The following is a 56,915-nucleotide window of genomic DNA, read 5'->3' on the forward strand; positions in this document are numbered from 1 at the left end:
CTGCAGCGGAGAAACCGAACTATACGGACCAGACCGGCACCCGTCAACACCTTCCTGCAACATTCTTCACCCCGCCTGCACAAACCCCTGATCCGTAAGAATATTTCTTTCAGCGATCATTGCAGTCCCGTGACAGACCCCTCGCCCTACCCCGCAGAACACTGCCTTCTCCCCTGCTTCAGCACCTCTTCCTGCACCGTAAAACACCCCAAAACCACAGCAAAGCGCCCAAAAACCACAGCACCAAAGCAAAAGCCGCTCTGGCGAGCGGCTTTTTGTTGCGTGAACCTCATATGGAGCAAGCGGAAATCAGTCGCTCTATATATGTATAAATATACATACGTCGCGACTACCGCATCAGCCCTTGGCCGGGCTCACTGCGATGGCACCAATTTCGGCAGCGGATTGCTCATCCTGTACGCGATGACCACGAGCGCCGAAATAGACAATATATAAGTAGCAAACCAGCGGCACTGCAAACGAAGCCAGAATGCCCATGCGATCAGCAAAGTAAGCCTGAATGACCGGCACGATTGCGCCACCCACAATAGCCATACACAGAATGCCCGAGCCTTCACTGGTGAAGCGACCCAGACCTTTGAGTGCCAGCGAGAAAATGGTCGGGAACATGATCGAGTTGAAAAATCCCACCACGATCAACGCCCACATCGCGATATGACCACCCAACATCATGGCAGCGCCAATCAACAGCACGTTGACCAGTGCATTGAAGGCCAGCATGCGAGCAGGGTTGATCCGGGTCATCAGCGCGCTGCCAACAAAACGCCCCACCATCGCCCCGCCCCAGTAAATGGCCAGATATTTACCAGCGGATTCAGCCGTAAGGCCCGCAATTTGTGGTTGTCCCATCAAGCTGACCAGAAAGCTGCCAATCCCGACTTCCGCTCCAACATAAGCAAAAATGCCCAGCGCACCCAATACCAGGTGGCGATATGCCCAGACAGATTGTTTGCCCTGGTGCGAGGCATGAGCACCGGCCTGTTGATCGGCGGATTCGTCGACCTCCTGGATTACCGGCAGCCGAATCAGCCAGATTGCCGCAGCCAAGGCAAACAGCACGCCCGTCAAAACCAGGTACGGCGTTTGCACCGAGGCTGCTTGTGTTGCCAGATTGCTGACAGTGTTACTGCCCGATTCAGTATTGACAGCCAGAATGGTAACGGCGCCGAGCAATGGTCCCAGCGTAGCGCCAAGCGAATTAAACGCCTGCGTCAGGTTGAGGCGGCTGGATGCTGTGTCCGGATTACCCAATGCAGTGACGTACGGATTGGCAGCTACCTGCAAGAAGGTGATCCCGCCCGCAAGGATGAACAGCGCAGACAAGAAAAACACATACGACTGCGCACCAGCGGCTGGGTAAAACAATAAACAGCCTACGCCAGCGGTGACTAGCCCGGCGACGATGCCGCGCTTGTAGCCGATTTTGCGAATGATGAAACCCGCCGGAAACGACACCACAAAATAAGCGGTAAAGAAACAGAACTGGATCAGCGCGGCCTGAAGGTAGCTCAGCGAAAAAATGGCTTTCAGGTGCGGAATCAGGATGTCGTTTAGCGAGGTAATCAGGCCCCACATAAAGAACAGTGAAGTAAGAACAGTCAATGCTTTGCCAAACTTCTGGTTATTGGCAGATGGGTACATTCAGGAGCTCCACAACTCAACTTGCAAAACGGGCGGTAATGCACCGGCCCAGCACTGGAACCTGCTGCAAAGCGAAGAATGAAGTCAGACCGCTAGTCCACAGCGGTGGGATCAAAATGACAGCACACGATTACGCGTTACGCAGTGCGTCGTCCGGTTTTTTCCAGGTACAACCTGTTGACCGGATCGCGCGAAGCGCATTCTACGGCGGCGGGAAAACGGCCGATATACTTAAAAACAGCCATGCTGCGGTGCAAAACAGGCATTCTCCTACTGATATAAGAGATGGCGATTTTCCCGTAAACAGAGAGCTTCCAATTACGCCATCCGGCTTGCTAGGCCATACCGGCAATCCGACGCCATGCTGACATCCTATAAACGCCTGGCAATTCCAGATAAAACAAAAGCCGGCTGCAGCGCCGGCTTTTGTCATTACAAATCCACATCGGTTTTTAGCGCATCAACCTACAGCACCAGATGCAGTGGAATCTGTGCAATCTGGTCGCGGCCGTAGCGCACCACCGCACGCCAGGTCATCAATGCCAACTTGAGCAGCAAGAACAACACCAGTCCGGCGCCGATCAACACACCCAACGATGCCTTCAGTGCTTTGGTTACAGGATGCGGTGCGGTTGAAGCATGCAAGCTGAACTCGTCGTCGTTAAAACTCAGCATGAAACTCTTGTCATGGGCCTTGGGGGTGATGACAGTGCTTGATACCCCGTTATGGTCCATTTCATACCAGTCGATCCGGTTCAGTTTATTATCTGTGGACCAATCCAGTACTTCACCATCAGTTGTTTTCACATCCACAGCGCGCAGACTATTTTGTGCAACCCGGTAGCCATGACGCATACCCTCTTGCGGGCTGCCTTCGTGGAACAGCGCGCCATTCTGGGCAAACAGGGTTGTGATAGTGCCATTGCGATCAGTCAGCTGGATGCGGTCCCCGTTATTGAGCTGGATTTCCACGTCGTCGTTACGATAGCGGAAAGTCTCAGGCTTGCCCGCCGCCGGGGTATATGCCACGACCTTTATATCTCCCGAACCAGTAGTGGCATCGGTTGGTTTGACTTGGGGCCAGCCGAAAGCGGCATGCGCACCGAGCGCCACGATCGCGACCAAACCGGCGGTGGCCAGCGCACCGCTAACAAAGATCCCCATTGTCAGAACGCACAGATAAATCATGAACGGGATAGCCAGCAAAAAGTTAAGCACGCCAAGTCGGGCAATCGCGGCCACGGTGCGGACAAGTCCGCTAAAGGTGCGTTTCTCTTGCCACGCCCCGTAGAGCTTCTGCACACGCAGATCGCGCCCCAGTCGTTTGGGATCACCCAAGCTGGCGGCGATGTCTTCTTCCCGGCGCCCCAACTGGATAGCCGCCCGAAAGTACTCGGCATAATCCGCCAGAATCTGTTCGATATCGGCGTGGGCCAGACCGGCCAGACTACGTTCCAGTTGCGACATGAATGCTTGTTGGTTCATTTTCTTTTGCTCCAGTTCACGCTGACTTGATGTGCTAATCCTGTTGGGCGATATCAACCGGATTAACACAGCACCAGTCGATTACCCCACTCTCCTGCCGGACCTTTGCTATTCGCTTTTCCGGCCTACCGTGCAATACACGATACATTGAGTAGATCGTATAACCACGTACCTTTCTTTGCAAGGTACATAGCTAAACACGTATGCCAAATATGACGAACGGTTGGTAAGGTTGCAGATGAAATTAATACGCCAAACTGAACTCAAGCCTGGTCAGGTTGGAGACTTCGCGGGAATTTGCTGGAGGAAACGGCAGGTTACTTGCGCAGGACCGCGCGGTATTGCGAGGGATTGGCACCCACGGCAGCACGGAAGCGGTTGCTGAAATGACTGGCATTGGCAAAGCCGCAGGCGGTGGCGATGTCTACCAAAGGCAAGTTGCTATCCCGCAATAACAGACGTGAGCGTTGCAAACGGCGAGCGGACAACCACGCATGTGGAGGCATGCCAAAACTGTCGCGGAATGCGCGAGCGAAATGAAACTCGGATAACGCGGCCAGGCGCGCCAAGCCACCCAGCGTGATATTGCTATCAAGATGACTATCTATATAGTCGAGCACCTGCCGCCGTGCGCCAGCAGAAAGACCGCCTTTAGGCAGGTAAGCACGCGGACCGCTGTGTTCCAGGATCAAGCGGGCCAATACGCCGTGTGCCAGTTCGTTGGCTGCCAAATGGCTGGCGGTGTCTTGCCAGTTCAGTTGCACGATTTGCGCACAATACGCGGCAAGGACCGGATCATCGGCATAGGTTAGATCACGCAATTGCCGGCTGCGCGGCTCGCGATCCAGCAATGCCACCGTGGCTTGGGCAAAGTGCTCGGGCTTGAAGTACAAATGCACAAAGCGCAGATCACCCTCGATCACCCATTCGGACTCGTGTTCATCCGGCAACAAACACAACTTGCCGGGTGCGCCATAAATTCCGGGCCTGTCTCGCCGCCAGGTTTGATAACCGCCAGCCAGATAGAGCGACAGCGTGTGGTGCCCCGGCCCGCGATAGGTAGTTGCATCGTTATGGTTGTTCCATTGCGCAACCGCCATGCCGTCACCCAGCGAGCCAGAACGCTCCAGCGCAGCGCGCGAGCGGCTCAGTGTGGCAAATACATTGTGGGTTAACGCTGGGGAGTCCATTTCGCCAGTTTACGCAAAGCGTTGCGCACGCGCTCTCGGGCAACAACAAAACCGCAAGATTATGCAAGCAGTCGGACCAGCTGGCCGGTTTAATTGGAGGCATTCTTGTGGGTTGAGCTGGACACTTATCTAATGAATATCTTGCTGTATGGGGCCGTCGTTCTGATCTGGGGCACCACCTGGTTCGCGATCAAACTGCAACTGGGCATATCGCCCGTGGCGCTATCCATTGCCTGGCGTTTTGGATTGGCCGCGCTGGTATTGATTGTAATTCTGGCCTGGCGCAAGCAACTCAAACCCCTGCCGCGTAATGCATGGGGGCTGGTCGCGATCCAGGGGTTATGCCTTTTTTGCGTCAACTTCCTGTGCTTTTACAATGCCAGCCGCTACATCCCGACCGGCTTTGAAGCCGTGGTGTTTTCTACCTCGACACTCTGGAATGCCGTCAACGCCCGCGTTTTCATGGGCCGAGGCATTGCTTCTAACGTGATTACCGGCGGGATGGTCGGTTTGATGGGACTGGTTGCGTTGTTCTCACCAGAGTTCTCGGCCCACCACGACGGCATGAAAACATTGCTCGGGCTAGCTCTGGCCTTGGCTGGCACGCTGTGTTTTTCTGCTGGCAACTTGTTGTCCGCCCGCTTGCAGTCGCAAGGATTGAAGCCGCTTTATACGAACGCGTGGGGGATGCTGTTTGGCGCATTGGTGCTGTTGTTGGCCAGCATGCTGTCAGGTCAGCAATTTGTTTTTGATACGCGGCCGGTTTATATCGGGGCGTTGCTCTGGCTGGCAATTCCCGGTTCGGTGATTGGCTTTACCGCCTACCTGATGCTGGTTGGGCGCCTGGGTGCGGAACGAGCCGCCTATTGCACGGTGTTGTTTCCGCTGGTGGCACTGAATGTTTCGGCGGTGATGGAAGGCTACCGCTGGACGCCGCTGGCCATTTCTGGGGTATTGCTGGTTATGGCTGGCAACTGGCTGGTGTTTCGCAAACCACGCGCAGCACGAGTATTGGCGCCTGGCTAATTACTTGCGTCCTCTTAATCTATACGCGCGATTAACACCACTGATGCAGCTTGTATACGCTTTTTAATGGGAATGTGATCAATATCCGAAATCTGGACTATAGTGTTAGTCCCCCGCCACCCCGATTGTTGCATTGCAATCAGTCGGATGCGCACTGAGGACGACATGACTACCAGAATCGATCTGAAGTTGGCCACCGCAGACCGGCACGAAGCACTAGACCAGGCTTTTGCCGGCTTTGCCATTACCACCCTGCCCGGTTACACGGCATTTTTGCGAGCCCAGGCAGCAGCCCTATTCCCGCTGGAAGCACGGCTGGAAACATCCGGTGTCAGCCGTTTGGTACCGGATTGGTCTAAACGTACCCGCCGCGCCGCATTGGCTAAAGACCTGAGTACGCTGGGTCTAAACACGCCACCGGCCATCGAGATTCCGGCGATTGATCCCGAAGGCCTTGCTGGCGCGGTTTATGTGCTGGAAATCGTGCGCCAAAGCGCCGGTGCCCAAGCCCGGCATGTCCTCGCGGCAGATGATCCGCAATTGCATGCGGCAACGGCTTACCTGACTTATAACGAAGAGTTGCCGTTATGGACCTCGTTTGCCGAGCAACTGGACCAGATCGACGCTGATCACTTCCCCGCGCAGTTAACCGCAGCGCGACAGGTCTTTGACGTCTTTCTGGCAGCGGCACAACATTTTCATCCACAGCGTACGGCAGCTGCCGTCTGATTTATTTCAAACACGAAAGTGTTAATCAGACTACCGGGCAGTTGTCAAGATAAAAAGCGGGGACTGACCCCGCTTTTTATCTATTACAATCCAGTACTGGACCAGATTTACGTCAAATGGCCTTGAGCCGTAATGCGCCATGATTCGGGCCCTGTAAAGACGATTTGTTCGTTTTGCCACAAAAGCGTGGAAATTCACCACATACCGCGTGCCATAAGCCCGTGAACATTGAGTCCATGCGGCCAGCGCGGTATGCTGCCGCCAATCAAGAACCTGAAATTGCCAAACATGTCTTCCAATTCCCTCAGCGATGCCCTGCAAAAAGCCATTGGCACCCAGAGCAAACGCAAACAGCTCGAAATGATCAATGAAGAGATGTACCGCCGGTTTGCGGTACTGCGGGAAAACCGCCCATTGGCCATCGGGACTCTGGATGTATTGGTAGCTGCCTTGCCGCATTTTGATGCGGTGGTAGTTAAACGCGCGCTGAGCCAGCATTGCGCCCGTCTGACCTATCAAAAGCAACTGGCCCGTGGCGGCAAGCGCTTCAATCTCAAAGGCAAGCCCGACGGCGAGATTACGGATTCGGAAAAACAAAACGCTGCCAGCATTATCCAGGCGGCCAAACCTCAACAAGCGGCAAAAGCTGCCGCCGCAAAAGCTGCCGCTGCAGCGCCCACTCCCGTAGCGGATGCCACCGGCGAAACACCGCAAGAATAAACAACGGCCTTATTGCGTCACGCCGTGATGCGAGAACCCATGCAAAAAGCCCGATCAAAAGTCGGGCTTTTTTGCTGCCGGGAAGTACAAACGCCCAGTTGGTAGCGACCCGAAGTACCGCCGTTTATGCCCTTGGCCTGACCACCCGAGGCAGAGAAACAGCAGAAATCTGTCCGCGCGCCTCAAAAATGTGGCGTGAAAACCGCACAAAATAGGCCGGATTTGGCGGTTTTCCGGTTTTTTTCAAAAAAAAGTGGCCCGAAACGCGCCTTTCACTCAGTAAAGAATTGTGCAAGCCCCCTGCCTTGCGTATTATATGTTCACTGAGCGTCTGCTCATCTTAAGACATAGGAAACATAGGTAATGGCAACCGGTACGGTTAAGTGGTTCAACGATGCTAAGGGCTTCGGCTTCATTTCCCCTGATGATGGTGGCGAAGATTTGTTCGCTCACTTCTCGGCGATCAACTCCAGCGGCTTCAAGTCGCTGCAAGAAGGTCAGAAGGTCAGCTTCGATGTGACCACCGGCCAAAAAGGCAAGCAAGCTTCGAACATTCAAGTGCTGTGATTTTCATACAGCGCTGAAGTAAAAAAACCCGACACACGTCGGGTTTTTTGTTTTCTGGACTACCCCTCTCCTGCGCTTTTCGCGCAACACGCCTTCCCTCTTCATTACACATACTTCCGGCATCCTGGCTAGAGTTAGTCTGCACATTGCCAACCGCATGTTGGCGGCCACTCAGAATTTTCCTCTCAAGGTGACTCATGCTGCTCAGTCACGCCGGCAAATCTCCCCGTATCGACGCCAGCGCCTATGTCGCTCCTAATGCCGTTGTCTGTGGTGACGTGGTGATTGGGCCCAATTGCCGCATTTTGTTTGGCGCACAGATCATCGCCGAAGGCGGCAACATCGTGATTGGCAGCGAATGTATCGTCATGGAAAACGCAGTCCTGCGCAGTACCGCCTTGCACTCGCTGGCTATCGGCAACAATTGTTTGATTGGCCCGGGTACGCACGTTGCGGGTTGTACGATTGAGGATGAAGTCTTTGTGGCAACTGGCGCCGCCGTTTTTCACGCGGCACATCTGGGCAAAGGCTGCGAAATACGCATCCACGCCGTGGTACACATCAAAACACATGTCCCGCCTGGCGCGGTCGTGCCGATCGGCTGGGTAGCCGTTGGCCAGCCAGCGCAGATTCTGCCTGCTAGCGCGCATGAAAAAATCTGGCAATTGCAGCAGCCGCTCAATTTTCCGCTTACCGTATATGGGCTTGAGCGCAGTGAAGCGGACATGATCAAGATAACTCGCGGCATGGCGCACGCGCTCAGTTCGCATATCTCGGATCAACCCATCGATTGACGGGCCGACCGCTGGCCCCATCCAACCCCTTCATCCGCTGATTTTTACTGGCGTAACGGCTAACGTGAACTTAGCCGTCCAGCAGCAATGCCAAATGGATAATATAGTTAGCTTGCTAACGAATAGTATCTATGGTAACTTTTACGGATGGATGATCTAGACACACTGCGACTCGCCCTGACGAGTTCACTCTTGCAGGTTGGCCGCCACTGGCGCCAGGTTTCGCACGACGTGGTTACCGTTTACGGTATCTCCGCCGCCTGCGCGACGCCCCTGCTGTTTATTGGCCGCTTGGGCGAGGGAGTGCGGCAGGTTGTGCTCGCAGACTATGTCGGCATCGAAAGCCCGTCGCTGGTGCGCTTGCTGGACCAGATGTCCAAAGCTGGCCTGATCCGGCGCGAAGTCGATCCGGTGGATCGCCGCGCCAATACCCTGTGGTTCACCGAACAAGGCCGTGCCTTGAGCGACAAGATCGAAGAAGCGCTGATTACATTGCGGGCCGAAGTGCTCAGCGACATCAGTCGCGAAGATCTCCTGGCCACGCTGCGGGTTTTCAACGCGATTGAAACTGCCGCTGCTCAATCCGAAACCTCGTCTTCACGATAGCCGATCACCATGAACCACTGGCCCTCCCCACGAGACTGGCTGTTCTCGTTCAAGGTTTTTTTCGCCTCAATGCTGGCGTTGTATGTAGCGCTGGCCTTGGGTTTGCCTCGCCCGTACTGGGCGATGGCAGCGGTTTACGTTGTCTCTCATCCGCTCACTGGCGCTACCCGCTCCAAGGCTTTGTACCGTGCATTGGGCACATTGCTGGGTGCCAGTGCGGCGGTGGTGATCGTGCCGGTGCTGGTCAACGCGCCAGTGTTGCTGTCTGCCGCTATTGGTTTGTGGACCGGCGCGCTGTTGTATTTTTCGTTGCTGGATCGCACCCCGCGCAGTTACGTCTTCATGTTGGCAGCCTATACGCTGCCGATGATTGCCCTGCCCTCGGTCAATAACCCACAAGCCGTTTTTGATATCGCCAGCGCCCGTACCCAGGAAATTCTGGTGGGGATTGTCTGTGCCAGTCTGGTGGCCGCGCTGGTTTTCCCCGGCAAAGTAGCGCCTGTGATCAGCGCGCGTACTGGCGCATGGTTGCGTGACGCCGCCAGTTGGGCCGCCGATGCCCTTTCCCCGGTCAAGGATGGCGCAGCCCACCCGGCCAGCCGGCATCGCCTGGCGGCTGACATCCTCGCGCTGGATCAACTGATCAGCCAGTTGGCTTATGACCCGGAAACCACCGAAACCGTCAGCTATGCCAAAGAACTGCGTGGGCGCATGAGCATGCTGCTGCCGGTGCTGTCGTCGCTCACCGAAATCACACAGACATTGCGTCGCCAGGAAGGCGGGTTGTCGGATGACCTGCAAGGCTTGATGCGCGATGTCGCAGCGTGGATGCAAACGGCATTACCGGCATTTAATGAAGCGGACGACTTGCGGGCGCGCTTGAATGCCACTGAGCAGATTTTGCATACAGATCTGGATTGGCACGACGCTCTGAGTATCAATGCCCATTCGCGCCTGCGCTCGCTGGTCGATCTGTGGCAAGACTGCCTGCATCTGCAACAATTACTGGCCAATGATCCCAAAGCCCAAGCTTGGGCGCCGGTCTACCAACGCCGTGAAGTGGCTGGTGGTGGCCGCCATTACGATCACGGCATGATGCTGTTTTCCACCGTCTCTGCCGCGCTGGCTGTCTTCACCGGTTGCATGATCTGGATCGGTATGGGTTGGGAAGACGGTGCGGGCGCAGTGGTCTTGGGTGCCGTGGCTTCTTGTTTCTTTGCCGCAATGGATGAACCCGCGCCAATGATCCGGATGTTCTTTACCTGGACTCTGGTCAGTATCGCGTTGTCCGGCGTGCTGATGTTCCTGATCATCCCCGCCGCACATGAATTTGAAACACTGGTCGCCATGCTGGCGATTCCGTTTCTGATTATCGGCACGCTTATTCCGCTGCCGCGCTTTAACATGATTGCCATGTTGATGTCCGTGAACACAGCGACGTTCCTCGGCATTCAAGGGGCATACGACGCCAACTTCACTTCGTTTTTTAACGGCAACATAGCCGGTGCTGCCGGTGCGGTATTTGCGCTGACATGGACTCTTGTCACCCGTCCTTTTGGTACGAAATTGGCGACACATCGCCTGGTGCATTCCAGTTGGCAAGACCTGGCCAATACCGCCGCCGGACATGATGCCAAAGACTACGCCCGACTCAGCGCCCGCATGCTGGATCGCCTTGGGCAGTTGGTACCACGCCTGGCCGCCAACGCAGATGATCGCCAGACCGATGGTTTCAAAGAATTGCGCGTGGGTTATAGCGCGTTGGAACTGCAACGCGATGAGCTGGAATTATCTGGCGATATACACGGCGCTATCGAACAAGTACTGGATGGCATCGCGCAGCATTACCAGGACTGCGTCGACAAACCAAGTGCGCCGCACGCGCCTGAAGCGTTGAAAAGCAGTATCGACATGGCCATCGGCTACACCCTGACCCAGGCAGACCAGATTTCACGCGAAGCCCTTAACGCGTTGGTGGAATTGCGCGTAAGCCTGTTTCCCGGTGCTGCCGGCTTCAAGAGTTGCGGTGGCGAAGTGACTTGAACTGTTACTGATAAAGATTGCTTGAACATCCGTGGCCATGTGGCCACAGCAAGAAAAACCCGAAGAGAAAGAAACCCCGATGAGCGGCGAGATTGATGTTTACGGCGTATTCATACCCAGTTTGCTGGGCTGGATGCTGATTGCGTTTGTAGTGACCGGTTGCCTGCGCTTTGTGCTGGGCCGCCTGGGCTTTTACAAGCTGGTATGGCATCGCTCGTTGTTCAATCTGGCCCTTTATGTGATCGCCCTCGGCGGCACTGTATCCCTGATCCACTGGTTGCAATCATGAAAAAAATCGTTCGCCTGGCCGGGCCGGTCATCCTTACCCTGATCTTTGTAATCGCCGCCGTTCTGGTTGGCCGACATTTGTGGGACTACTACACCATCGCCCCGTGGACCCGTGATGGCCACGTGCGCGCAGATGTGGTGCAAATTGCGCCCGATGTCACCGGTCCGATTACCGACGTCAAAGTGCTGGATAACCAGATGGTCAAACGCGGCCAGGTCTTGTTCGTAATCGACCATGCCCGCTTTGAACTCGCACTACAGCAAGCCGCTGCCGTTGTTGCGGCGCAAAAAGCTACGCTGGCGCAAGCCCGTCGGGAGGCCGCACGTAACCGTGGACTGGCCGATCTGGTGGCCAAAGAAGTAACCGAGGAAAGCGAATCGAAAGTGCAGCAAGGTGAAGCCGCTCTCGCCCAGGCGCTAACCGCCGTGGACGTAGCCAAGCTGAATCTGCAGCGCGCCACCGTAGTCAGCCCGGTTGATGGTTATCTGAATGACCGTCTGCCGCGCGTTGGCGATTACGTGGCCACTGGCAAACCGGTGTTGTCGATTGTTGATGCGCAATCCTTCCATGTAGAAGGCTATTTCGAAGAAACCAAGCTGCACGGCGTACAGATCAACCAGCCGGTCGAGATCCGCATCATGGGCGAATCCCAACCGCTGCACGGCCACGTTCAAAGTATCGCCGCCGGGATCGAAGACCGCGACCGCACCAGTGGCGCTTCACTGCTACCCAATGTGAACCCGACCTTCAACTGGGTACGCCTGGCGCAACGGATTCCGGTGCGGATTGCATTGGATGACGTCCCGGCTGATGTCCGCCTGATTGCCGGTCGTACAGCCACGGTGTCGGTACTGGAGCCGGCCAAAGAACAGGCCAAACCCGCTGCCGCCAAGGCAGGAGCAAAATCGTGAAACTGTTGAAAACCACGCTGGCACTTGCTCTGCTGCAGGGCTTGCTGGCATGTACTACCGTTGGCCCCGACTATCGGGTGCCCGATGCAGCGACCATCAAAAACCCGACGGCCAGTGCCGCGTTTGTCAGCGCCAACAACCCGGCTGTATCGATCGCACCGGTGCCGGATGACTGGTGGATGCTGTATGACGATCCGGTTCTGAATGATCTGGTCAAGCAAGCGCTCACCGCCAATGCCAGTCTGCGTGTGGCGTCCGCCAATTTGCGCCGGTCCGTGGCGCTGGCCGGTGAAGTGGATGCCGAGAAAGGCTTTCATGGCTCGGCCGATATCGCTGTCAAACGCGCACAAGAATCGGGTGAAGCCTATCTGCTGACCGAGAAGCTGCCCGTCTTCAATGAAGGTGACGTCGGTTTTGCCATTTCTTACGACCTGGACCTGTTCGGCAAGCTCGCGCGTGGCGAAGAAGCCGCCCATGCCAATACCGAGGCCAGCCTGGCCGCGCTGGATCTGGCCCGCGTCAACGTCGTGGCACAGACCGTTCGTGCCTATGTGCAAGGTTGTTCCGCATCGCACGAACTGGCCGTGGCACAGCATGAGTTGGACCTGCAAAATCGCAGCGTGGATGTAACCCAACGTCTGGCGAACGCCGGGCGTGGGCGTTCCACTGACGTGCTGCGGGCGCAAGCTCAGGCCGATCTGTTGCGCGCCAATTTGCCACGGTTTCAGGCTGAACATGATGCCGCACTGTTTCAACTGGCAGTGATGGTAGGCAAAACGCCAACAGAAATCGTCGCCGCCCATATCCAGTGCAATATCGAACCGGAATTGCATCAGGCGATTCCAGTCGGAGATGGCGCCGCATTATTGAAGCGCCGCCCGGACATTCGTGAAGCCGAACGCCAATTGGCCAGTGCCACCGCCCGCATTGGCGTAGCCACCGCCGAGCTGTATCCGGATATCGTGATTGGGGCATCGGCTGGCTTCACCGGTATCCTGGAAGATATTGGCCACCCTGCCACCGAACGTTGGGGCATCGGCCCGCTGATTTCATGGCGCATTCCGGACAACGGCTCACGTGCCCGCATCCATGCGGCCGAAGCCGGAGCCGACGGCGCCCTCGCCCACTTTGACGGCGTTGTGCTGAACGCGCTCAAGGAAACCGAAACCGCACTGACGCTATACACGCATGATCTGGACCGCAACGCCGCACTGCGAGCCGCGCGCGACAAGGCACAGCAAGTCGCCAAAGAAAACCGGCAACTGTATCAATCCGGCCGGGCGCCGTTTTTGTCCAGTCTGGATTCAGATCGCACATTGGCCAACGCCGATGCGGCATTAGCCGCATCAGATAGTCAGATAGCCATGGATCAGATTAATCTGTTTATGGCTTTGGGCGGCGGTTGGGAAACCGCGGCCAAGCAGCAAACTGCCAACACTGCATCCGGTGTAGCTGCCAAGTCGGCCGCCGCTACGCATTAAACCCGCTAGCAAACCATGCCCGAACCGCAATATGTTTGTTTGCGCTTCGGGCATTTTTCTTTGGCGACCAGCCAAAACCCTTTACGCATGCAAGTAAACTCGCCAGCAAACCGGATTAGCGGGCACAATCGCGCAAAAACGCACCTGATTCAGGCATTTAAGGCACACGCCACAATAGATTTTTTTACGGGAAAATAAGGACAGAAAGAGGGAGAAAAAGGCTTGCCCGGATTAGCTGCAGAACGCGCTATAAACCAGCCAAGTAATTGATTTTATTGGTGCGCCCGACAGGAATCGAACCTGTGACCCTTGGTTTCGGAAACCAATACTCTATCCAACTGAGCTACGGGCGCATGTCTTTCGAGGAAACGGATAATACCGTGTTTGCCGCGGAGCGTCTACGCAGCTTTCCCGCCACCCGCCTTGCCGGTATAATTCGGCCCAATTTCACGATTTACCTCGCTACACGATATTAAAAGGGATGGCAGCATGAGTGGTTCAAACGCTTCCGGAGTTAAAAGCTTTGTTGGCCTCATCGTAGCGGCGCTCGTAGGTGTGCCGCTTTTCATCTTCATGGTGGTCAAGCTGTTCACCTCCGGTAGCGGAGTGAATCTGGGCCTCATGACCATGACCGATCAAGCTATCGAATCGCGCCTGCAACCGGTCGGTATCAGCAAGGTGGTCGATAGCGCCCCGATCGGTTCGCGCAGCGGCAAGATGGTCTTTGAAAACGTCTGTATTTCCTGTCATGGCACGGGCCTGATGGGCTCGCCGAAATTTGGCGATTCCGCCGCATGGGCGCCGCGTATCTCCAAGGGCTTTGAAACCCTGTGGACTCACGCCATTCACGGCTTTAACGCCATGCCAGCGCGTGGCGGTTCGACCGATTTGACCGATGACGAAGTCAAACGTGCCGTGGCCTACATGGCCGACGATGCGGGCGCCAAGTTTGTGGCGCCGGAACCAGCCGGTGGTGCCGGTGGCGCAATTGATCCGGAAGTCAAAGGCAAAGAGATTTTCGAAAGTACATGTTCGGCATGTCATGGCACTGGCCTGCTGGGTTCGCCCAAGTTTGGCGACAAAGCAGCCTGGACTGCCAAGCTGGGTGGCAACGCCGATGCGGCAATCGAAAAAGTCTTGAAGAGCGGCAATGGCCAGATGCCAGTTAAAGGCGGCTATACCGGCTCGGATGATGAATTCCGTGCTGCTGCGCATTACATGATCAATCACGCCAAGTGATCATCATTGCCAGATTGAACTGATTCAAATCAGTTTCGGTCATAAAACAAACGGGCGGCTTTAACCGCCCGTTTGTTTTTGTATTTTCAGTACCCTGCTATGTATTAATGATTTGATTCAAAGGATTATCTGTATGTCTTCAGCTTTGCATATCCGCCCCGCTACACCTGCCGATGTTCCTGAAATCATGGCCATGATCAGCGAACTGGCCGAATTCGAGAAACTGACGCATGTGCTGGATATGAGTGCCGAACGTCTGACTGATGATTTGTTTGGTAATCGTCCGCTGATTGAATGCCTGATTGCAGAACTGGAAGGTAGCGTGGTGTCCTTTGCCTTGTTCCTGCAAAGTTACTCCACCTTCCTCACCCGCCGCAGCCTGTATCTGGAAGACCTTTATGTGCGCCCGCACGCACGCGGACTGGGGGTTGGCAAACGCATGTTGCTGCAACTGGCGCGCATCGCCCGCGAGCGCGGTTACGGTCGTTTTGAATGGAGCGTGCTGGACTGGAACGCCAACGCCATCGCTTTTTATGAAGGCCTGGGCGCGACCGTTATGCCGGACTGGCGCATCTGCCGTGTTACCGGTGAGGCACTGGAAAAAATGGCCGCAAGGTCAGCTTGAGTCGCTTTCATATCTGGCTCACGCGCAATAAAAAACGGCCACCTGTGTGGCCGTTTTTCGTGGGCGGTTGAGCGCTCACACACCGTATTTGTGAAACCAGCCCAGCATGCGTTGCCAGGCATCCTTGGCTGCTGCCTCGTCGTAGCTAGGCCGGTAATCGGCATTAAAGCCGTGCCCCGCTTCAGGATAAACATGCAGCTCGAAGGTTTTATTGGCAGCATCCATGGCCGCACGCATTTTGGCCAGGTTTTCCTGGGTAATGCCTTGATCCTTGCCGCCAAAAAATCCAATCACCGGCACGTTGATCTTGTCGACCAGATCAAGCGCATTTTTCGGACTATTGGCCGAAGTTGGCTGCAGAACCTGGCCGTACCAAATCGCCACTGCCTTCAAGCGCGGATTGTGCGCCGCATACAGCCACGCAATGCGTCCGCCCCAACAAAAGCCGGTCAGCGCAACGCGGGCAGCGTCGCCACCGTTGGCTATGGCAAATGCCACGGTCACGTCCAGATCGGCAATGACTTGCTCGTCCGGCACTTTGGAAACCAGGTTTTTCAAGAGATCGGCAATTTCGGGGTACTTGCGTGGATCACCCTGCCGGAAGTATAGCTCCGGCGCGATTGCCAGATAACCCAGTTTGGCCAAGCGACGGCAAACGTCCTGAATGTGCTCGTGCACACCAAACACTTCCTGCACCACGATCACTACCGGCAAAGGGCCTTTGGCCGCCGCTGGCTGCGCGCGATACGCTGGCATGTCGCCACCGGCCACGGCAATGGTCACGGTCCCGGCTTGCAACCCGGTTGAATCGGTAATGATGGTCGAAGCTGCCACCGGCCGCACCGCCAGCGCAAAACCAGTCGCTATGGAGACGGTGAGAAAATCACGACGAGAATGACCGGCTGACGCCGTTGCTACTTTGGATTTGCTGTCTTCAAATGGCATGGCTATTGCCTCCAGGAATGTACAGAAACACGCAAACAAACTTCAACGGTACCAACCGGCGCCCACCCTCAGCGTTTTGGCACCGCTTTCAAGGCATCGACCAGCAGATTCCAGAAATAACCCACAGTTTCGATTTCAACGCGTTCATCGGGGGAATGCGCACCGCGCACGGTCGGGCCAAACGACACCATTTGCAGTGCCGGATACTTGCCCGCAATCAGTCCACACTCCAGCCCGGCGTGAATGACCTTGATGACGGCCTCTTTACCATAGCGCTCGCGATAGACATCCCGCAGCAATTTCAATGCAGAAGACGACGGATCCGGCGCCCAGCCGGGGTATGCGCCATGTCGTTCGCTTTGCGCACCGGCCATGCGGGCAATCGCTTCAATGCGGCTGGCCACGTCGTCCAGTCCTTCATCGGTCAGCGAACGCACCAGCAGCGCCGCGCTAAACCCGGCCTCGCCCACCCGCACCACGCCCAGATTGTTGGATGACTCCACCACGCCCGGCACCGCCTGACTCCAGCGCGACACGCCGTGTGGCAAGGCTTGCAGCAAGTCGATAACCTGGCGGCTGGCCTGCCCGGACAGACCATGTTCGGCCAGCGCGGGCTCCACGCTCAGTTTCACGCCTTCATCCACCCGCGCCAGTTCGCGGCTCAGGCGTTGTTGCCAGCGACGCACCACGGCTTGAATCTGGTCACTCTCGGCTTCCGGCACAGCCAGCACGGCAAATGCTTCACGCGGCAGCGCGTTGCGTAACGTACCACCTTCAAATGACACCAGGCGTGAGGCACACCGAGCCAGCAAGTCATTGATAACGCGCGCCAGAATACGGTTGGCGTTGCCACGTTCCAGATGGATATCCACGCCGGAATGGCCGCCGCGCAAACCTTTGATCGCCAGCTTGATCACCTGCATGCCAGCTGGAATCGGCTCTTGTGCCAACGGGCGACTAACGGTCACGTCCACGCCGCCGGCACAGCCCACGTACAACTCGCCCCAGTCTTCGGTATCCAGATTCAACAGCATCTGGCCGGTCAGCCAGCCAGGCTTGAGGCCCTGCACGCCGCTCATGCCGGCTTCTTCATCCACCGTCAGCAGTACTTCAATCGGACCATGTTCGATGTCTTTGCTTTCCAGCACGGCCAGACCAGCGGCCACGCCAATGCCGTTGTCCGCGCCCAGCGTAGTGCCATCGGCTTTAACCCAGCCATCTTCTACACGCGGACGAATCGGATCATTGAAAAAGTCGTGAGCGGTATCTGCATTTTTTTGCGTGACCATATCCAGGTGGCCCTGCAACACAACCGTCTGGCGATCTTCAAAGCCAGGCGTCGCCGGTTTGCGGATCAGCAAATTACCGGTTCCATCCACTTCATGCGCCAGCCCCTGCGCCGTGGCCCAGGCACGCAAATGATCGCGCAAAGCGGCTTCATGTTTGGAAGGACGGGGAAAACTGCACAGGGTCTGGAAATGACGCCACAACAGCGCCGGTTGCAATTGCGACAACGGCATATTCAAAATTCCTGATTCAACTGATTCAATAGCTGGATAAAACCGAAGGCTGCGATGTTACCCGTGGTGGGGCTGTGCTGACAGTAAAAAAGCTCACCCCAAACCGCCTGGCGGCCCGCAAGTGAGCTGACGCGTAAATTCGCAAACGGTTCCAGCCAATCAGGGAGACAAACGCCGACCCCGCAATGGATTGACCACCGGTGGCCCATATAACCCCCGCAGGTTTCGGGGGGAACAAAACGCCGAGTCATAGCCAGGATTGTCTACATTGCAGTTAACGCCAGCCGGCAGATTGGGGTCCGGTGTGGGCTGGGGCAAATTGTCTGCTGGAACATCTTGCCTTGCCTGAGCCACCGGCTCTGGCGGGGCTGGGGTCGGAATTGGCGTAGGGGTAGGCTTGATGCCTTCAATGGTCGTCACCGAGCCCGCAGCATACGGCAATTGCTTTTGCCCCTTGCACGGCATTTCGCCATAACTGACCCGGCCCTGATCATCCAGGCATTTGTAAACCTGGGCCTGGCCAGAGGCCGCCGTACCCAACAAGACGCAGGCAAGTGCGTAGCTGGCCAGATTCGGCATACCATTCCGGTTCTGAGGACCAGCCCTCATCGTGCGTGCACCTTTGTCCATTGCCGCGGTCCATCCTGCTGTCTGCTTTGAATCTTCGTTAACAACACGCGGGGTTGTCATGAATACTGTATTCGTTACTGGTGGAGGCCGTGGCATAGGTCTGGAATTCATCACCCAGTTCTTGCAAGACGACTGGCGCGTCATTGCCACCGCCAGAACCATAACACCCGCGCTGGCCAAACTGCAGACCCGCTACCCAGACCAATTGCGCGTGTTACTGCTTGATATCACTGATTGGCCCAAAGTCGCGGCGCTGGGGCAAACGATTGCCGACGAGCGGATTGATTTGCTGATCAATAACGCTGGTTTTTATGGCGGCGAGCGCCAACAACTCGGGCGCACCGATGTCGATATCTGGCTGCAGACGCTGGCCGTCGATACCATCGCCCCGATCAAAGTGGTGGAAGCCTTGCTATCACACCTAAACCCGGGCGCAAAAATTGCCAGCCTCAGCAGCAAGATGGGCAGCATTGAAGACAACCACTCCGGCGGCGCGTATCACTATCGCAGCGCCAAAGCCGGGCTCAACGCTGCGCTGAAAAGCCTGGCACTGGATCTGGCTCCGCGGCATACGGTTATTCTGCTGCACCCTGGCTGGGTACAAACCGATATGGGCGGCCCGGGCGCCTCGGTGACCGCAGCCGAATCCGTGGCCGGTATGCGGCGGGTTATTCACCAGACACAGCCCAGCGAAAGCGGCAACTTTTTCAATTACGACGGCACGCCGATTCCCTGGTAGGGACGCCTGGCGGGGCCGACGCGAATAAAAAAAGCCGGATGTAAGAGCGTCCGGCTTTTGTTTACAGGTGATGATGACTGAATGCTGCCTCATCACCGCTCAGGAGGGTGTACTTTAGCTTCGTTCACTATGACTGCCTCGAAGGCCTCACTGGATCCCCGACTGCGCGGGGATGACGAACCAGGAAGGCATGCAGCGCCTCACTCCTCGTCGCCCTCAGTATTTGCGGGTCAATATCCACTGTGCCAGTTGCTTGGCTTCCGCATCACTCACCGCATTGGGCGGCATTGGCACGGCGCCCCAAGTACCCTGGCTGCCGTTTTTGATCTTGCCTGCCAGCATGTCTGCCGCGCCCTTCTGGGTTTTGAACTTGGCCGCCACGTCCTTCCAGGCCGGGCCGACCAGCTTGCTATCCAGCGCATGACAGGCAAAGCAGTTTTTGCTCTTGGCCAGGTCTTGCGGGTCCACGGCAAGCGCAGGCGTGGCCAGCGCGAACAACACAAGGGAAACAAGCGCACTGCGGATCAGCATGGTGATTCCTTTTACCCGGCACGGCGCGGGCGGTTTCAGGGTTAAACTAGCGGGCTTGATACTGGATAAATGCCACTACAGCTTCTTGCGCCGCAGTTTAGAGGCTACGGGTTAAAGATCAACCCGAGCTCAATATCAAAAAAATTGTGATGTACTGACAAATTACGCAGGTGCAGGCTAAAACAGCAGTTATAGCTGCACTTTGATCCCGATCAGTATGCGATTGTACTGATTGAATGGATGTCGCTACCAAACCTGCGACCGGAACAAGCCCCGGGTAAACCATGGATTACTTTCCCCTGTTTTTGGACCTTCACCAGCAACGCAGCCTGATTGTGGGCGGCGGCGAAGTCGCGTTACGCAAAGCCCGCATGCTGCTGGCCGCTGGCACGCAGTTACACGTCATTGCGCCTAAGGTGGTCGCGGAACTGGCGCAATTTGCGGCTGAAGACAAAATCACACACACGGCACGTACTTTCCTGACCGACGATGTGATCGGCCACCGCGTCGTGATTGCCGCCACCAATGATCGCGAGGTCAATCGCCTGGTGTTCGATGCCTGTGAGCAACGTGGCATTCTGGTCAACGTGGTGGATGACCCGGCGCTGTGCCGATTTATTGTGCCGTCCATGGTTGATCGCTCGCCTTTGCAGATTGCCATCTCCACCGGCGGCCAGGCCCCGGTGCTGGCCCGCTTGATCCGTGCGCGCATCGAAGCATGGTTGCCCCACGGCTACGGCACGCTGGCCAGGCTGGCGGGTAATTTGCGTGATGCCGTAAAACAGAAATTTGGTGATGACGAACGTGCGCGCCGGCGCTTTTGGGAAGTCGCACTGGACGGACCCGCAGCAGAACGCGCGCTGGCCGGTGATGAGGTTGGTGCCACGCAAAGCCTGCAAACCACGCTGGCCGCAGCCGACAGCGCCAGCCTGCAACAAGGCGCGGTGTATCTGGTCGGCGCCGGTCCCGGCAATCCGGATTTGCTCACTTTCCGTGCTTTACGGTTGATGCAGAAAGCCGATGTGGTGCTTTACGACAATCTCGTCTCTCCGGCGATTCTGGAACTGGTCCGGCGCGATGCCGAACGCATTTACGTGGGCAAGAAAGCCGACAACCACGCGCTGCCGCAAGAAGAAATCAACCGCCTGCTGGTCAAGCTGGCGCAGCAAGGCAAAACCGTGCTCCGGCTTAAAGGGGGCGATCCGTTCATCTTTGGCCGTGGCGGTGAAGAGATCGAAGAACTGGCCGAAAACGGCGTGAGCTTTGAAGTGGTGCCAGGGATTACCTCGGCCGCCGGCGCATCGTGCTATGCCGGGATTCCGCTGACCCACCGTGATTATGCGCAGTCGGTGACGTTTGTCACCGGCCACCGCCGCGCCGGCGAAATTGAACTGGACTGGCCAAGGTTGACCAATCCCAACGAAACCATCGTGATTTACATGGGCGTCAAACAGGCACCCCGCATTTGCGAGCAACTGATTGCCCACGGCCGCACCGCGGATACGCCCGTTGCCATCGTGCAGCAGGCCACCACGCCGCAACAGAAAACAGTGATTGGCACCTTGAGTACCCTGCCCCATTTGATTGAAGCCGCAGGCATCAAGCCGCCTGCCCTCATCATCGTGGGGAACGTGGTGACGCTGGCGGATAAGCTGGCCTGGCGCAAGAGCCAAGCTTGAAGAATACAAGAGCAGCCTGAAGTGTGATAAGCAACACCGCACCGCCCTTTCGATCTTAAAATTTAACTTATTTCAGTGACTTGCAATGGACTTTGTCTTTCTTTCTCAAAATGTTGATCAGACAAGACCGCTGCTTTATCTCTGGGAAATTATTGATCTGGATACAGGAAAATTGCTGCACAGCTATGTAGGAAAAGCAAAGGGCGGCAGCAGCCGACCGCTAAAACACTATCGTAGGAATGTCGCAAATCTATTGGCGAACAAGCCATATCGTAAAGGCAGTCCAGATGGATTTCGTGCATCGCATAGGGCTCTGGCCCAAGCAGTGACGACCGGGCATCGTATCGTGCTAACGTTGCTGTACAACGTTGATATTGAAAAAATCAATGAAGCAGAGAGCCGGGAAATATTGAAGCGGCAGCCAGATTTGAATGCGATGCCGTGACTATATTTGATAGCCTGCATAACGTGCCTACAACCCCTTTCCTATCAACAACTTTTCAATACTGCCCCGCCTTTCAGCGGAAAAAAATTCCGCATCACGCCGCGCTTGAAATGAGGTTATTGGTGCCCATCTTTTGTGCAATAACGCACATTTAGAGAGGGCCACCATGCGCTTTGACAAACTCACAACCAAATTTCAGCAAGCCTTCGCCGACGCCCAAAGCATGGCGCTCGGCAACGACAACAGCTATATCGAGCCACAGCATTTGCTGCTGGCTTTGCTCAACGACAATGAATCCGGCGTCGGCGCCCTGCTCGCCCGCGCTGGCGTCAACGTGCAGCCGCTCAAGCAGGCGCTGCAAGAGTCGATTGACCGCCTGCCCAAGGTGGAAGGCAACGGCGGCGAGATCACCGTCTCGCGAGATCTGTCCAACCTGCTGAACCTGACCGACAAAACCGCCAGCAAACGCGGCGATCAGTTTATCTCCAGTGATTCGTTCATCCTGGCGCTGGCTGATGACAAGAGCGATGCAGCCAAACTGCTCAAGCAACAAGGTGGCAACAAGAAAGCCATTGAAGCGGCGATTGATGCCGTGCGCGGCGGCGGTTCGGTGGATAGTGCCGACGCTGAACAGAACCGCGAAGCACTCAATAAATACTGCCTGGATCTGACCGAGCGTGCCCGCCAAGGCAAGCTGGACCCGGTCATTGGCCGTGATGACGAAATCCGTCGCGCCATTCAGGTATTGCAACGCCGCACCAAGAACAACCCGGTATTGATCGGTGAACCTGGCGTGGGCAAGACCGCCATTGTGGAAGGCCTGGCACAACGGATTATCGAAGGCGAAGTACCCGATTCGCTCAAACACAAGCGCCTGCTGGTGCTGGACCTCGCATCTCTGCTGGCTGGGGCCAAGTATCGCGGCGAGTTTGAAGAACGCCTGAAAGCCGTGCTGAACGAACTGGCCAAGGATGAAGGCTCGACGATTATCTTTATCGATGAGCTGCACACGCTGGTTGGCGCTGGTAAAGCAGAAGGTGCAATGGACGCGGGCAATATGCTCAAGCCCGCGCTGGCTCGCGGCGAGCTGCATTGCATTGGCGCGACCACGCTGGATGAATACCGCAAATACATCGAGAAAGACGCCGCGCTGGAACGGCGCTTCCAGAAAGTGCTGGTCGATGAACCGAGCGTGGAAGACACCATCGCCATCCTGCGCGGGCTGCAGGAGAAATATGAGATTCACCACGGGGTGGAGATCACCGACCCGGCGATTGTGGCGGCAGCCGAACTGAGCCACCGCTATATCACCGACCGCTTCTTGCCCGACAAAGCAATCGACTTGATCGATGAAGCTGCGGCCAAGATCAAGATGGAAATCGACTCCAAACCGGAGTCGATGGACAAGCTCGACCGCCGTATCATCCAGCTCAAGATCGAACGCGAAGCCGTAAAAAAAGAGAAAGACGAAGCCTCTCGCCGCCGCCTGGCGTTGATCGAGGATGAGATTGGCACGCTGGGCAAGGAATACTCGGATCTGGAAGAAATCTGGAAAGCCGAGAAAGCCGCCGTTCTGGGTAGCCAGGCGATTCGTGAGGAACTTGAACAGGTCAAGCTAGCCATGGATGCCGCCCGCCGCCGGGGCGAGTGGGACAAAGCGTCCGAGTTGCAATACGGCAAGTTGCCCGAGCTTGAGGCGCAGTTGAAGGTCGCCGAAGCAGCCGAAGGCCAGGATAAGCCAAATCGTTTGTTGCGCACGCAAGTAGGCGCAGAAGAAATTGCCGAGGTGGTCAGCCGCTCGACCGGCATTCCGGTCAGCCGCATGATGCAAGGTGAACGCGACAAGCTGCTGGGCATGGAAGACGTGCTGCACAAACGCGTGATCGGCCAGAACGAAGCCGTGCGACTGGTTTCCGACGCCATCCGCCGCTCGCGCTCAGGCCTGGCCGACCCGAACCGGCCTTATGGTTCGTTTCTGTTCCTCGGACCAACTGGTGTCGGTAAAACCGAGCTGACCAAAGCTCTGGCCGAGTTCCTGTTTGATGCGGAAGATCATTTGATCCGCATCGACATGAGCGAGTTCATGGAGAAACACTCGGTGGCGCGTTTGATTGGCGCGCCTCCTGGCTACGTGGGTTACGAAGAAGGCGGTTATCTGACCGAGGCCGTGCGGCGCAAACCGTACAGCGTGATCTTGCTGGACGAAGTCGAAAAGGCGCACCCGGATGTGTTCAACATCTTGCTGCAAGTGCTCGACGATGGCCGCCTGACCGATGGCCAAGGCCGCACGGTCGACTTCAAAAACACCGTGATCGTGATGACGTCCAACCTGGGCTCGCAACAAATCCAGGCGATGGCGGAAAACGATTATCAGGTGGTGAAGCTGGCGGTGATGGCTGAGGTCAAATTGCACTTCCGGCCCGAGTTTGTGAACCGGATCGACGAGGTGGTGGTGTTCCACGCGCTCGACCAATTGCAGATTCGCAATATCGCTCGCGTACAACTGGACCGGTTGCAACAGCGGTTGGCGCAGATGGAGATGGGCTTGGTAGTGAGCGATGCGGCGCTGGATATGATCGCCGATGCCGGGTTCGATCCGGTGTATGGTGCGCGCCCGCTCAAACGGGCGATCCAGACCGATATCGAAAACCCGCTGGCCAAAAAGCTGTTGAGTGGCGAGTTTGGGGCCAAAGACACCATCGCCGTGGATATCGACAACGGTAGTATGGTGTTTAGCAAACGCTGATCCAGCATCTTCGACAGCATCAAAAAAGACCCGCTTCGGCGGGTCTTTTCTTATCCATTTTTTGTCTCTTTGATTACAAGAACGTCAAGCGACTATTGCCAACACTTTTGCCCAAGTAACGACGCGACATCAAGCCAGCATCTTTATATGATGAGCTATTGAAAGCTTCATCTCCAGCTCAGGAAGCCGCATGTCTACCGTTCTCATTCCAGTCGATGGCTCACCGCAAGCGTTACGTGCTGTGCAGGCGGCCCTGGCGTTCAGCAATACCGAAAAATTTACCCGCGTCGTACTACTCAATGTGCAACCACCATTGCAAGGCCGGGTACGGGCGCTGATCAGCGAAGACCGTTTGTACGCCATTGCCCGTGATGAAGCCCGCAAGGCCATGGCAGCGGCCATTGATCTGGTGCAGCGGGCCGGAATCATCCTGGAGCAACGTTTAATGATTGGGCCCGTGGCCGAAACCGTGATCGAAACCAGCCACAAAGTCGACGCCAGCCAGATCTTCATGGGCACGCGCGGTCGTGGCGCGGCAGCGGCACTCTTGCTGGGCTCGGTGGCGGGCAAAGTGGTTCATCTGGCCGATGTACCGGTCACGCTGGTGAACTGATCGCTATCGACCAAGGAGCAACTCTCATGGCAAATATGAATATTCTGGTTCCAGTCGATGGCTCGGATAACGCCCAGCGCGCACTGGAACATGCAGCTAGTCTGGTGGCACATAACCCCAATCTGGCACTGCGTCTCTTGAATGTGCAGCAACCGGGTCTGTATGCCTCGGTGCTGGAAGGCATCGAAGGCATGGAACCGATGACCCAACTGCTGCACCAGCAAGGCGAAGAAGTATTGGCGCCCTATATCGAATGGCTCAATGCCAAAGGGGTCGTCTTCTCCACGCGAGTGCGTCTGGGCAAACCGTTCAGCGTGATCTGCGAACAGGCTTCACACCACGATTGCCAGCGAGTGGTGATGGGCACGCGTGGTAACGAAGGACTGGATCGCTTCATGCTCGGCTCAGTTGCAGCGCAAGTGGCCGCGACGGCACCGGTACCCGTTACGCTGATCAAGTAACACCCACGCCATCGGCCGTTTGACCGGGTTTATGCTTCTCGGGTAGCGTATGCGTTTACCCCAAACGGCCGTGTCCTTACATGCAGATTCGCCCGCTTCAAGCTTCTGATCACACCGCCTGGCTTGCTCATTGGCAGGTCTATTGCGGCGGATACGACGCCACACTGGACCCACAAGTCACCGCCGCCACATGGCAGCGCATTCTGGATGCCAATGCGCCCATCCACGGGCTGGCCGCGGTGAGCGACTCCGGCGAGCTGCTAGGTTTTTGCCACTTTGTTTGCCACCCGCATACCTGGAGTGCGCAAACCATCTGTTATCTGGAAGATTTGTTTGTCAGCGCCAGCGCGCGCCGTCTTGGCGTGGCTTCGGCGCTGATTGAGCATGTGCGCCAATTGGGTATTGCCCAGCACTGGTTTCGCGTTTACTGGATCACCGATGCTGGCAACGCAGCGGCGCAGGCGGTGTACGACAAGGTGGCCACGCGTACGGATTATGTCCGCTACGAAATCGCCCTGGGTAAACAGGCTGAGCTGGCCTGACACGCCAGGTAACCGAATCTTACCGATCGAGCTTTGCAATCCGGGAGCATTCAGCATGCAACTCAATGGCCAATGTCTATGTGGTGCAGTCCATTACACCGTTGAAGACGCCTTTGAATACGCCGGTTATTGCCACTGCATCCGCTGCCGGCGCCGTACTGGATCGGCATTCAACACCTATGCCGGCATCAAAACTGGCAAACTTCAGCTGACCCAAGGCGCGGAACATGTGCGCCACCAGGATGAAAGCGCCGAGGGCTACGATGCCCATTGCGCGCTTTGCCTGTCGCCGCTGTTTTCAATCGTGCGTGGCCGTGAGTATGTACACGTGCGCATCGGCACACTGACCGATACTCCATCGCGTCAGCCCGATCACCACATTTACGTGGCGTTCAAGGCGCCGTGGCATCAGATTACCGACCAGCTGCCGCAATTTGCCGAACTACCCCCGCCCTAAAAAACCGCCGCGCCAACAGCCTGCGGCATAAAGGCTACGCGTGGTAAAATCGCGCCCTTGCCCATCCAGCATGCGTGGCTCACCCTGCGCGTAATCCATGCCCGCCTATCTTGCTCTTGATACTTCTACCGAACATTTGTCGCTCGCTTTATCCGGCGGCACTGCAGGTCTGACCGTGCGCGACTGGCATGTCGGCCAGCGCCATGCCGAGTTGACCCTGCAAGCCATTGAGCAATTGCTGGCAGATACCGGTGTACAGCGTAGCGAGATCAGCGGTATCGCCTTCGGCATGGGGCCGGGCTCGTTTACCGGCCTGCGCATCGGTTGCGGCATCGCCCAGGGTCTGGCATTCGGTTTGAATATCCCGCTGCTGGGTGTCTCCACCTTGCAAGCGCTGGCCGCTCAATGTGAAGGCGAACAAGCTTATGTTTGCCTGGATGCGCGCATGAACCAGGTTTATTGCGCGGCTTATCGCAAACAAGACGGCCAGTGGCTGGAAACCGTGGCCGCGACGGTCTGTGACCCAGATGCAGTGCCGCTGCCAGAAGGCGAAGGCTGGATTGGCCTGGGTAGCGGTTTTGCCGCTTATGGCTCGTTACTGGCGCCGCGACTGGGCAATGCCATAGCCAGTATCGTGCCGGATCGCTTTCCGCATGCACGGGAGATTCTGGCATTGGCCACGCCATTGTTTGATGCCGGTAAAGGCTTGCCCGCCGATCAGGCTGAACTTTTATACCTGCGCGACAAAGTAGCGCTGAAAACCCACGAACGGGTTGCCAAGCCTTGAATATCCGCAAACTGCATCATGCCGATCTGGATGCCATCCTGGCCCTGGATGCCGAAACCAATCCCCACCCATGGGCATTGGGGCATTGGCATGACTCGCTGGAAAATCACACTTGCCTGGTACTGGAAACGGACGGCGAAGTCGCTGGCTTTGCCGTGGCCAGCCTGGTGCTGGATGAAGCCGAACTGTTGCTGATTGCAGTAGCGCCATGGCAGCAACGCCAGGGCTTGGGCCAGCGTTTGCTGGGCGGATTGATTGATCAGCTAAAGACCAAAGGTGCGCGCAGTCTGTTTCTGGAAGTGCGCGTGGGCAATCAACCCGCGCGGACTTTGTACGAAAAGCTGGGTGCTACCGCCACTGGCTTGCGTAAAGGCTACTATCCGGTACCCGGTGGCGGGCGCGAAGATGCGGTACTCTATACTTTTGATTTAACCGGAGCTGCCTGATGGGTCGGCGTGAACAGATTCTGCACGAAATGGGCTTTACGCCACTTTGGGTAGACCGCGAACGACTGCAGGCCTTCAAACTGGAAGAAGCCGCATTAGCAGCTGAAGCAGTCACCGCTGCCCTGCAGCCAACTGCCGTCACGCCATCGGCAAATACGCCGGTAACCGCCACGCACGCTGCGCCAGTTGTTACCCAGGCTCAACCACAAGCACCCGTTGCAGAATCTGCACGACCGGTCCGCGCAGCGCCATCCATCCCCGTTGTACCCGAAACCAGCGCCCGCGCCACACCCGCGCCATTGGTCACAGCCGAGCCCGATGCCCGCAGTCTGGAAATCGGCCAGATGGATTGGCATGCGCTGCAGCAGTCCGTCAAAGGCTGTACCGCATGCAAGCTATGCGAAGGTCGCAACAACACGGTTTACGGTGTGGGTAACGCCAACGCCGACATCATGGTGATTGGCGAAGCACCAGGCCAGCAAGAAGACCTGCAAGGCGAGCCATTTGTGGGTGCCGCCGGGCAGTTGCTGGACAATATGCTCAAGGCCATAGGCGAGCAGCGCGGTGAAGGGGTGTATATCGCCAATGTGCTTAAATGCCGTCCGCCCAACAACCGCAACCCGTTGCCGGAAGAAGTCGCGCAGTGCTCACCGTACTTGCGCCGCCAGGTAGAACTGGTCAAACCCAAAGTGATCTTTGCCGTGGGCCGCTTTGCCATCCAGACCTTGCTGCAAACCGACGCGCCGATCAGTTCTTTGCGCGGCACTTTGCATCACTATCAAGGCGTACCGGTAGTGGTGAGCTATCACCCGGCATATTTGCTGCGTAACTTGCCAGACAAAGCCAAGGCGTGGCGCGATTTGTTGTTGTTGCAGGCCACGTTCAAGGGCTTGTAACAGCATTGATGGCGGCGGATTGCACCGCCTACAGTGGCAGCCCGTTGCGAGTGTACGCCCGCCGCCACTGCTCGCTGTGGCTCAAAACGTCGGGCCAGAACGCCAGAAAATCCGCTTCAAACCCTTGATATTGCTCGATGAGTTCCTCGCCGCCGCCCACCATGGGATTAGGCCGGGACAAACGCCGCGTCGCCATATTGTCGATAGCGCGAGTAATCGATGCCACCTCGCGGTACGACGTGAGCCAGTCGTATTGCTGCATATGGGGCAGTATCTGCGCCAGCCTTTCCGGCAGTACGGTTTGATTCGCCCGCAGCAAGGTGTAAGTGTCGTTGGCAAAATCCGGCAGTGCCTGATCACTGAATTCGCTCCAGCGCGCGGCCAGAAAGTGGTCATAAAACATGTCGACCATGATTCCCGAGTAGCGCCGCCGTAGCGCGCTTACCCGTGCCCGGCTGGCCAGAAAAGCCGGGTGTTCATCCGCAAATACGTCAATACTGCGATGCAGGGCAACCCCTGCCGCAAGCGGCTCTGCCAGCTGACCCGGCAAGGGGCCTTTGACAAAATCGCCCAGCAGCCCACCCAGCCGATAGGCCGGTGCCGGTCCAGCAAGTAAAAGATGCGCAAGATAATTCATCGGTTTTGCAATGCAAGTCACTCTGGGTAGGCCAACGCGGTGCTGGCCGCGAACTTTTTCCGCGAAATGCGCCCAACTACAGATCGGGGCACCAGCCGGATATTTATAGCCCCGCCCCCAAATCACCACTGCTGGAGCAGGCCGCCCCCTATGACATGGATGAGAAGAACGCTGGCACTGGCGTTGACCGCACTAACCGGCAATCCGCATCGCAATATTCATTTCGACCCGGCCAAACCACATCATACGCCAACGGGATTTCGCAACCGTTACCCGCACGGCCGCCCTTCTGCCGATGATCTGCGGCGCTGGCGGGCCGAACGCAAAGCGCACAATCTGCCGCCACCTCCCACAACTGATTTGTCCGCTATCGCGCCGCATCTGGACTTTATCCACCAGCGCCACGACGCCCCTGCCGTCACCTGGATCGGCCATAACACGCTGTTGCTACAGGTAGCCGGGCTCAATATTTTGACTGACCCGGTGTTTTCCGAACGCTGTTCGCCGGTGCCCTTTGCAGGCCCCAAGCGCCATCAGCCGCCCGGCGTGGCTTTGGCCGAGCTGCCACATATTGATCTGGTACTGATTTCGCATAACCACTATGACCATCTGGACCACGCCAGTGTGATGGCCTTGTCACGCCAGGCTGGCGGTCCGCCCACCTTTGCCGTCGCCCTGGGCATGGATGCCTGGATGAAGCGCAAGTTGCCACACCTACCGGCCGAGCGTTTGATCTATCTGGATTGGTGGGAAACCGCGCAAGCTGGCAAAGCCACGCTGACTTTCGTCCCGGTGCAGCACTGGAGTGCCCGCACGCCGCTGGACCGCAACGCCACGCTGTGGGGCGCCTGGGTGCTCGAAGTCGACGGCTTTCGCTTCTTTTTCTCGGGCGATCTGGGTTATTCAAAAGACATTGGTGATATCGCCGAGCGTTTCGATGGTTTCGATTTCGCCGCCATTGGCGTAGGCGCCTATGAGCCGCGCTGGTTTATGCAGAACCAGCACGTCAATCCGGAGGAATCGGTGCGGATACATCGTGAATTGCGCTCGCGCCTCTCCATGGGCATTCACTGGGGCACTTTTGAGCTAACCGATGAGCCGCTGGACCAACCCAGAGCCGATCTGGCGATTGCTTGCGAGGAACAAGGTCTGGCTCCCGGCGAGTTTTTTGTGCTGCGCCATGGTGAAACCCGTGAATTGCACGGTGCAAAGCTGGAAGTCCCACCGTCCGAAATATGACGAATGAGTATTTTGTATCAGCGCTTGCAATCTGCAGCCCGCTTTGTATCAGCGGGCGAAAATTGGCGTAATTGATACTTGAAGATACAAACCTGGCGTGTGCCGCCGTGCAGCTTTGACATAATGGCCCTCCATGGAAACCCAAAACCCTTCGCGCATTCTGGTGGTCGATGACGACCAGGAAATCCGTACCCTGCTGGCCGACTATCTGGACTCCCACGGTTTTCGCACCGTGATGGCGGCAGACGGCACTGCCATGCAGCGGGCCCTGGAAACCAGCAAAGTTGATCTGGTAGTGCTTGACCTCACCCTACCCGGTGAAGACGGCTTGACCTTGTGCCGTAACCTGCGTTCAACTTCGGCCGTGCCGGTGATCATCCTGACCGCACGCGGCGATCCGGTAGACCGCATTTTGGGCCTGGAAATGGGTGCCGACGATTATCTGACCAAACCGTTTGAACCGCGTGAACTGGTCGCCCGGGTACGGACCGTGCTGCGCCGGACGTGGGCATTGCCGCCCAATCTGGATGCGCCGGACGCCATTGCCATGAATTTTGCCGGCTGGACGCTGGACCTGCGCGCGCGCCATCTGGTGCGTCATGACGGCGTGCTGGTCATGTTGTCAGGTGGTGAGTTCCGCTTGCTCAAAATTTTGCTGGAACACCCGCAACGCGTCCTTAATCGCGACCAGATTCTGAATCTGACGCAAGGCCGCGATGCCGATCCGTTTGAACGTTCCATTGATTTGCAAATCAGCCGTTTGCGCCAAAAACTGGGCGATGATGCCCGCGCTCCGCAACTGATCAAGACCGTGCGCAACGAAGGCTACGTGCTGTCCGCCAGTGTCGCGGTAGAGCATTGAAAGTCCGCATGCAACTGATCCAGCGTTTTTTCGGTTCGATCACCAATCGCGTATTTCTGCTGTTGGCTTTGGGCATTGTTGTAGCCATTTTTGTCACCTTCTCGTTGGCCATGCGCGAAGACCGGCAAACCATGCAAACCATGCGTAACGAGCACGAAGCCGAACGCGTCGCGCAATTTGTGCGATTAATGGAATCGGTCCCTGATGGTGTGCGCACGCAGATTGCCCAGTCAGGCATGCAAATCGGCTTGCACGCCACGCTGAGCCCGCCGCAACCGATGGCAGCACAGGAAGATGATTCACTGATCGCCTTGCTACGCAGCCGCTTGCCCAAAGGCGTGGTTCTACGGCAGGCTGGCGCCAATACTGAATGCCGCCGCCCCGAAACCATGGCGCCAGGCTTCTTTCGTGGCGGACCGGCATCGCCGGAACACCAGAGCTGCCATCTGATTGACCTGACGTTGAGTGATGGCACGCCATTGCATCTCACACTGGGTTGGTCCGCGCCGCCACCTGGCGAACAGCCACCGCCGCCACGCACCAATTTTCCCTGGCACTGGCTGGTGTTCTTTAGCCTGATTGCCCTGCTGGCGTATCTGGGTGCGCGCATGATCGTCAAGCCATTGCGCCGCATGACCTATCTGGCCGAAGAGTTGGGACGCAATATCGATCGCCCGCCACTGCCCGAAGAAGGCCCGAGCGAAATCCGCCACGCCATTGCTGCGGTCAACGGCATGCAAGTACAGATTCGGCGGCATATCGAGCAGCGCATGTTCATGCTGTCAGCCATTGCGCATGACCTGCAAACGCCGCTCACCCGGCTGCGACTGCGGCTGGAAAAGGTGAATGACGAAACCCTGCGCAAGCAATTGCTGGGCGACCTGGCCGCCATGCAGCAAATGGTGCGCGAAGGCCTCGATTTTGCCCGCAGCATGAATTCGGTCGAGACCTTCCAGAACATTGATATCGATTCCTTGCTGGAAACGCTCTGCGCCGACGCCGCCGACGCGGGGCAAGACGTGTCTTTTGCCGGGCACACCGGCGCGACGGTGCAAGCCAGCGTGAGCTCGCTCAAGCGTTGTATCGCCAACCTGATGGATAACGCGGTCAAGTACGGCGAATACGCCAGGGTAGAAGCCACCTTGGTCGGCAAACAGGTGGAAGTTCGGGTGAGCGACGGTGGCCCGGGCGTTCCGGCCAATCTGCTCGAAAGCGTGTTTGACCCGTTCTTTCGGGTTGAGAATTCGCGCTCCCGTGAAACCGGGGGAGTCGGGCTGGGATTGGCGATTGCGCGCAATATCGCGCAAAAACATGGCGGCAAGCTACGATTGGAAAATGGCTCTGTCGGTGCCGTCGCCGTACTGACTCTGCCGGTGGCAAAACAAGTCTGACCACCGAATCGGCCTGCATAACAAAACACCGTTTGTCGCCTTTACGGCTTGCGGATGCATCCCGGGTATTCGCAAGCCCGTACGTAACGTTGTAGCACCTCAGCGATCAAGACCATCAGGACGCAAGAAGATGTACCAGCAGGAACTGGATCTCGCCCGTGCGCGCCGGTTTGCCGAGCAATATCCTGCCCACTGTTTTTATCAGGGCAGCGGCCGTGGCTTGGGCGTAGCACTGACTTTCAGTGATGGCCCCGCTGCCACCACCGCGGCGCTGCTGGATATGCTACGGGTGCATCGAATTCCTGCGACCTTCTTCTGGCAAGGCGACCAACTGGCCCGTAATCACCAGTTACTGCGCCAAGCGCTGGCAGACGGGCACACCATTGGCAATCTGTCGTGGGATCACCCGCATGCCGAATCCCTGTCGGTGATGGACTTCTGGCTGCAGCAAATTCAGCGGACTGATGATGAATTCCAGCGTCTGGCCGGCATTCGCCCACGCCTGTTTCGGCCGCCCTATGCCGAACTGACACCAGAACAATTGCGTATTCTGGTGGAGCACGATTTCCGGGTCATGGGTTGGTCCATTGACCCGCGAAACTGGGAAAACCCGACAGCACCCGAACGCGCCATTGAAGTGACCGAACAAGTGTTACGTCAGGCTTATCCGCAATCGATTGTTCTACTGCACGAAGGGCCGGTGACACTGGATAACGTGGTGGAAGTGGTCGACCAGATCGTGCCCAGCCTGAAATCCCGCGGCTACCACTTCGTGACCGCCGACCAGCTGGTTGGCGTCAAACCCTACGCCTGAGTTCGCATCGCTTCGCGTCATCCCCCCAAAAAAAGTAACTAGAAACTCAGTATGGCTTGTCACCCAGGATGGTGGCGCGATGCATGATGCGCCGGTGCGGCAAATAATCGGCCACCGCATAGTGCTGGGTAATGCGGTTATCCCAGAAAGCCACGTCGTTTTCTTGCCAGCGCCAACGCAGGGTGAATTCGGGCCGAGCGATATGCGCAAACAAAAAGTCCAGCAGTGCCTGGCTTTCCCGCGCGCTGAGTTCGTTGATGCGGGTGGTAAAACCATCATTCACAAACAGCGCTTTCTTGCCGGTTTGCGGGTGAGTGCGAATCACTGGATGGGTAATCGGCGGATGTCTGGCACGGCTGGCATGCCATTGCGCATACACCTCTTCGCTCACGGCAAAGCGCGTTTCCGGGAAAGACTTGCCAAAGTCGTGGGTAGCCGTCAGGCCATCCAGCAAGTTTTGCAGCGGTGCGGAGAGCGCCTCGTAAGCAGCGGTGCCGCTCGCCCACAATGTATCGCCCCCCGTTGGCGGCAATTGTTTGGCGGCCAGGATCGCGCCCAACGGTGGTGTTTCAATGAAAGTGACGTCGGTATGCCAGTTGTCGTTATCGGGCAGATTCTGGTCGTGAGTATCCAGAATCAGCACTTCGGGCGTGTCTGGCACGTTCGGGTAGATCGGATGAATATGCAGATCACCAAAGTGGCGGGCAAAGTTGCGTTGCTGCAGTGGAGTCAGTGGCTGTTCGCGAAAGAACAAGACCTGGTACTGCAACAGCGCATCTTTCAAGGCAGCGAAATGCCCTTCTGACAATGGCTCGGCCAGATTGACGCCTTCGATGATGGCGCCCAGCGCGGCGCCGATTGGGGTGATTTGCAATGTAGTCATGTTCCTGGCTCTTTATGTATCCATATCCCGCAACGTCCACACTCGTAGCCCGGATGAAGCAACGCGGGAATCCGGGGCCGCAATATTGAAAAACTCAAACCAGTTGCCAGTTGCGGTGTTGCAACCCCGGATTCTCACTATGTTTCATCCGGGCTACGTCTGCGCTGCATCACCACTTCGCCCAAGAATCAACCTCTGGCGATCGTCCAGGGCGTGACCTTGCGCTGTATCCACCTCAACCCCAGTTCCAGCGCAAACGCGACGACGGCAATGACGGCAATGCCCAGTACTACGACATCTGTCACCAGAAACTGTGCTGCCGATTGCACCATAAAGCCCAATCCCCGCGTTGCGGCAACCAGTTCGGCGGCAACCAGCGTTGACCAACCCGTGCCCAGACCAATACGCACACCGGTGAGGATGTCTGGCAACGCACCGGGCAAAATCACGTAGCGGATCAATTGCCAACGCGAGGCGCCCAGTGACTGCGCAGCGCGAATGCGCGTCTGGTCAGCCGAACGCACGCCAGCAGCGGTGGAGATGGCAATGGGCGCAAAAATGGCCAGGTAAATCAGCAGGACTTTCGAAAGTTCGCCGATCCCGAACCAGATCACGATCAACGGCAAGTAGGCCAGCGGCGGGATGGGCCGGTAGAACTCAATCAACGGGTCCAGCACAGCGCGTATGCGCGGTGACAGGCCAATGGCAATGCCCACCGGGACGGCAAATAACACCGCAGCGACCAACGCCAGCAACACGCGCGTCAGGCTGGCAACCAGATGCTGCCACAAGGTGGCGTCGACAAAGCCGCTGGTCGACACCCTCCAGAACTTCCTGGCAACGGCTTGAGGTGATGGCAAGAACAGCGGCTGGATCAATCCCGCTGTGGTGATCGCCCACCACAGCAAAACCAGGACGCCAATGGTCAGCAGGCTAACCCGCAAACCGTGATTACTGCGGGCTGGATCCGGCGTGAGCTGTTCGCGTTCGGCCTCAATACTGGCGGCCTCCAGCAAGGGTAATTCGGTGCTGACAAGTGTCTGTTCCATTACGCCAACTCCTTGCCACGCTGGGCAAAAACCTTGCTCAATACATGTTCGCGCGTGGCAATAAACGCCGGATCAGATTTGATACTGCGTGCTGACTCGCCAGCAATGTAGCGGCGACTGAAGTCCAGTGGCAGCCGCTCGACAATCCGACCCGGGCGCGGGGACATCAACACCAGTTCTGAAGCCAGGAAAACAGCTTCTTCGATATCGTGAGTGATGAGCAGGATGCGCTTGCCGGTCTGGTGCCATAACGACAGGACCAGCTCTTGCATCTGTTCCCTGGTAAAGGCATCCAGCGCGGCAAAAGGCTCGTCCATCAACAGGACTTCTGGCCCTGCCGCCAAGGCCCGCGCCAGGCCGACCCGCTGGCGCATGCCGCCAGACAATTGCCAGATGTGGTGCTGTTCAAATCCGGCCAGATCAACTTGCCGCAAAACCTCGGTGGCTCGCGCATTGCGTTCAGCGGTCGCTACGCCTTGCAGTTTCAAGCCAAAGGCGACGTTTTCCAGCACATTCAGCCATGGCAATAAAGCGTTGTCCTGAAACACGACGCCGCGCGCTGCAGCTGGCCCCTGTACTTGCTGCCCGGCAAATTCCACCCGGCCCGCCGATGGCTTGAGGAAGCCGGCGATCAGGTTCAACAGTGTGGTTTTACCGCAGCCGGATGGCCCAAGTGCGACGACCAGTTCGCCCGCATTGATGCGGAGCGACACATCCTGCAATGCGGCCTCGTTACGCGCATGGCCCGGAAAATGCACGCTGACCCGATCCACTATCAGGCTGTCACTATTTGCTGAAGCTGTCGTCATTGCGGTATTCCTGAAATCCGGAGCGGCGGCCCCGACTTGCGACCGCCCGCTTCTGTTGCATACCCGCACCTGCGGGCGCATCAAAGACTCATGTTGCGCTCACTTGGCGGCGGTCTGCGCGTACTTGCCATCAACATACGGTGCGTAGCTTGGCTGCACGCTGTCGACCTTGCCTTGTTCCTTGAGGAAGGAGGAAGTCTGAGCGATGGCTTGGGCAATTTGCGGGCCTAGCAACTTCGCTTGTTCGGATGCATTCGGGTAGCCGTTGCCTTCCAGCAGACCGGAGATTTCTTCCGGCTTGGCACCGGTCAGGCGCGATACTTTGTCCACATTGGCAGTGTTGGCCAGCCAGGCTTTGGGGTTGGCGTTGTAATCGGCATAAGCCTTGAGTGTGACCTTGGCGAAGTTGGCGACAAACTCAGGATGCTTCTCGGCGAAATCCTTGCGCACGATCCAGGCATCAAAGGTTGGCGCGCCCCATTTGCCAACTTCGGTCGAAGTCACCAGCAGCTTGCCACTTTCTTTGGCCTTGCCCAGCGCCGGGTCCCACACGTAGGCGGCATCGATATCGCCCCGTTGCCATGCGGCAGTGATTTCGGATGGACGCAGATTCAGGATTTGCACTTTGGTCGGGTCAATCTGCCAGTGCTTGAGTGCTGCGAGCAGGCTGTAGTGCGTCGTGGAGACAAACGGCACGGCGACTTTCTTGCCGATCAGATCTTGCGGCTTGTTGATGTTGGCGCCGTTACGCACTACCAGTGCTTCAGCCGAGCCAATCTGCACGGCAATCAGGAAGGTCTGGATTGGTAAACCTCGACTGGCCGCAGCAGCCAGCGGGCTGGAGCCGACATAACCCACTTGCACATCGCCTGAAGCCACCGCCGCAATAACCTCGGCGCCGCTTTCAAACTTGCGCCAGTTGATTTTGCTGTTGGTGGCTTTTTCATACAGGCCATCGGCTTGCGCGACCTTGGCCGGTTCTACTGTGGTCTGGTAGGCCACCGTGACGTCTTCAGCGTGAGCTGCCGTAGCCAGTCCGGCCAGTGCAATGATCGGTACCAGCCATTTCCAGGAGTGCAGTTTGGTCATCTCGAATCCCTTTGTTTTAGCGTTGCTTTGGTGTGATGCGACCAATCTAACAAAGCGACTTATTAACAAGAAGGAATATTAAATGATGTTTATATATTTTTATTGAATAAAAAACCTGGCCGTTATATCACCGTGCGGACCAGAAATAACAAAGGCTCCAATGAGGAGCCTTTGTGGTCAACCTTGCTGAAACGGTGAGATCAGGCGCGGGCCAGTTTGGGCGCTACGGCCGGGGACTGGTCAAAGCGCCCCATGCGGCTAAGAATCAACGTGGCGATCAAGCCGCTGGCAGCGGCAAACGTCAGCCACAAACCAGGCATGGCCTTGTTGCCGGTGGCGTGAATCAAGCCGGTCGCAATCGCCGGGGTGAAACCACCGAAGATGGCCGTCGCCAGGCTATACGCCATGGAGAAACCAGTGGTGCGCACATGCGGCGGCATCATTTCGATCAGCGTCACCACCATGGCACCGTTATAGCTGGCGTAAATGAAGGACAGCCAGAGTTCTACCGCCAGCAAATGGCCGAAGGACGGCGACTGCACCAGCCACGCCAATGCCGGGTACGCGGTCAGCAGGCTGAGTACGGTAAAGGTAATCAACAATGGTTTGCGGCCAATACGGTCAGACAAGGCGCCCATGACAGGCAGCCAGAACAGGTTGGAAATCCCCACGCACACCGTAACAACCAGCGTCTCGATATCCCCCAGCTTGAGTTCGGTTTTGCCAAACGTCGGGGTGTAGGCCGTGATCATGTAGAACGACACCGTAGTCATCACCACCAGCAAGGTGCCCAGAATGACGATGCCCCAGTTCTGGATAATGGAACTGTAGATTTCCTGGGGCGTCGGGCGGTGTTTGCGTTGCTGGAACTCTTCGGTTTCCTGTAGCGAACGACGGATGATGAACAGGAACGGCACAATCAGACAGCCAATCACAAACGGCACGCGCCAGCCCCAGGCATCCATCTGGCCATGGGACAGGTTTGAGGCCAGCAATACCCCCAGCACCGCCGCAAATACCACTGCCACTTGCTGGCTGGCCGACTGCCAGCTCACGTAAAAGCCTTTGTTACCCGGGCTGGCAATTTCGGCCAGATAAACCGAGACGCCACCCAGTTCCACCCCGGCAGAAAAACCCTGCAGCAAACGCCCCGCCACCACCAGCAAGGGCGCAGCAATGCCAATGGAGGCATAGCCCGGCACGCAGGCGATCAGCAAGGTGCCACAGGCCATCAGACCCAGAGTAAGGATCAGCCCGGCGCGGCGGCCGTGGCGGTCAATATAGGAGCCCAGCACGATCGCACCCAGCGGGCGCATCAGGAAACCGGCGCCAAACGTCACCAGTGCCAGCATGAGCGAGAGAAATTCGTTACCGCTGGGGAAAAACGTTTTGGCAATGGCTGCGGCGTAATAGCCGTACACCATGAAGTCATACATTTCGAGGAAGTTACCGCTAACCACGCGGAATACCGCACCTGCCGGTGTCTGCGTCGAAGAAGAAGCTGAAGCCATTGCCGCTTGCCTTGTACATGGATTGACATGATCGATTATCCAGAGCTTGTAGTCGCCCCGCCGTAACTACTTTCCGCAATCCGGAATCTCCAAACGCCGGTCAACCGTTCCATTATTTATTGTTTTAAATCAATTTTTACCAGATATGCCGAATGGGTTGGGCTGGGCCGTATGACCGTTCATCCATATTTTTATTTTATGCGTTGAACATTTATATTGTGCACAATAGTATTGCTTCACAAACAAAGACCAGACAACATCTAATCTCTCTTGCAAAGTCTTTTACAAAGGAAAACTGCCATGACCATTCTTTATCGCACCAAAGCGACTACCCACGGCGGCCGTAATGGCCGGGTTGAATCTGCCGACGGCCTGTTCTCGGCGGAGCTGGCCATGCCCAAAGAACTGGGCGGCGGTAACAAAGTGGGCACCAATCCAGAGCAACTGTTTGCCGCTGGCTACGCCGCATGTTTTGAAAGCGCAATCCAGTTTGTGGCCGGCCAAGGCAAAGTGAAAATCGGGGCGACTCAGGTTGAAGCAGAAGTCGGCATTGGCCCGCGCGCCGAAGGCGGCTTTAAGCTGGAAGTGTCGCTCAAGGCTACGGTAGGTGGTGTGGATCAAGTGACTGCCGAAAAACTCGTCGCCACCGCGCATGAAGTTTGCCCGTACTCCAATGCCACCCGCGGCAATATCGTGGTGAACGTGCAGGCTTTCGCTGGCTAAGTGAGCCAGTAGGCGGGATCGTGCAACAAGCCTGCGATAGCATGGGCAGCCGCTCATGCTATCGTATTGGCGTTTGTGCCCCGCTGCGGGCTGATCCCAACTCCACTTGATACCACTGATGACCACTCCCAATCTGCTCACTCTGGACCAGCAACTGTGCTTTCCGCTCTACGCGGCCAGCAACTTGATGACGCGCCTGTACCGGCCGTTGCTGGAAGAGCTGGAGCTGACTTATCCGCAATATCTGGTGATGATGGCGCTGTGGGAAACCGCACCGCGCAGCGTGGGAGAGCTAGGCAAACAGTTGTATCTGGACACCGGTACCCTCACCCCGCTGCTCAAGCGGCTACAGACACATGGCTTGGTGACCCGCCAGCGTGATGCGGCAGACGAACGTCGCGTGGTGGTCGATCTGACCGAAGCCGGTCGCGCCCTGCGCACCAAAGCCGAAGCCGTGCCACCGGCGTTGTTGTGCGCGTTGCCGATGTCGTTGGAAGAACTGGCAGATATTCGTGGGCGCTTGCAGGGATTTTTGTCGCTACTGAGTGAGGCAGATCCACGGAATAACGGGTGAGTGTTTGGCCATGCTGGCGTGGCATGGTTTACGACATGGCTAGCGGCATGGGCGCCAAGCTGTTTTGCCGATGGCAAGCAGTACTGTAAAACACGCCGACCGAGAGTAGGAGACCTCAGGCTCCGACTCTCGGTCGGCGTGTTTTACAGTATTGTTAGCCGATTGCAGAAACTGCAACTGCAAACCCTTGCTACCGCCGCCTCACAAGCTCTCTACCCATACACCGCCAGCGAAATCACCTTCCTCTTCGGAAAGAAATACCAAACGGCAGTCATAACCTGCAATCCCAGCAAAATCCCCCACGCCACCAAATGAGCCACCGCAGGGTAATGGCGATCCGTTGCCGGCCACAGGCTTAGTACCGATCCCACGCCAAGTTGGCACAAGAAGATCAACACAAAAATCAGCAACGTCAGACTGGTGTTTACACGGCCGATCAGCTGGATGGGGAAGTGCTCGACGAGCACCGCGTAGCTGAGAATGCCACAGCCACCAACCAGACCGTAGGCGGCCCAAAGTAGCCATAAGGGGACGGCGACCTGCGCCATGATCAGCCCTTGTATCAGCATGAACAACAACATGCCAAAGCCGGAAAACAAACGCACGCTGATACCGTGACGCTCCAATGACCGCGCCAGGAAACCGAAGCCGACACTACCGACCATCATGGCTACGCCCAGCACCGAGATCACCGAGCCTACCTGGGCTGGCGCGAGGCCACTGACGTCGCGCAGGTACGGCGCCATCCATAGCGATTGCATGGCGTAGAACACGCCTTGGGTCATTGAAGAAAAGGCGGCCACCTTCCAGAACACTGGGCTTTTGAGCACATGCCACGACCCAAGCAACTGGCTTTTGAAGTCAGCCTCGTGTGCAACTTCGCGGCTTTTCGGCACGCCAAACCAGATACCCAACGCCACCAGTGCCGAAAAACCGGCCAGACCAAAACAGATGCTGCGCCAATCGGTAATGCTCAATAACCATAACAGCGGCGAGCCCATGGCCACGCCGCCCAGCCCGCCAATGGCCATGGTCAGGCCATTCAGTAACGGCAGGCGCTTGAAGTCGAACCATTGCGCTAGCGCTTTGAACGCCGCGCCCAGGCAAGCAGCCAGACCAATCCCGATCAGCAGACGACCCAACATCAAACCGGATTTGCTGGTGGCCATGCCAAAGACCACTGAACCCGTTGCTGCCACCAGGATCAGTACTGCGGTTACGCGGCGCGAGCCAAAACGGTCTAACAGAATGCCAACGGGCAATTGCGCACCAGCAAAACCCAGAAAATACAGGCTGGTCAGCAACCCCAGATCTGCAGCAGACAAACCCAGTTCATGCGTCAGATACGGCGCAAAACCGAGGTTTACCCCGCGATAAACGTATGACACAAAATACCCAAGGGCAAACAAGACAAACACACGCAAAGCAGCAGGCATGATCAGATTCCGGTAATGCATTCAGGACATGATTGTCCGGGCTTTGAGTCCATCTGGCGAACGAAAGCTTTCGACGACCAATGTGAGTAGAATTTGCTGGCATGACGACACGAATCCCCCCACTGGCTGCGCTACGGGCGCTGGAAGCCGCAGTGCGCCTGCACAGCTTTACCCGCGCCGCGCAAGAACTGCACGTTACTCACAGTGCAGTCAGTCACCACCTGCGCGCACTGGAAGAACAACTTGGCACGGCATTGTTTCGGCGCGTTGGCCCGAATATGTTGCCGACCCCTATTTGCGAACGTCTGGCAGCAAGAATACGGTCAGCCGTGGACGAGATTGCCGATGCGCTGGCAGAAGCACGCACCGAAGGCGCTGGCGTAATCCGCCTGCAAATCAGTGTCATGGCCGATTTTGCCAGTAGTTGGCTGATTCGTCGTCTGGGCCAGTTCAGCCAGTTGCATCCGGATATCGAACTGATGCTGCGCATCCACTACCAGATTGAGCCGCCCGATCCGGATAGCGTGGATATCGGCATCTGGCATCAGCGCATCCACAAACAGGGCTTTCATAGCCACAAGCTGCTGGACGACCGCGTGGTGGCAGTGGCCAGCCCAGGTTTGCTGGCGCGATACCCAAATTTTGAGTTAGCCGATTTACCCAAGTTACCCATGTTGCGGCTGACTTTGCGCTCCTGGCATGACTGGCTGGTGGCTGCGGGTTTACCGCCAGATGAACCCGAGCGCGGACCGGTATTTGATGACCCCGGTTTGATGCTGCAAGCCGCGGTGGCCGGGCAAGGCGTCGCCACTGCCCGTTTGCAAATGGCCCGGCACGATCTGGAAGCGGGCAATCTGGTACAGCTTGGCGATATTTCGGTGCCTGCCAACCTGGAATACTTTGTCACCTGGCGCGAGAACCATCCGCGAGAGCTGGCGATCTGCCGTTTTTACGAATGGTTGCGCCAGCAGTTTGGCTCGTGAGCGACATTTGAACTGAACGGACTCCCCGCAATCCTCATCAACCGTGGTTTGCGGCCAGCGTAACCCATGGCGCGGTTTTGCTGAATGGCGAGTCGGTCAGCAAGGCTTCTACCGCATCCAGAAAATGGCGGCTCTTGGCCGGCATCAGGCTGCGCGCAGGCAGCAGCGCGTAGATGCGCAAGGGATGCGGCTCGTAATCTGGCAGCAGCGGCACCAGTCGGCCCGCATCACATTCGTCCTCACAAAAACTGCGAGCCAGCACGGTGGCACCTAAACCCGAGACCGCCGCACGCACTCGCAGCCACGCGTTGGCGGTACGCAAACGCGGATGCAACGGTAGCGTAATTTCGTCGGCCTCAGATTTGCTGGAGAAGGTCCACTCCCCCTCGTAGGGAGCGGCAATCTGCGGCCAGTGGGCAAGGTCCGCCGGTGTCTTGGGCTGCCCCAATTGCGCCACCAGTTCCGGCGAAGCATACAAACCGCGCGGGGCATCAAATACCCGCCGTGCAACCTGGCGCGAATCGGGCAGCGGCAGCGCTGTAACCACAAATGCAATGTCGTAACCGTCGGCCAGCGGATCAACAATGCCCGAGACCACGTCCACTTCAATCGATAATTTGGGATGGCGCAGCATCATCTCGGTAATGACGTCACCCAACTGCATGCTGCCAAATTCGTAAGTCGCGGCGATGCGCAATACGCCACCCAGCGAGGCATCACCGGCATCGACATGATCGGCGATATCTTCCAGCCGTTCGAATAATGGCCCGATTTCCTGCATCAGCCTTTCACCGTCTTCGGTCAGGCGCATGCGGCGGGTACTGCGCTCCAGCAAACGCACGCCCAACCGCTGCTCCAGCCGGGCAACCGCCATGCTTACCGTCGATTTGGGTACGTCCATGCGTTCGGCGGCGCGCGTGAAGCCACCCAGCCGCGCCACGCTCACAAAACAATGCCAGTCATTCCAGTCGTTTGTTCTCATAAATGAACAATAAATCCATTGTTGTCAGTTTATTCGTTGCCGAAATCAACCTGGTATTTGCCTGCGCAAACGATATGCTCGGCTTGTTTGTATCCGGGGAAATGGCTGATGCGCCGATTCAAAACGGCGCAGCGCTGCGGGCTGGCTATTATGCGCGGCGTCTAACCGTTGGCGCCAGGTGGTTGATCTGCCGATCAGCTACATATTGGCCAGTGCAATGCTCGACCAGGCAAAACCAGGTTTTGTTCCACGTTGGCAGGAGTTTCTCTTCAGCGATCACTTAGCAGCACTGAAAATGACGTCAACTTTCCGACAATTTCACCAAAAATCCGCCAATTACGGAAAGTGTCCGCATTCGAATCAACCCCATTTTCCGCTGCTGTATTGCCGATTCACGACGTGGCGGCAGCTGACTCCCCTTGCAACGATGCGGGCAATTGCGCCAGATATTGCGCCACTTGTTCCACCAGCCAGGCCGAGAAATCCTGCAACTTGCGGGTGCCCTCGGTCCGCAACGGCCACACCAGCCAGTATCCGCGATTGGGATAAGGCATCGAGACATCAGTCAGTTGCACCAACTCACCGGTTCGCAGCATGTCGACCACCAGCGACAATCGCGTCAGCGCCACGCCCTGCCCCAGTTTCACCGCCTGCAATAACAAATTGGAGTCATTGCAATTCAGGCCATTGGGCTCGGGGCCGTCGATACCCGCCGCGATATACCACGGCCGCCAGTTCTCTACCGAGCGCACCACCGGACAACGCATTACCTGCGCAGCGGTCTGCGGTAGGTCGCCACCATTGAAGTGCGGGGCCGCGACCACCACCAGCCGATCCTCCAGCAAAAACAGTTGCTTGACGTCCGGCCACTGCCCATTACCCATGCGGATTGCCACGTCCACCAGACCGCCCCGCAAATCGTCCACGGCCAGCCCGGCGCGCAAGCGCAAACGGTATTCCGGATGGCGGCGGCTGAAGTCTGGCAGGCGCGGCACCAGCCAGTGCAGGCCAAATGAAGGCAGTACCGAGATCACCAGTTCATTTGGGCGCGGGCCGGCTTGCACCCATTGCGTTGCCTCACCGATTTCGCCCAGCGCAATGCGAATCTGCATGGCATATACGCGGCCCTCATCGGTCAAAATCAGCCGCTTTCCCTGGCGCTCAAACAGCGCGACGCCCAGAAATTCTTCCAGCGCCCGCAACTGGTGACTGACGGCGCCGTGGGTAACAAACAGCTCATCGGCGGCCTGGACCACGCTGCCCAGACGCGATACCGCTTCAAAAGCCCGCAAAGCAGGAAGAGGAGGAAGTGGGTTCACCGCAAAGTCCGTTAGTTTTATTCACATAAAGATCGAAAATATATCGGTTTTTGTCAAGCAATTCTGCGGATATAGTCAACCTCATGTAAATGTCATTGCCTGAAGGGGGTTATCATGCAAACCAGAATCATCCTGCAAAACGGCGAATTGCTGCGGCTGGATCGCCACGAGCGCTACAGCGTCGCCTGTGAGTCTGGCGAAGCCTGGATCACCATATCCGGTGTTTCGCGCGATATTATTTTGCATGGTAAAGAGCGCGCCCAACTGGCACCCGGCGTTGCGCTGATAGAAGGCCATGGCGAGTTGCAGATCATTCCTGCCCCTCCTGGCTGGGCTTATCGGCTGCTATTGGCCAGTGCCCGTGGCTTGCTCACTTTGGCGCGACATCTGCGTCGCCGCCCACGTGTTGCGGCCCCGATTTGTTTGACTTCTGACAGGACTATCTGATGGCTTACACGCTGTATATCGGCAACAAAAACTATTCGTCGTGGTCGCTGCGACCCTGGATTCTGTTGCGGCACCTGGGCATCCCGTTTGTGGAAATTCCGGTGCAGGTCAGCGGGCTTGGACCTAACGCAAGTCACCGATCCTATTCGGACAACGGCCTGGTACCCTGTCTGCATGAGGGCGATATCCGTATCTGGGAAAGTCTGGCGATCTGTGAATACATTGCCGAGCAATACCCGCAAGCCTGGCCTGCCGACAAACACGCCCGCGCCTTTGCCCGCGCCATTTCGGCTGAAATGCACGCTGGCTTTGGCAACGTACGCGGCAATATGCCGATGAACGTCAAACTGCGCGCCGTCGGCAAACCCTTGCCGGAAAACATCCAGACCGATGTCGATCGCATCTGCGCCATCTGGCAAGAGGCCCGCACCCGCTTTGCGACGGCGAACGGTCCTTACCTGTTTGGCGAGTTCAGCATTGCCGACGCCATGTACGCCCCGGTAGTCTGGCGCTTTTACTGCTACAACGTGCCCTTGCCCGCCGTCGCCGCCCAGTATCGCGACACCATGCTGGCGCATCCGGCGATGCAAGCCTGGGAGCGCGCTGCGCTGGCTGAAACGGTGAGCATTGCGGAAAGCGACGCCCTGCTGGCGGTTTGGGGTGGATCGCGGCAGGAAACATCTGTATGAGGCAATGAGCTGCCAGTTAAAGCACGCCTGGTGACGTCTTTATAGCGTTAAACGGCCGCCTCCTGTTGAGGCGACCGTTATTCCTGCCCGGATGAATCCACATGATTCAGCACATCGGCCGTACTAGCACCAACTCTCAGAATCCGGGATTGCAACCGACGGAACCCAGCGACCAACGCTCCGGAGCAAACCAGTCTTGTGCTACCCGCTGAATGCGATCGGCGGTAATTAGCCGCTGGGGGTCTGGTGTGGCGTCGGCCAAGGATCCATTTACCCAATGCCAAGCCATAGACCGGGCATAAGCTTCAGGCACTTGTGGCCGATTGTTAATCCCGGCCTGAAGACTGTCGCGAATCTGCGTTAGCTCCTCTTCAGACAGAGGCTGTTCGCGCAACCGGGTAAGTTCTTTTCGCGTAAGCGCCATCGCTTGCTGGCACTGGTTTGCGGCAGTCGAGTAACGAATACCAATCAGCAACCCAGTGCGTGGAAAATATTCCTGCCAGCCAAAAACACCGTATGACTTGCCGCCGAACTGGCGCAGTGATGTCGTTAACCGGCGTTGCAACAGACCCGTTACTTCTTCAGCCAGAAAAGCGTTGCTGGAGTCAGTAGGTAGCGGCGCCCATGCGTGCATCTCTGTCCCGGCCTCCCCTCCCCAATTGGCAGCAATATTCGTGGTTGGGAGTAGTTTGGCAGTGAGCATGGTCGACGCCGTCTCCGCGCTGTTTTGCACAGGAAGACTTCCCAGATAGCGCGCTACCAGTGGCTGCAAATCTGCGGGGGAGGCGACGCCCGTAAAAACAAAATGAAACCGTGCTGCATTGGTAAAGAGCTGCCGGCGTACTGCCAATAATCGGGACTGGCTTACACTGTCAAAATCGGCATCGGTCCACCTTGGGTTATACGGCCAACCCGGACCAAAACCCTGCGCTTTCATCCCCTGATACAAGGCATCCAGCCCATTCGTATTCCAGTTTTGACGAGCCTGCGACACGGCCCAATCGCGCGCCTGGTCTTCAATTCGGGGAGTTGCAAACCCCTGGTGCAGCAGTTGCAATAACAGTTCAACCTCTTGTGGGGGTGCCTGGCCAACGGCGCCCTGCTGATCCACGCTTACCCAAGCTTGCAACGAGACATTGTTGCCCCCAGCCACCTGCTGCAGGTCATTGAAATTCATGGTGCCTGCACCGCTGCGGTTCATGGCGTCGGCGAGCAGGAGTCCATCTATTTGCCGACCGGGCGTCAACGACAACAGACCGCCATCGGCAATCGCGGCTACGCCAATTTGTTCGTTACTGGCGAGTCGCGGAATGACCAGCACCTGTATGCCATTGGAAAGCCGCCAGATCAGTCCATGAGTACCAGGCTCGGCGGTCTCTTGCACCACCTTGCCAGGCGCGTTGATTACGGGAATATATGAACCATTGGTTGTGGCAATAGCCCGCGCACGAACCGGTTCAGCTTTCGCCGCGGTCATCATTTCGCGTGCACTATTGTTATCGTAATAACCCAGCTGATCTTTGGGCGTGGCAGGGGGTAACAAGAACTGCGCGACCAGGGCCGGTGCCTGAACCAGTTCTGCTGCGCGCCGCTGTATATCCTGCGGTTGGGTCTGGGCGATTACGCCGTTGAGGTCCAGTAAGTCCTCGGCGGCTGAACGCAACGGACGGCCGCAACGCGTGTAATCAGCCATACGGCTAGTCCATTGGGCATTGGTGAAACCGCGTTGAGACACACCGCGTAACGTGCCTGCAAGGCGTTCGTCGGCTGCATTCAGCTCGGACTGGAGCATTCCTTCGCGTTGCAGGTGGATCAACTCGGCGTAAAGATCAGTTCCGGCCTCCTGTAGGCGGTAGCCTTTAGCTTGAACTGCGAGGTCCAGTTGCAAGACGCTCCCGGCCACGTCACCGCAGCCGAGTCGCCAGTCTGCGGATTTGGGTGCAGCGGTTGCCAGTTCAGCCCGCTGTCGCATACGCTGTGTGATGACCTCGCCCAGCAAAGCGGTTTGCCAATAGGCCGCCAGATCTTCAGTCCGCGCCGCTGGCAAACCCCAGCTCCAGATCATGTTTGGCTCCTTAATCCAGTCCAGCTTGGCAGACGAGAAAGCCCGCACCCCGGCGGCGACCAGCGGTGCGGCATGCGTGGCGGGCAAGTCCCCCTTAGGGGCCGCAGAGAATAGCTGGATCACTCTGGCTTGTGCGACTTTGGTATTCAGATCTCCCGCCAGCAGCAGCGTCATTCGTTGTGGCTGGTAGTTGCGTTGGTAAAACGAGGTGATACGTTCAGCGGGCAAGTGCGCCACCACGCTGTCATTACCCAATGCCATGCGCCGGGAATAGCTGCCATCTGGCACGAATGCGTCAGCCCTGCCGCGTAACTCATCACTCAACCATTTAGTGCGCCGATATTCGTCCAGCACTACATCGCGCTCGGTGGCTAGTTCTTGTGGGTCAAATACCACCCCGTTCACCCGATCCGCCATCAACTGCAAACCACGCTCGAATACCGGGCCGGTGGCAGGTAGGGTCAGCCAGTACCGGGTGTTTTCAAAACCGGTCCAGGCGTTACTGTCCGCAATCGCGTGCATGCCTGCGCTATTTAAAAACTGGACGATCTCGCCTGCCCCAAAGTGCGTGGTACGGCGAAACGCCATATGCTCGACCAGATGCGCAATGCCTTGTTCATCGTCCATCTCATCAAGCGACCCTGCGTTAACCAGCAACCGTGCATCCACCTTGCCAAGCGGGTTAGCGTTATGCACGATCAGATATCTGAGGCCATTGGGTAATTGGCCATGAACAACATCTGCGCTGATTTGAGGTGACGCAGCATTACACAGGAGCGGCCAAGCCAGCCCCATTGCCAGCAAGCGCTGGCGGGTCCATTTCATCATCTGTTCACAACCTTGCAATTTGGAGGGAGAGGTAACCGATGCAAGCTGACTGGTGCCACGTGTGTCGTGACTAATCTGGTTTGGACGGCAATCTTACTAATTGCTTTCTTCAATCCAAAACAAATGATAGGAAATGCGGCATTCACGCCACAAAAAATAAATCTGCTTACCCCGTTGACATAAACCCCGCTTCCCCGGCAGGATAAAAAACATGAATTCCCACCACGCCCAACTCCGACGCAACAACGCGGCCCGCCGAGCCTCAATCGCGGGCCGTGGCGCGTTGCCATGGGCGTGTCTCACAACACTGGAGCAGTCCTCTGACTAACCAGCGTTACTGAAGACAAGACCAGACAACGGGCCGCGAGCTTAACAACTCGCGGCCCGTTTCGTTTTGCGCCGCCCCTTTTACCCGATCCACTACCCCACCACTTTGCACGGAGAAGATGATGACCGGTTTGACCCGCAACACCACGCATCTCATGCCCATTACCGAACGCCCGCCAATTGTGTTTACTCGCGGCGCCGGTTCGTATTTGTACGACGAGGCCGGACTGGCCTATCTGGACTGGATGCAAGGTTGGGCGGTCAATTGTCTGGGTCACGCCCCGGATGTCATCGTCGCGGCGCTGGCGCGCCAGGCCAGTACGCTGATTACCTCCAGCCCGGCGTTTCACAATCTGCCCGCCGCCGAGCTGGCCAGCTTGCTGGTACAACACAGCGCAATGGATCAGGTGTTTCTGGCCAATACCGGTGCCGAAGCCAATGAAGGCGCGATCAAGCTGGCGCGCAAGTGGGGACAGCTGCACAAGCAAGGCGCGTTTGAAGTGATCACCTTCGGCAAGGCGTTTCACGGTCGCACCATCGCCATGATGTCCGCCTCGGGCAAGCCGGGTTGGGACACTTATTTTCCGCCGCAGGTGCCGGGCTTTCCCAAGGCCACACTCAACGACCTGGACAGCGTCAGAGCACTGATCGGCCCACAAACCGTGGCGATCATGCTCGAACCCATCCAGGGTGAAGGCGGCGTTAATCCGGCCAGTCTGGCGTTCATGCGTGGCCTGCGGGCATTGTGCGATGAACACTATCTGCTGCTGATTCTGGATGAGATCCAGACCGGCTGCGGACGTACCGGCACGCTGTTTGGCTATCAGCAGTACGGCATCGAGCCAGACATCATGACGCTGGGTAAAGGCCTGGGCGGCGGCGTGCCGATCTCTGCACTACTGGCAAAGCAGCATTGCTGCGTGTTTGAACATGGCGATCAGGGCGGCACGTTCTGCGGCAACCCGCTCACGGCGGCGGTCGGCATAGCGGTATTCAATGCACTGATCGCACCGGGTTTCCTGGAGAACATTGAACTGCGCAGCCAACAGCTAACCGATGGACTGCAACAAATCAGCCACGATCTGGACCTTGGCGAAGTGCGCGGAGCGGGTTTGCTGCTGGCGCTGGAACTGGCCGCGCCCATCGGCCCGCAAGTGGTGGATGCGGCCCGGCGCAACGGCTTGCTGCTGAACTCGCCACGGCCACAGTGTTTGCGGTTTATGCCTGCGCTAAACAGCACGGAGGTAGAGATTCGCAACGGTTTGCGGATTCTGCGGCAAACGCTGGAGCATTGCCGGAACGCCCAAACCGTTGCCGTTTGAGTTTGGAATCCCGCTGAAATCGCAGCTTCGTAGCCCGGATGAAGCGAGCCCACGGGGGTACTCCCACAAAGCCATCAGATATCACTTATGGCGGTTGCCGCGGGGTAGCGAGAATCCGGGGTTGCAATGCGGGCGAATATCGCGACCACCCGCTTTGCATTCCCCTTGGCAGTACCCCAGATTGCTGCGCGAATCCGGGCTACGAAAAAAAGCACTGAGCTAAACCAGATCCCGCAGCGCCAGCTCACTCTTGATATACGCATAAAACACCGGGGCCGAAGCCAGACCGGCGATACCGAACATGGTTTCGCCAATCAGCATAGCCAGCAATAGCTCCCATGCGCTGGCATGAATGCGGCTACCGACAATGCGCGCATTCAGAAAGTATTCCAGCTTGTGTATCACGATCAGGAACAACAACGAGGCCACAGCGATGGGCAGCGAGTGCGACAGACTCACCACAAAGATAACCGTATTGGAGATGAGATTGCCAATCACCGGCAGCAGCCCGACGATAAACGCCACCAGAATCATGGTTTTGGTCAGCGGCAGATGCACGCCGAACGCGGGCAAAATCGCCGCCAGATAGATGCCGGTAAAGAGAGTGTTGAGTGCCGATATCCTGACCTGCGCGACCACCACCTGTTTGAATGAGCGGCCAAACATGCGAGTGCGACAGCGTAACGCGGCGGCCAGAGGCTTGCTGTTTTCTTCCGGCATGATGTCGTTGATGGCCACCATGGCGCCAATGATCAGGCCGATCAGGGCGTGTACAAACACCTTGCTGGCTTGCGCGCCGAACAGACGCATCTCGGTGGAATGGGTGCGCAGCCAATCCACTGTCATCTGCCGCGCCTCTTCTGCGTTAGAGGGAAGGTAGGCGGCGATGCTGTCGGGCAAGGTGTCGGATGCATCGTCGATGATCTGCGCCATTTTCTGAAATAACGCAGACAAACCCGTTTCACTGCGCACAAACGCAGATGCCGCCAGCGACAACCCAACCAATGCAGCGATCACCACCGTCGCCAGTAACAGAGCCGCCAGCAGTCGCCCACGCGAACCATTGGCGAGGCGAGAAACCACCGGCGCCAGCGTGTGGATCAGCACAAAGGTAATCATGCCGGCGAACAATGCCGGAATCAGATTCAACAAGAGCGATCCGGCAATGAACAAACCAGCCAGGATCAACGACGCAATTTCAACCTTCGGTCCGTACGGTCTGGATTTCTGAGCGGGCAGCGGCATTGTGCAGTGACTCTTTTTATAGGGCGATCATCGCGATCGTAACGGTGGCAGGCAACTTCGCTGCGCTACTGTAGCCTAATATAGTGCTGAATCAACGCGGCCCAAGACCGCAAAGGATATTTGATGAAAAACCGTATCGCCATCCTGGTCTTCGGCACCTTGTTTTCGACCGCCGCTCTGGCCGCCCTGCCCGTTGGCTCAGCTGCACCAGACTTCACCACGCAGGCATCGCTAGGCGGCAAGGTTTACAGCTACACGCTGGCCGAAGAACTCAAGAAAGGCCCGGTCGTGCTGTATTTCTACCCTGCCGCGTTCACCAAGGGTTGCACCATTGAGGCTCACGACTTTGCCGATGCCACAGACAAATACAAGGCGCTGGGTGCCACGGTGATTGGTGTCTCTAAAGATGACATCGGCACGCTGAACAAGTTTTCGGTCTCCGAATGTCGCAGCAAGTTTCCGGTAGCGTCCGATGCCGATCAGAAAATCATGAAGTCTTATGACGCCGTGTTGGCATTCAAGACGTCGATGGCCGATCGGGTATCGTTTGTAATCACGCCTGACGGCAAGATCATCTACGAATACCAGGCCCTGAATCCGGACAAACACGTCGCCAACACCTTGAAAGCACTGGAAGACTGGAAAGCCGGCAAACCGGTGAGTGTTGCTAACTGATTGCGTGCACGACGGTTGATCCCGTTACCGAGCGAAATAACAAAAAGCCCCGCCAGATTTTTTCCGGCGGGGCTTTTTCATACAACCTTTTCATACAGCTAAATGCGCTAAATAACGGCTGGCGACTGGCTTAACTCGCCGCACCCGGCGAAAGCGGTGTTTCGCCGGTCTGTGCCACCCAACCGCCACCCAGCACCTTGTACAACGTCACCAGATTGGTCAGGCGCGACAAGCGCAGCGTGATCAGGTTCTGCTCAGCGGTAAACAGCGAACGCTGAGCATCGAGCGCGGCCAGATAGCTATCCACGCCCTTGGTGAAGCGCAAGGTGGAGAGGTCATAACGTGTGGTTTCTGACTTCACCAGCGCTTGCTGGGCGTTGATTTGCAGATCGAGCATATTGCGCGCGGCTAGCGCGTCCGATACTTCACGAAAAGCCGACTGAATCGATTTCTCGTATTGCGCCACAGCGATTTTCTCGCTGGTCGTGGAAACGTCCAGGGTGGCTTTATTGCGACCCGCATCAAAGATCGGCAGCGTGATCGATGGCGCAAAGCTCCATGCCGTCTGGCCCGCCTTGAACAGATTACCCAGTTCTGCGCTGGACGTACCGTAACTACCCGTGAGTGTAATGCGCGGGAAGAAGTTGGCACGGGCGGCGCCGATATCGGCGTTGGCGGCTTTCAGCGTGTGCTCGGCTTGCAGGATATCCGGGCGACGTTCCAGCAAATCACTCGGTACGCCGGCGGGCAGATCAGTCAACAAGCCTTGCGTGCCCAGAGTTTGGGCAGCGGGCAGTTGGGCTGGCAATGGCTCACCAATCAGCAAGACCAGGCCATTTTCTGCCTGCGCGGCTTGCAGCGTGCTTGATGCCACCGAGCCCTGCGCGGTATTGACCTGGGTTTGTGCCACAGCCAGTTCAATGGCTGAAGACGCACCCACATCAAAGCGTTTCTGCGTCAGATCCAGCGTGTGCTGATACGAGCTCAGCGTGTCTTGCGCCAGTTGCAGTTGCTCTTGCGCGGCCAGCAAAGTCAGGTACTGACTGGCCACTTCAGAGACCAGCGTAATCTGCGAAGCACGCTGCGCTTCAGCGGTGGAGAAATACGATTCCAGCGCTTCATTCTTCAGGCTTTGCACACGACCAAACAGGTCCAGCTCGTACGCGGTAAAGCCCAGCCCAGCCGAATACGAACCACCGGTAAATTGCGTACCGGTGCTCGAAAGATCGGCCGGGGTGTGCGAGCGCGACTGGCCCGCCGCAGCGTTCACAGTCGGGAACAAATCCGCGCGCTGGATTTGATACTGCGCGCGGGCTTTCTCGACTTGCAATGTGGCAACGCGATAGTCACGGTTGTTGACCAGTGCAATTTCGATCAGCTTTTGCAGACGGGCATCGGCAAAGAAATCATGCCAGCCAATGTCGGCCGCCAAGGTCTGCTTTTGCGCGGCCGCAGCTGGCGCACTGGCCGTGCCATAAGCCTCACCTTGCGGGAAGTCGACACTGACCGGGTTTTGCGGGCGCTCGTAAGTCGGCGCCATCGAGCAAGCGCTCAGGGCGGCGGCCAGCGTGGCCGCCAGAATCAGTTGCTTAGCCATTGTTATGGTCCTCCGCATGCGTTGGTGCGTGCAATTGGCTATTTGGATGAAGCGGCGGGCGCTCCTTGATCTTGAACCACTGGTGCACGACCACGAAGAAGATCGGCACAAAGAAGATCGCCAGCACAATCGCGGTGATCATCCCGCCGGTCACGCCGGTACCAATGGCGTTCTGCGCGCCGGAACCCGCGCCGTGAGCGATCACCAGTGGCAACACACCCAGGATAAACGCGATCGACGTCATCAGAATCGGGCGCAAACGCATGCGCACGGCTTCAAGCGTGGCGTCGACCAGCGTCATGCCGTTCTCATGCAGTTCTTTGGCAAACTCCACAATCAGAATGGCGTTCTTGGCCGACAAGCCCACCGTGGTCAGCAAGCCGACCTGGAAGTACACGTCGTTGGACAAACCGCGACCTGTTGCCGCCAGCAACGCGCCAACTACACCCAGCGGCACCACCAGCATGACCGAGAACGGAATCGCCCAGCTTTCGTACAACGCGGCCAGACACAGGAACACCACCAGCAGCGAAATCACATACAACGCTGGCGCTTGCGAACCCGATTTCTGTTCTTCGTACGACAAACCAGTCCACTCATAGCCAATGCCTGGCGGCAATTTGGCGATCATCTCTTCAATGGCTTTCATGGACTGACCGGTACTCTTGCCTGGCGCGGGCGAGCCCAGAATTTCTACTGAGGAAATCCCGTTGTAGCGTTCCAGCTTGGGCGAGCCGTACGTCCAGTGCGCGGTGGCAAAGGCGGAGAACGGCACCATCTGGCCCTTGGCGTTACGCACATACCAGTCGTTCACGTCTTCCGGCAGCATGCGATACGGTGCGTCGGCCTGCACGTACACCTTCTTCACACGGCCCTTGTCGATAAAGTCGTTCACATAAGACGAGCCCCACGCAGTGGAAAGCGTCTTGTTGATGTCCGACAGCGACAGACCCAGCGCCGAAGCTTTCTCGCTATCGACTTCGATCTTGTATTGCGGCGTGTCTTCCATGCCGTTCGGGCGTACTGCAACTACGTCCGGGCTCTTGGCCGCCATACCCAACAACATGTTGCGCGCTTCGATCAGCTTGGCATGACCCACGTTCCCGCGGTCTTGCAGTTGCAGGTCGAAGCCGGTGGCATTACCCAGTTCCAGCACTGCCGGTGGGGCAAAGGCAAAGGCGAGCGCTTCTTTGTATTTGGAGAACGCAGCCATGGCACGGCCAGCTACGGCGCCCACTTTCTGGTCGGCATTGTTACGCACGCTCCAGTCTTTGAGCCGCACGAACGCCAGACCCATGTTCTGACCACGACCGGCAAAGCTGAAGCCTGCGACCGAGAACACCGATTCAACGTTGTCTTTGTCATCCACCAGGAAGTGGTCTTCCATTTTCTTGATGGTGGTCAGCGTTTGTTCCTGGGTCGCACCGACCGGCAACTGCACCTGGGTAAACAAAATGCCCTGGTCTTCATCCGGCAAGAACGAGGTTGGCAAACGCATGAACAGGAACACCATGATGGCGATGATGCCCACGTAGATGATCAGGTAGCGGCCCGACTTGGCCAGAATGCGGCGCACGGCGGATTGATACTTCAGGTTGCTGGCATCAAACATGCGGTTGAACCAGCCAAAGAAGCCGGTATCGACTGCGTGATGGCCTTTGGCGATCGGCTTGAGAATAGTCGCGCACAACGCTGGCGTGAGAATCAACGCCACCAGCACCGACAACACCATGGATGACACGATGGTGATCGAGAACTGGCGATAAATCGCGCCGGTTGAGCCACCAAAGAACGCCATCGGCACAAACACTGCCGACAACACCAGCGCAATACCTACCAGCGCACCGGTGATCTGGTCCATTGATTTACGCGTGGCTTCTTTGGGCGACAGGCCTTCTTCCGACATCACCCGTTCGACGTTTTCCACCACCACAATCGCGTCATCCACCAGCAAGCCGATGGCCAGCACCATGCCGAACATGGTGAGCGTATTGATGGAGAACCCCGCCGCAGCCAGCACACCAAACGTACCCAGCAACACCACCGGCACGGCAATGGTCGGGATCAGCGTGGCGCGGAAGTTCTGCAAGAACAGATACATCACCAGGAACACCAGCACGATCGCTTCGAACAGCGTTTTCACCACTTCTTCAATCGAGATTTTGACGAAAGGTGTGGTGTCGTACGGGTAAACCACTTTCAGCGATTGCGGGAAGAACTTTTGCAGATCATCCACTTTGGCGCGGATGGCGTTGGCGGTATCCAGCGCATTGGCGCCAGTAGACAGCTTGATCGCCAGGCCTGATGCGGGCTTGCCGTTATAGCGGCTGACAATCGAGTAATCTTCGCCACCCAACTCCATGCGCGCTACATCACGCAAACGCACTTGCGAGCCGTCGGTGTTTACCTTCAGCAAGATGTTGCCGAACTCTTCTGCGGTTTGCAGACGCGTTTGTGCGGTGATGGTCGCATTCAGTTGCTGACCTGCAATCGCCGGTGCACCACCCAACTGACCTGCCGACACCTGCACGTTCTGCGCAGCAATTGCATTGCTGACATCCAGTGTGGTCAGCTGGAAGCTGCTGAGTTTGTTCGGATTCAGCCAGATGCGCATG

The 56,915-nt window shown here is 57.2% G+C and carries 54 protein-coding genes and 1 tRNA gene (1 of these 55 running past the window's edge); 34 read left to right on the forward strand and 21 right to left on the reverse strand.

The features are described 5' to 3' along the window. Positions 1-357: 357 nt before the first annotated feature. From P4L78_RS17515 to P4L78_RS17525, 3 genes are all read right to left on the reverse strand, one after another. The gene (locus P4L78_RS17515; RefSeq protein WP_309329442.1) at positions 358-1,662 is read right to left on the reverse strand and encodes a sugar MFS transporter; all 1,305 of its coding nucleotides are present in this window, start codon (positions 1,660-1,662) and stop codon (positions 358-360) included. 465 nt (positions 1,663-2,127) lie between these two features. After that, positions 2,128-3,147: an HAAS signaling domain-containing protein gene (locus tag P4L78_RS17520; protein WP_309329443.1), complete on the reverse strand. Its 1,020-nt coding sequence runs from the start codon at positions 3,145-3,147 to the stop codon at positions 2,128-2,130. A 317-nt stretch (positions 3,148-3,464) separates the two neighbouring features. Then, positions 3,465-4,337: an AraC family transcriptional regulator gene (locus tag P4L78_RS17525; protein ID WP_309329445.1), complete on the reverse strand. Its 873-nt coding sequence runs from the start codon at positions 4,335-4,337 to the stop codon at positions 3,465-3,467. Positions 4,338-4,469: 132 nt separating this feature from the next. Between P4L78_RS17525 and P4L78_RS17530 the strand changes: the two genes are divergently transcribed. The 10 genes from P4L78_RS17530 (at position 4,470) to P4L78_RS17575 (ending at position 13,503) form a co-directional block, all read left to right on the forward strand. Continuing rightward, positions 4,470-5,363 (forward strand): EamA family transporter, encoded by an 894-nt coding sequence (locus P4L78_RS17530; RefSeq protein WP_309329447.1) that lies wholly within the window; start codon positions 4,470-4,472, stop codon positions 5,361-5,363. Positions 5,364-5,528: 165 nt separating this feature from the next. Next, positions 5,529-6,092 (forward strand): biliverdin-producing heme oxygenase, encoded by a 564-nt coding sequence (locus P4L78_RS17535; protein WP_309329449.1) that lies wholly within the window; start codon positions 5,529-5,531, stop codon positions 6,090-6,092. A gap of 288 nt (positions 6,093-6,380) precedes the next feature. Beyond that, positions 6,381-6,812, forward strand: a complete 432-nt coding sequence (locus P4L78_RS17540) for a ProQ/FINO family protein (RefSeq protein WP_309329451.1) — start codon at positions 6,381-6,383, stop codon at positions 6,810-6,812. Between the two features lie 363 nt (positions 6,813-7,175). Then, positions 7,176-7,379, forward strand: a complete 204-nt coding sequence (locus P4L78_RS17545; protein WP_283150016.1) for a cold-shock protein — start codon at positions 7,176-7,178, stop codon at positions 7,377-7,379. A 197-nt stretch (positions 7,380-7,576) separates the two neighbouring features. Next, on the forward strand, positions 7,577-8,173 hold the full coding sequence (locus tag P4L78_RS17550) for a gamma carbonic anhydrase family protein (RefSeq protein WP_309329453.1): 597 nt from the start codon (positions 7,577-7,579) through the stop codon (positions 8,171-8,173). 147 nt (positions 8,174-8,320) lie between these two features. Then, positions 8,321-8,779 (forward strand): MarR family winged helix-turn-helix transcriptional regulator, encoded by a 459-nt coding sequence (locus P4L78_RS17555; protein WP_283150018.1) that lies wholly within the window; start codon positions 8,321-8,323, stop codon positions 8,777-8,779. A gap of 9 nt (positions 8,780-8,788) precedes the next feature. Continuing rightward, the gene (locus P4L78_RS17560) at positions 8,789-10,822 is read left to right on the forward strand and encodes an FUSC family protein (protein ID WP_309329455.1); all 2,034 of its coding nucleotides are present in this window, start codon (positions 8,789-8,791) and stop codon (positions 10,820-10,822) included. 37 nt (positions 10,823-10,859) lie between these two features. Then, positions 10,860-11,111, forward strand: coding sequence for a DUF1656 domain-containing protein (locus P4L78_RS17565; RefSeq protein WP_405051578.1), 252 nt, complete (start codon positions 10,860-10,862; stop codon positions 11,109-11,111). Continuing rightward, a complete protein-coding gene (locus P4L78_RS17570) occupies positions 11,108-12,022 on the forward strand; it encodes an HlyD family secretion protein (RefSeq protein ID WP_309329456.1) in 915 nt (304 codons plus the stop codon). Before P4L78_RS17565 ends, P4L78_RS17570 begins: the two co-directional genes overlap by 4 nt. Beyond that, positions 12,019-13,503 carry an efflux transporter outer membrane subunit gene (locus tag P4L78_RS17575; RefSeq protein WP_309329458.1) on the forward strand — a complete coding sequence of 495 codons (1,485 nt, stop codon included), beginning with the start codon at positions 12,019-12,021 and terminating at the stop codon, positions 13,501-13,503. The genes P4L78_RS17570 and P4L78_RS17575 overlap by 4 nt, the downstream gene beginning before the upstream one ends. A gap of 276 nt (positions 13,504-13,779) precedes the next feature. Here the strand turns inward: P4L78_RS17575 and P4L78_RS17580 are convergent. After that, positions 13,780-13,856: transfer RNA gene (locus tag P4L78_RS17580), tRNA-Arg, on the reverse strand. Between the two features lie 136 nt (positions 13,857-13,992). Between P4L78_RS17580 and P4L78_RS17585 the strand changes: the two genes are divergently transcribed. Next, the gene (locus P4L78_RS17585) at positions 13,993-14,742 is read left to right on the forward strand and encodes a cytochrome c5 family protein (RefSeq protein WP_283150023.1); all 750 of its coding nucleotides are present in this window, start codon (positions 13,993-13,995) and stop codon (positions 14,740-14,742) included. A 133-nt stretch (positions 14,743-14,875) separates the two neighbouring features. Beyond that, complete coding sequence (locus tag P4L78_RS17590) at positions 14,876-15,367, forward strand: GNAT family N-acetyltransferase (protein WP_309329460.1); 492 nt, start codon at positions 14,876-14,878, stop codon at positions 15,365-15,367. Positions 15,368-15,442: 75 nt separating this feature from the next. Here P4L78_RS17590 and P4L78_RS17595 read toward each other — a convergent pair whose 3' ends face one another. The 3 genes from P4L78_RS17595 to P4L78_RS17605 all read right to left on the reverse strand — a co-directional run bounded on the left by P4L78_RS17595 (position 15,443) and on the right by P4L78_RS17605 (position 18,411). Continuing rightward, entirely contained in the window at positions 15,443-16,312 is an 870-nt protein-coding gene (locus P4L78_RS17595; RefSeq protein WP_309329462.1) for a dienelactone hydrolase family protein, read from the reverse strand. A 68-nt stretch (positions 16,313-16,380) separates the two neighbouring features. Then, positions 16,381-17,832, reverse strand: a complete 1,452-nt coding sequence (locus P4L78_RS17600; RefSeq protein ID WP_309329464.1) for an aminoacyl-histidine dipeptidase — start codon at positions 17,830-17,832, stop codon at positions 16,381-16,383. A gap of 159 nt (positions 17,833-17,991) precedes the next feature. Next, the gene (locus tag P4L78_RS17605) at positions 17,992-18,411 is read right to left on the reverse strand and encodes a DUF4124 domain-containing protein (protein ID WP_309329466.1); all 420 of its coding nucleotides are present in this window, start codon (positions 18,409-18,411) and stop codon (positions 17,992-17,994) included. Positions 18,412-18,520: 109 nt separating this feature from the next. Between P4L78_RS17605 and P4L78_RS17610 the strand changes: the two genes are divergently transcribed. Continuing rightward, on the forward strand, positions 18,521-19,201 hold the full coding sequence (locus P4L78_RS17610) for an SDR family oxidoreductase (protein ID WP_309329468.1): 681 nt from the start codon (positions 18,521-18,523) through the stop codon (positions 19,199-19,201). Positions 19,202-19,417: 216 nt separating this feature from the next. Here the strand turns inward: P4L78_RS17610 and P4L78_RS17615 are convergent, their stop codons facing one another. Beyond that, positions 19,418-19,732, reverse strand: coding sequence for a c-type cytochrome (locus P4L78_RS17615; RefSeq protein WP_283150028.1), 315 nt, complete (start codon positions 19,730-19,732; stop codon positions 19,418-19,420). A gap of 284 nt (positions 19,733-20,016) precedes the next feature. Here P4L78_RS17615 and cysG point away from each other — a divergent pair, with 284 nt between their 5' ends. The 10 genes from cysG (at position 20,017) to P4L78_RS17665 (ending at position 28,804) form a co-directional block, all read left to right on the forward strand. Next, entirely contained in the window at positions 20,017-21,411 is a 1,395-nt protein-coding gene (gene cysG, locus P4L78_RS17620) for a siroheme synthase CysG (RefSeq protein WP_309329470.1), read from the forward strand. A gap of 85 nt (positions 21,412-21,496) precedes the next feature. Continuing rightward, positions 21,497-21,856, forward strand: a complete 360-nt coding sequence (locus P4L78_RS17625) for a hypothetical protein (protein WP_283150030.1) — start codon at positions 21,497-21,499, stop codon at positions 21,854-21,856. Between the two features lie 166 nt (positions 21,857-22,022). Beyond that, positions 22,023-24,602, forward strand: coding sequence for an ATP-dependent chaperone ClpB (gene clpB, locus P4L78_RS17630; protein ID WP_309329473.1), 2,580 nt, complete (start codon positions 22,023-22,025; stop codon positions 24,600-24,602). Between the two features lie 190 nt (positions 24,603-24,792). After that, positions 24,793-25,215, forward strand: a complete 423-nt coding sequence (locus P4L78_RS17635) for a universal stress protein (RefSeq protein ID WP_309329474.1) — start codon at positions 24,793-24,795, stop codon at positions 25,213-25,215. 26 nt (positions 25,216-25,241) lie between these two features. Continuing rightward, positions 25,242-25,676 (forward strand): universal stress protein, encoded by a 435-nt coding sequence (locus P4L78_RS17640; RefSeq protein ID WP_309329476.1) that lies wholly within the window; start codon positions 25,242-25,244, stop codon positions 25,674-25,676. 80 nt (positions 25,677-25,756) lie between these two features. Further along, entirely contained in the window at positions 25,757-26,218 is a 462-nt protein-coding gene (locus tag P4L78_RS17645; RefSeq protein WP_309329478.1) for a GNAT family N-acetyltransferase, read from the forward strand. Positions 26,219-26,273: 55 nt separating this feature from the next. Next, the gene (locus P4L78_RS17650) at positions 26,274-26,675 is read left to right on the forward strand and encodes a GFA family protein (protein ID WP_309329480.1); all 402 of its coding nucleotides are present in this window, start codon (positions 26,274-26,276) and stop codon (positions 26,673-26,675) included. Between the two features lie 97 nt (positions 26,676-26,772). Continuing rightward, a complete protein-coding gene (gene tsaB / locus P4L78_RS17655; protein ID WP_309329482.1) occupies positions 26,773-27,462 on the forward strand; it encodes a tRNA (adenosine(37)-N6)-threonylcarbamoyltransferase complex dimerization subunit type 1 TsaB in 690 nt (229 codons plus the stop codon). Then, a complete protein-coding gene (gene rimI / locus P4L78_RS17660) occupies positions 27,459-27,908 on the forward strand; it encodes a ribosomal protein S18-alanine N-acetyltransferase (RefSeq protein ID WP_283150037.1) in 450 nt (149 codons plus the stop codon). Before tsaB ends, rimI begins: the two co-directional genes overlap by 4 nt. After that, the gene (locus tag P4L78_RS17665) at positions 27,908-28,804 is read left to right on the forward strand and encodes a uracil-DNA glycosylase family protein (RefSeq protein ID WP_309329484.1); all 897 of its coding nucleotides are present in this window, start codon (positions 27,908-27,910) and stop codon (positions 28,802-28,804) included. The genes rimI and P4L78_RS17665 overlap by 1 nt, the downstream gene beginning before the upstream one ends. A gap of 28 nt (positions 28,805-28,832) precedes the next feature. Here the strand turns inward: P4L78_RS17665 and P4L78_RS17670 are convergent, their stop codons facing one another. Continuing rightward, positions 28,833-29,441: an ACP phosphodiesterase gene (locus P4L78_RS17670; protein WP_309329486.1), complete on the reverse strand. Its 609-nt coding sequence runs from the start codon at positions 29,439-29,441 to the stop codon at positions 28,833-28,835. A gap of 150 nt (positions 29,442-29,591) precedes the next feature. On the opposite strand from P4L78_RS17670, the gene P4L78_RS17675 reads away from it, so the two are divergent. The 4 genes from P4L78_RS17675 to P4L78_RS17690 all read left to right on the forward strand — a co-directional run bounded on the left by P4L78_RS17675 (position 29,592) and on the right by P4L78_RS17690 (position 33,747). Beyond that, positions 29,592-30,680 (forward strand): MBL fold metallo-hydrolase, encoded by a 1,089-nt coding sequence (locus P4L78_RS17675; protein ID WP_283150040.1) that lies wholly within the window; start codon positions 29,592-29,594, stop codon positions 30,678-30,680. Positions 30,681-30,813: 133 nt separating this feature from the next. Then, positions 30,814-31,542: a response regulator gene (locus tag P4L78_RS17680; protein ID WP_283150041.1), complete on the forward strand. Its 729-nt coding sequence runs from the start codon at positions 30,814-30,816 to the stop codon at positions 31,540-31,542. Between the two features lie 8 nt (positions 31,543-31,550). Continuing rightward, entirely contained in the window at positions 31,551-32,933 is a 1,383-nt protein-coding gene (locus tag P4L78_RS17685; protein WP_283150042.1) for a cell wall metabolism sensor histidine kinase WalK, read from the forward strand. A gap of 130 nt (positions 32,934-33,063) precedes the next feature. Continuing rightward, positions 33,064-33,747: a polysaccharide deacetylase family protein gene (locus tag P4L78_RS17690; protein ID WP_309329488.1), complete on the forward strand. Its 684-nt coding sequence runs from the start codon at positions 33,064-33,066 to the stop codon at positions 33,745-33,747. 46 nt (positions 33,748-33,793) lie between these two features. Here the strand turns inward: P4L78_RS17690 and tauD are convergent, their stop codons facing one another. The 5 genes from tauD to P4L78_RS17715 all read right to left on the reverse strand — a co-directional run bounded on the left by tauD (position 33,794) and on the right by P4L78_RS17715 (position 39,088). Further along, a complete protein-coding gene (gene tauD, locus P4L78_RS17695; RefSeq protein WP_309329490.1) occupies positions 33,794-34,630 on the reverse strand; it encodes a taurine dioxygenase in 837 nt (278 codons plus the stop codon). 188 nt (positions 34,631-34,818) lie between these two features. After that, positions 34,819-35,679: a taurine ABC transporter permease TauC gene (tauC, locus tag P4L78_RS17700; protein WP_309329492.1), complete on the reverse strand. Its 861-nt coding sequence runs from the start codon at positions 35,677-35,679 to the stop codon at positions 34,819-34,821. Beyond that, on the reverse strand, positions 35,679-36,488 hold the full coding sequence (gene tauB, locus P4L78_RS17705; protein WP_309329494.1) for a taurine ABC transporter ATP-binding subunit: 810 nt from the start codon (positions 36,486-36,488) through the stop codon (positions 35,679-35,681). The genes tauC and tauB overlap by 1 nt, the downstream gene beginning before the upstream one ends. A gap of 99 nt (positions 36,489-36,587) precedes the next feature. Then, on the reverse strand, positions 36,588-37,577 hold the full coding sequence (gene tauA / locus P4L78_RS17710) for a taurine ABC transporter substrate-binding protein (RefSeq protein WP_309329496.1): 990 nt from the start codon (positions 37,575-37,577) through the stop codon (positions 36,588-36,590). Positions 37,578-37,777: 200 nt separating this feature from the next. After that, positions 37,778-39,088: an MFS transporter gene (locus tag P4L78_RS17715; protein ID WP_283150048.1), complete on the reverse strand. Its 1,311-nt coding sequence runs from the start codon at positions 39,086-39,088 to the stop codon at positions 37,778-37,780. A gap of 300 nt (positions 39,089-39,388) precedes the next feature. On the opposite strand from P4L78_RS17715, the gene P4L78_RS17720 reads away from it, so the two are divergent. Together P4L78_RS17720 and P4L78_RS17725 are read left to right on the forward strand one after the other, a co-directional pair. Next, positions 39,389-39,811 carry an organic hydroperoxide resistance protein gene (locus P4L78_RS17720; RefSeq protein ID WP_309329498.1) on the forward strand — a complete coding sequence of 141 codons (423 nt, stop codon included), beginning with the start codon at positions 39,389-39,391 and terminating at the stop codon, positions 39,809-39,811. A 118-nt stretch (positions 39,812-39,929) separates the two neighbouring features. Then, positions 39,930-40,385: a MarR family transcriptional regulator gene (locus tag P4L78_RS17725; RefSeq protein ID WP_309329500.1), complete on the forward strand. Its 456-nt coding sequence runs from the start codon at positions 39,930-39,932 to the stop codon at positions 40,383-40,385. 212 nt (positions 40,386-40,597) lie between these two features. Here P4L78_RS17725 and P4L78_RS17730 read toward each other — a convergent pair whose 3' ends face one another. After that, positions 40,598-41,821, reverse strand: coding sequence for an MFS transporter (locus P4L78_RS17730; RefSeq protein ID WP_309329502.1), 1,224 nt, complete (start codon positions 41,819-41,821; stop codon positions 40,598-40,600). Between the two features lie 101 nt (positions 41,822-41,922). Here P4L78_RS17730 and P4L78_RS17735 point away from each other — a divergent pair, with 101 nt between their 5' ends. After that, positions 41,923-42,804, forward strand: coding sequence for a LysR substrate-binding domain-containing protein (locus P4L78_RS17735; RefSeq protein WP_309329504.1), 882 nt, complete (start codon positions 41,923-41,925; stop codon positions 42,802-42,804). A gap of 37 nt (positions 42,805-42,841) precedes the next feature. Here P4L78_RS17735 and P4L78_RS17740 read toward each other — a convergent pair whose 3' ends face one another. Together P4L78_RS17740 and gcvA are read right to left on the reverse strand one after the other, a co-directional pair. Beyond that, complete coding sequence (locus P4L78_RS17740; protein WP_309329506.1) at positions 42,842-43,786, reverse strand: LysR family transcriptional regulator; 945 nt, start codon at positions 43,784-43,786, stop codon at positions 42,842-42,844. Positions 43,787-44,178: 392 nt separating this feature from the next. Beyond that, positions 44,179-45,105, reverse strand: coding sequence for a transcriptional regulator GcvA (gcvA, locus tag P4L78_RS17745; protein ID WP_309329508.1), 927 nt, complete (start codon positions 45,103-45,105; stop codon positions 44,179-44,181). Positions 45,106-45,219: 114 nt separating this feature from the next. On the opposite strand from gcvA, the gene P4L78_RS17750 reads away from it, so the two are divergent. Both P4L78_RS17750 and P4L78_RS17755 read left to right on the forward strand, forming a co-directional pair. Further along, positions 45,220-45,552: a DUF2917 domain-containing protein gene (locus P4L78_RS17750; RefSeq protein ID WP_309329510.1), complete on the forward strand. Its 333-nt coding sequence runs from the start codon at positions 45,220-45,222 to the stop codon at positions 45,550-45,552. Beyond that, positions 45,552-46,241, forward strand: coding sequence for a glutathione S-transferase family protein (locus P4L78_RS17755; RefSeq protein WP_309329512.1), 690 nt, complete (start codon positions 45,552-45,554; stop codon positions 46,239-46,241). Before P4L78_RS17750 ends, P4L78_RS17755 begins: the two co-directional genes overlap by 1 nt. Before the next feature lie 136 nt (positions 46,242-46,377). Here P4L78_RS17755 and P4L78_RS17760 read toward each other — a convergent pair whose 3' ends face one another. Continuing rightward, positions 46,378-49,134 (reverse strand): insulinase family protein, encoded by a 2,757-nt coding sequence (locus tag P4L78_RS17760; RefSeq protein WP_309329514.1) that lies wholly within the window; start codon positions 49,132-49,134, stop codon positions 46,378-46,380. A gap of 446 nt (positions 49,135-49,580) precedes the next feature. On the opposite strand from P4L78_RS17760, the gene P4L78_RS17765 reads away from it, so the two are divergent. Further along, positions 49,581-50,783, forward strand: coding sequence for an acetylornithine transaminase (locus tag P4L78_RS17765; RefSeq protein WP_309329516.1), 1,203 nt, complete (start codon positions 49,581-49,583; stop codon positions 50,781-50,783). Positions 50,784-51,002: 219 nt separating this feature from the next. Here P4L78_RS17765 and P4L78_RS17770 read toward each other — a convergent pair whose 3' ends face one another. Then, the gene (locus tag P4L78_RS17770) at positions 51,003-52,028 is read right to left on the reverse strand and encodes an AI-2E family transporter (RefSeq protein ID WP_283150058.1); all 1,026 of its coding nucleotides are present in this window, start codon (positions 52,026-52,028) and stop codon (positions 51,003-51,005) included. A gap of 123 nt (positions 52,029-52,151) precedes the next feature. On the opposite strand from P4L78_RS17770, the gene P4L78_RS17775 reads away from it, so the two are divergent. Then, positions 52,152-52,703 carry a peroxiredoxin gene (locus P4L78_RS17775; protein WP_309329518.1) on the forward strand — a complete coding sequence of 184 codons (552 nt, stop codon included), beginning with the start codon at positions 52,152-52,154 and terminating at the stop codon, positions 52,701-52,703. 130 nt (positions 52,704-52,833) lie between these two features. Here P4L78_RS17775 and P4L78_RS17780 read toward each other — a convergent pair whose 3' ends face one another. Further along, positions 52,834-54,300: an efflux transporter outer membrane subunit gene (locus P4L78_RS17780; RefSeq protein ID WP_309329520.1), complete on the reverse strand. Its 1,467-nt coding sequence runs from the start codon at positions 54,298-54,300 to the stop codon at positions 52,834-52,836. After that, positions 54,293-56,915 carry the 3' portion of an efflux RND transporter permease subunit gene (locus P4L78_RS17785; RefSeq protein ID WP_283150061.1) on the reverse strand. It continues 548 nt past the right edge of the window, so the window shows 2,623 of its 3,171 coding nt (coding positions 549-3,171); the start codon falls outside the window, past its right edge; its stop codon occupies positions 54,293-54,295. Before P4L78_RS17785 ends, P4L78_RS17780 begins: the two co-directional genes overlap by 8 nt.

Source organism: Silvimonas sp. (assembly GCF_031291215.1).
In the GTDB taxonomy this organism is placed as follows: domain Bacteria; phylum Pseudomonadota; class Gammaproteobacteria; order Burkholderiales; family Chitinibacteraceae; genus Silvimonas; species Silvimonas soli.

Excerpts from the sequence above, each read along its gene's own strand:
- P4L78_RS17515 (WP_309329442.1), bottom strand. The coding sequence starts at position 1,662 with ATGTACCCATCTGCCAATAACCAGAAGTTTGGCAAAGCATTGACTGTT.
- P4L78_RS17520 (WP_309329443.1), bottom strand. The coding sequence starts at position 3,147 with ATGAACCAACAAGCATTCATGTCGCAACTGGAACGTAGTCTGGCCGGT.
- P4L78_RS17525 (WP_309329445.1), bottom strand. The coding sequence starts at position 4,337 with ATGGACTCCCCAGCGTTAACCCACAATGTATTTGCCACACTGAGCCGC.
- P4L78_RS17530 (WP_309329447.1), top strand. The coding sequence starts at position 4,470 with ATGAATATCTTGCTGTATGGGGCCGTCGTTCTGATCTGGGGCACCACC.
- P4L78_RS17535 (WP_309329449.1), top strand. The coding sequence starts at position 5,529 with ATGACTACCAGAATCGATCTGAAGTTGGCCACCGCAGACCGGCACGAA.
- P4L78_RS17540 (WP_309329451.1), top strand. The coding sequence starts at position 6,381 with ATGTCTTCCAATTCCCTCAGCGATGCCCTGCAAAAAGCCATTGGCACC.
- P4L78_RS17545 (WP_283150016.1), top strand. The coding sequence starts at position 7,176 with ATGGCAACCGGTACGGTTAAGTGGTTCAACGATGCTAAGGGCTTCGGC.
- P4L78_RS17550 (WP_309329453.1), top strand. The coding sequence starts at position 7,577 with ATGCTGCTCAGTCACGCCGGCAAATCTCCCCGTATCGACGCCAGCGCC.
- P4L78_RS17555 (WP_283150018.1), top strand. The coding sequence starts at position 8,321 with ATGGATGATCTAGACACACTGCGACTCGCCCTGACGAGTTCACTCTTG.
- P4L78_RS17560 (WP_309329455.1), top strand. The coding sequence starts at position 8,789 with ATGAACCACTGGCCCTCCCCACGAGACTGGCTGTTCTCGTTCAAGGTT.
- P4L78_RS17565 (WP_405051578.1), top strand. The coding sequence starts at position 10,860 with ATGTGGCCACAGCAAGAAAAACCCGAAGAGAAAGAAACCCCGATGAGC.
- P4L78_RS17570 (WP_309329456.1), top strand. The coding sequence starts at position 11,108 with ATGAAAAAAATCGTTCGCCTGGCCGGGCCGGTCATCCTTACCCTGATC.
- P4L78_RS17585 (WP_283150023.1), top strand. The coding sequence starts at position 13,993 with ATGAGTGGTTCAAACGCTTCCGGAGTTAAAAGCTTTGTTGGCCTCATC.
- P4L78_RS17590 (WP_309329460.1), top strand. The coding sequence starts at position 14,876 with ATGTCTTCAGCTTTGCATATCCGCCCCGCTACACCTGCCGATGTTCCT.
- P4L78_RS17595 (WP_309329462.1), bottom strand. The coding sequence starts at position 16,312 with ATGCCATTTGAAGACAGCAAATCCAAAGTAGCAACGGCGTCAGCCGGT.
- P4L78_RS17600 (WP_309329464.1), bottom strand. The coding sequence starts at position 17,832 with ATGCCGTTGTCGCAATTGCAACCGGCGCTGTTGTGGCGTCATTTCCAG.
- P4L78_RS17605 (WP_309329466.1), bottom strand. The coding sequence starts at position 18,411 with ATGCCGAATCTGGCCAGCTACGCACTTGCCTGCGTCTTGTTGGGTACG.
- P4L78_RS17610 (WP_309329468.1), top strand. The coding sequence starts at position 18,521 with ATGAATACTGTATTCGTTACTGGTGGAGGCCGTGGCATAGGTCTGGAA.
- P4L78_RS17615 (WP_283150028.1), bottom strand. The coding sequence starts at position 19,732 with ATGCTGATCCGCAGTGCGCTTGTTTCCCTTGTGTTGTTCGCGCTGGCC.
- cysG (WP_309329470.1), top strand. The coding sequence starts at position 20,017 with ATGGATTACTTTCCCCTGTTTTTGGACCTTCACCAGCAACGCAGCCTG.
- P4L78_RS17625 (WP_283150030.1), top strand. The coding sequence starts at position 21,497 with ATGGACTTTGTCTTTCTTTCTCAAAATGTTGATCAGACAAGACCGCTG.
- clpB (WP_309329473.1), top strand. The coding sequence starts at position 22,023 with ATGCGCTTTGACAAACTCACAACCAAATTTCAGCAAGCCTTCGCCGAC.
- P4L78_RS17635 (WP_309329474.1), top strand. The coding sequence starts at position 24,793 with ATGTCTACCGTTCTCATTCCAGTCGATGGCTCACCGCAAGCGTTACGT.
- P4L78_RS17640 (WP_309329476.1), top strand. The coding sequence starts at position 25,242 with ATGGCAAATATGAATATTCTGGTTCCAGTCGATGGCTCGGATAACGCC.
- P4L78_RS17645 (WP_309329478.1), top strand. The coding sequence starts at position 25,757 with ATGCAGATTCGCCCGCTTCAAGCTTCTGATCACACCGCCTGGCTTGCT.
- P4L78_RS17650 (WP_309329480.1), top strand. The coding sequence starts at position 26,274 with ATGCAACTCAATGGCCAATGTCTATGTGGTGCAGTCCATTACACCGTT.
- tsaB (WP_309329482.1), top strand. The coding sequence starts at position 26,773 with ATGCCCGCCTATCTTGCTCTTGATACTTCTACCGAACATTTGTCGCTC.
- P4L78_RS17665 (WP_309329484.1), top strand. The coding sequence starts at position 27,908 with ATGGGTCGGCGTGAACAGATTCTGCACGAAATGGGCTTTACGCCACTT.
- P4L78_RS17670 (WP_309329486.1), bottom strand. The coding sequence starts at position 29,441 with ATGAATTATCTTGCGCATCTTTTACTTGCTGGACCGGCACCGGCCTAT.
- P4L78_RS17675 (WP_283150040.1), top strand. The coding sequence starts at position 29,592 with ATGACATGGATGAGAAGAACGCTGGCACTGGCGTTGACCGCACTAACC.
- P4L78_RS17680 (WP_283150041.1), top strand. The coding sequence starts at position 30,814 with ATGGAAACCCAAAACCCTTCGCGCATTCTGGTGGTCGATGACGACCAG.
- P4L78_RS17685 (WP_283150042.1), top strand. The coding sequence starts at position 31,551 with ATGCAACTGATCCAGCGTTTTTTCGGTTCGATCACCAATCGCGTATTT.
- P4L78_RS17690 (WP_309329488.1), top strand. The coding sequence starts at position 33,064 with ATGTACCAGCAGGAACTGGATCTCGCCCGTGCGCGCCGGTTTGCCGAG.
- tauD (WP_309329490.1), bottom strand. The coding sequence starts at position 34,630 with ATGACTACATTGCAAATCACCCCAATCGGCGCCGCGCTGGGCGCCATC.
- tauC (WP_309329492.1), bottom strand. The coding sequence starts at position 35,679 with ATGGAACAGACACTTGTCAGCACCGAATTACCCTTGCTGGAGGCCGCC.
- tauB (WP_309329494.1), bottom strand. The coding sequence starts at position 36,488 with ATGACGACAGCTTCAGCAAATAGTGACAGCCTGATAGTGGATCGGGTC.
- tauA (WP_309329496.1), bottom strand. The coding sequence starts at position 37,577 with ATGACCAAACTGCACTCCTGGAAATGGCTGGTACCGATCATTGCACTG.
- P4L78_RS17715 (WP_283150048.1), bottom strand. The coding sequence starts at position 39,088 with ATGGCTTCAGCTTCTTCTTCGACGCAGACACCGGCAGGTGCGGTATTC.
- P4L78_RS17720 (WP_309329498.1), top strand. The coding sequence starts at position 39,389 with ATGACCATTCTTTATCGCACCAAAGCGACTACCCACGGCGGCCGTAAT.
- P4L78_RS17725 (WP_309329500.1), top strand. The coding sequence starts at position 39,930 with ATGACCACTCCCAATCTGCTCACTCTGGACCAGCAACTGTGCTTTCCG.
- P4L78_RS17730 (WP_309329502.1), bottom strand. The coding sequence starts at position 41,821 with ATGCCTGCTGCTTTGCGTGTGTTTGTCTTGTTTGCCCTTGGGTATTTT.
- P4L78_RS17735 (WP_309329504.1), top strand. The coding sequence starts at position 41,923 with ATGACGACACGAATCCCCCCACTGGCTGCGCTACGGGCGCTGGAAGCC.
- P4L78_RS17740 (WP_309329506.1), bottom strand. The coding sequence starts at position 43,786 with ATGAGAACAAACGACTGGAATGACTGGCATTGTTTTGTGAGCGTGGCG.
- P4L78_RS17750 (WP_309329510.1), top strand. The coding sequence starts at position 45,220 with ATGCAAACCAGAATCATCCTGCAAAACGGCGAATTGCTGCGGCTGGAT.
- P4L78_RS17755 (WP_309329512.1), top strand. The coding sequence starts at position 45,552 with ATGGCTTACACGCTGTATATCGGCAACAAAAACTATTCGTCGTGGTCG.
- P4L78_RS17760 (WP_309329514.1), bottom strand. The coding sequence starts at position 49,134 with ATGATGAAATGGACCCGCCAGCGCTTGCTGGCAATGGGGCTGGCTTGG.
- P4L78_RS17765 (WP_309329516.1), top strand. The coding sequence starts at position 49,581 with ATGATGACCGGTTTGACCCGCAACACCACGCATCTCATGCCCATTACC.
- P4L78_RS17770 (WP_283150058.1), bottom strand. The coding sequence starts at position 52,028 with ATGCCGCTGCCCGCTCAGAAATCCAGACCGTACGGACCGAAGGTTGAA.
- P4L78_RS17775 (WP_309329518.1), top strand. The coding sequence starts at position 52,152 with ATGAAAAACCGTATCGCCATCCTGGTCTTCGGCACCTTGTTTTCGACC.
- P4L78_RS17780 (WP_309329520.1), bottom strand. The coding sequence starts at position 54,300 with ATGGCTAAGCAACTGATTCTGGCGGCCACGCTGGCCGCCGCCCTGAGC.